The organism is Westiellopsis prolifica IICB1, assembly GCF_004323185.1.
Lineage (GTDB): Bacteria > Cyanobacteriota > Cyanobacteriia > Cyanobacteriales > Nostocaceae > Pelatocladus > Pelatocladus prolificus_A.
The window spans coordinates 1,681,324-1,738,994 of sequence record NZ_NAPS01000002.1; the positions used below are offsets into that span (position 1 = coordinate 1,681,324).

Genomic DNA, 57,671 nt, shown 5'->3' on the forward strand with positions numbered 1-57,671 from the left:
GGTGTAGAAAATCGATGACATTGGGTCAAAGATGTTGTGTTTGATGAAGACAAGGCACAAATGGTTGATGGTTATGCATCTGCAAATTTCTCCATTCTTCGCAGTTTTGTAATTAACTTGTTTCGTCACAATGGTTTTGATTCCCTAACCAGAGCAATACGACATTGTGCCCATAATATCCTATTACTATTTTCCTTTTTAGAATGAAACAGCCCTGCCCTTGAAAAGGGGGGAACTAGAATCAAAGTCCCCCTTTTTAAGGGGGATTTAGGGGGATCAGAGGATTTGTGTGTACACCGTAGCCCAAAATTGGGAGAAGGGAGCTAATTTCACGTGTCCCTCTCTCAATCATGAATGATACCATTTCACGTTAATCGCGATACACATAAATAATGTAGAGACGTGCCATGGCACGTCTCTACAAAAAAATAAACACTAACCGAACCGTATTTATTCCCCTTTCCCCTTTCCCCTATTCCACAGCAATCAATGTTTGAAATCGCTCATCTGTGAGAAATGTTTGAAAGCTGGAGTTAGTTTTTACTGTCTTACGACATTCAGGATTGAGACTAATGGCTTGTTGTAAGCTTTCAAGGGTAAATTCAAGATTTTCTTGCAAAGCATAACAGCAAGCTTTGTTGTAGTGAGCTTCAAAGGAATCAGGAACTAGTGCAATTGCTTTGTTAAGGCTAATTAGCGCATCTTGATAAGAACCTAATTTATTGAGCGCATTACCTCGACTGTACCAAGCTTGGTAATTGTGAGGTTGGATAGCTAGTGCTTTGTCGTAGCAAACTACTGCTTCTTTGTAGTCTCCCAAATTTCCCAAAACTACACCCCGGTTATACCAAGCTTCGTAATAGTCAGACTTGATAGCTAGTGCTTTGTCATAGGAAACTAATGCATCTTGATATTTGCCTAAAGAGTATAGTCCATTTCCTCTGTTGTACCAGGCTTTGTAATGATCGGGTGCGATCGCCACTGCTTTGTCACAGGATGTCACTACTTCTTCGTGTAAGCCTAGAGAATATAAGGCGACACTGCGGTTGTACCAGGCTTGATCATAGTCTGGCTGAATCAACAGCACTTTATCATAAGCAGCAATAGCTTCTTCGTAGTGTCCCAAAAAGTACAATGCATTACCCTTGTTGTACCAGGCTTGGTAATGTTCGGGTTTGATTGCTACTACTTTTTCACAGGATGTGACTACTTCCTCGTATAATCCTAAAATGTATAGAACGACACTTCCGTTGTACCAAGCTTGGTAATAGTCGGGTTTGAACACCAGCGCTTGGTCATAGGAAGCAACTGCCTCATCGTAATGTTTTAATAAATACAATGCATTCCCTCTGTGATACCAAGCTTGGTAATGATCGCTTTTGAGTGCTAGCACTTTATCGTAGGAAGCAATTGCATCTTGGTAGCGTCCCAAGTTCTCTAGTGCTTGACATCGGCTATAATCAGCTTGGTAATAGTCTGGTTTGATCGCTAGTGCTTGATCATAGGAAGCAACTGCTTCTTGATCACGTCCCAAAAAATACAATGCGATACCTCGGTTATACCAAGCTTGATGGAGATTAGATTTGATGGCAAGTGCTTGGTCATAGGAATCTACTGCTTCTTCATAGCATCCCGATAGGTGCAATGCTAGGCTCCGATTATACCAACCTTGGTAAGAGTCATTCTGAAGAGCCAGGGCTTTGTCATAGGATGAAACTGCTTCCTCATAATTTCCTAAATAGTATAGACAAACACCTCTATAAAACCAAATCTCAGAAATTTCACAGTGGTATTTGAGGAGTTGCTCGAAGCAAGTAAAGGCTTGTTGGGGGTGATTTAAGTTTAATAGTTGGCAGGCAAAATTAAAGAGTTTACCCAGCATTTGCTGTGGATATTTATTTGTTAGCCTTAAAACCAACTCGGATAAGGGACTAACAAATTCATCAACTTCTATTTGCTTATCTTTGGCTGCTATTTGTCCATCGCGCGGATTCAGGATAAATTCACTTTCAATTAAATCATTGAGAACTCGTCGAATCAGCCAACGATGCTGTAACTGTTGCTGGGAGTTTTCTCCCATGATTAATAAAACAGTTGGTTCTAGGATAAATCGCTCAACTGACAGATGCAATTGTTGTAGCAAATCTATGGCATCATAAACATATTTGCTAGCTGGGTGTTTTTTGATTGCATCGGCGTAGCATCTTTCCCAAGTATCTTGGCAAAAGTTAATGTAATTGCTGGAGGTTAAGGATAGATTTTGGTTTCTCAACCGCCGGAGATTGGCGATCGCATTCATGAAAGTCGAGTCATTTTTCTGTGCGATCGTCAGATATTCTTCTTCGTTACTTTTAATGTTAGTTTGCGGGACAGTATTACATAGTAGCTGAACAATGGCTGCATTTTCCGGTTTTGCTAGTTCATAAACCTGAAAACGCTCCCATTGCTGTTTTTCCCATTCCGTCGCTGAATTTACTAACTCTGTTTGATCACGAACAGTAGCAATCACCCGTATTTTATCCTGACCGCAGAACCGTTCATAAACTTCTAGAACTCGCCACAATTGTTGTTGCAACGGTATAGTCAAAGGAGCTAATTCAGATTGTTCTAGTCCGGGGGGTAATTTGGGGCGATTGTAATGTATTCTTTGATTCAGGTCGTCAAGCAAAAACAACAACTTGCGATTAGCACCGATTTTTTGTAATTGTTCTTGATTTGGCTCATTAATCCATCCGTCAGATTTAAGCCAGAGAACCGTCCAACCTTCTCGGTTATAAAGTTGTGCTAATTCAACAGCTTCTCGTGTTTTCCCGATTCCTGGTTGTCCGACAATCAAAAGCCGACGAAATTCTTCTAATTTATTTTCTAATTCTCGTCGCACATTTCGATCAGATCGTCTAATTTGATACGGAACGGAGAAATCTGCTAAGGGGTCATTGATATCTGCACCGAAAACCACAGATAATACATTCCCATTGGGTTTGATAACCTCAAAGGGAAAGATGAATGGGGGTATCTTCTGAATCCGCCTCTGTTGCATGTAACACCACACAAGTCTAACAACGGCAGTAATTTGGGGTATGAGCAGCGTCGAGAGGAAGAATACTAAATAGTCCACCAAAAATTTTGTTGCACTTGGGTAAAGAATAAGAGATAGTTTGAGTTCTTTTCCCTTTGACCTCACCCGATATCTCCACTTTTTTGAATTGTGGAGGGTAGATTTCCCCGGTCAATATCTGTCAATTTTGGCTTGGTGAAGTAATAGTTAATCCTTCATGGACTTGATCAATCGTAAGTTGCTCACCCGAACATTTGAAAATCTCAGCTGAAAAATATTCTATTGGCGTATTTAAACTTCTCTGTTTGAAACCTGAACAAAGGCATTATCCCAAATTTGCAACTTGGCGGTTTCAATCGAGTTACACAAACTCAACCGACCTGCACAAGTTTATATAACAATACCAGGTGGAGTTTGTCTGTATAACTGCGATTCGCGATCGCCAAAGGTCTTCTGCACATATTGAGATGCTTCCTGAGCAAGTTACTCAAATATTATCCCATAAATAAATAAAGTAAGAATATTTATAAGTATGTCGGCACAAATTTACTAGACGTACGGTCATTGGTCGTTGGTCATTGGTAGAGACGCGATAAATCGCCTCTGTACAACTCATTGGTCATTGGTCATTAGTAAGGATTTGGTGCGTGTTTACTTTTTGTTACTTACCCACCTCCTCAGCGATGTCACACCCATACATAAAAAAAGTGTAGAGACGTGAAATTTCACGTCTCTACTAAAGATTTTGGCTGACAACTGTATTAAGAGATATTAAGGGAGCATCCCAATTTTTTCAAAATACCGCAAAGCAAAGGGTGTGGAACGGTTTAAACTTCATAAAATCAAACAGTCTGCTTAAAGCAGACTTTCACTATAAGACTGCGATTTCAATCGCAGGCGTTTTTTGAACATTTGGGATGCTCCCTGTATTAATAGGGGCTTTTCTCAGGATATAAGAGGTTAATGCGCTTTTGGCGTAGTGCTGATTCTTCTTTTTGTAGCTGCTCTAATTGCTCTACTACATCTTCTGTAACCCCGATAATAGAAGCCATTTGCCGAATTTTTGCCTTTTCTTCTTCATGATATTCTGCATCGGCAGCACAAGCCCTAATTGCAGTGAGAAGTAAATCTCTCTGTGCTATGGATACCTGAGGAGAACGAGCAATGACTTCTGCTAAATCTTCATCCGCTTCATATGCTTTTAGCTCTTCAATCACCCAGTCTGCTACTCCCCAAGATGCACAGAATCCAACCGCCCAATTCTTTTCTTCTGGTGAGAGAGTTCCATCTCCTTTAGCGCAACATAAAACCGATTTCATATAAATGCAACAATCCTCATCTGTCGGGATCTCTCCAAAACCAAAGAACCAATTAAATGTCCAAGATTGACCAAGTTTTTTGATATCAGACATAGAAACCTTTATTATGTTTACCAAGAAAAAATTAGCGAAAGTAGTGTTTCATACCATTTCACGAAAAGCCTGATACAAATACAGACCCTGTACCAGACGTGATATATCGCGTCTGGTACTGACACCATTTCACAAAAAATATGATACAGATGTAAACCCTGAAAGCTTTACTGCATCTAAGTTTTTTAATTGCGTAGCTTGCTTTGAGCGCAAAGCGCGAGTATTGTAAATTGGGATTGGCACATATGCCTTTGCATATTCTCAGCATCAAAGCGAAAATGCAAGGATACTTAAGACAGTTAAGACAGTTAAGAAAAGTCATAAGTAATTGATATTTTTAGTTTATTTGAATATAATTTTTTGTTATATATGTTTAATTATTTGTGAAAAAATTCACGAACAACAAAATTCCGACTTCTTCAAGAAGTCGGCATTTTCACTCTCTCAATTTTTCCAGACAATTTTTAAGTTAATATTTAATAAAATTTATTTTGGTGATTATATTAAATTTTATTAGTTAATTTTTTCTGAATAACCACTATGAAACGTGTATTTCGCAAGTATCACCGCACTCTCGCGATCATTATTGCTTTGCCATTGATTTTAACTGCGCTGACAGGAATGTTAGCAACCGTTGTCAGAGAATGGCCGATTAACACAGGGATTTCATCTGGATTGATTTTAAGTATCCATACAGGCGAAATATTTCATCTTCAAGCAATCTATCCGATGTTGAATGGTTTAGGAATTATTGGATTGATAGTTACGGGTTTGAGTATGTCTGGTTTGTTTAATCAGAAGAAACAAAAATCTCAATAGGGATTAAAATCAAATTTTGATCAGATTGATTCAGATTTTATAATTTATATTTAAAAACTTTTCTGCGGAAGTGCGATCGCAAATCTTTCCATCTAATGTCGCAGCTAGTAAATCATCTAACATTTGCCGATATTGTGGTCCTGGTTTGTAACCAAGTTTTTTCAAGTCATTTCCATTTAATATCGGCTGAACATCCGCCCAAACCGTCAAATAATGCCATATTTGCTTCCTAATTGGGCGGGAACTGTGTAAAGCAACTAAAATCAACATGGGTAAATCATAGGATCGCAGCAATTTCACCACCTGACTAGGAAGCTGACAACTGGGTAAAGCATCTGTTACCTTAGCTTGTACTTGAGCTAATTTTTCCAAGCGTTCAATGCTATCTTCTTGTAGTTGGAGATTTTTAGCTACTTTAGCTCGATATTGTGAGGCGAGGTGAGCGATAATCACCTCTAAGCGCATTTGCCAGTGAGTCAGCAGAGTTTCTTCTAAATCAAATTTGTGTAAACAGCGTTCTAGTAATCGTAATCGCCGCAATAATTCTGCATCTAATTTTTTCAGACTCGGATGAATACACTGTAATGCTCCCAAATCTCCAAGTAATTGCAAAGCTGCTTGCCAATAAGGTGCTTCTAAGATGTGCTTTAATTCTGTTTTGAGGCGGGTTTGGAGTGCAGGTGTTTTGTGATTTTCTTTTGTGGTGCGATCGTAAACACCACTGTTAATCGCATAACGAATATATTCTTCTGTTTGGGATTCAATTTTAAATCCAAAGCGCACAGCAAAGCGTACACCGCGATAAATACGGGTGGGATCTTCAATAAAACTGTTGGCGTGTAAAACACGAATTTGCTTTGCTTGTAAATCTAGCAAACCACCAAAAAAATCTAGCAGTTTCCCTGCATGGGGAGGAGTCAGTCGCAGTGCTAAAGCATTAATGGTAAAATCACGCCGATACAAATCTTGGCGAATCGAACTAGCTTCGACTTCCGGATTTGCCGCTGGATAAGGATAAAATTCTGTTCTAGCAGTGGCAATATCTACCCACAAAGAATTTAATTCTGGATCTTTGTGCCAAAGTAAAGCCGCAGTTTGAAAAGCACCATGAATATCTAACCGTGCTGCTGGGTAAATTTGCTGGAGTGCTTTTGCTAATTCTACACCTGCGCCAACATCCGCGGTTTTATGAAAACCATCAACGACTAAGTCAATATCTTTGATTAACAAACTACCAGATGCTTCTTTGGCTAGTAGCAGGTCGCGTACTGCTCCTCCTACTAAATATAAATGCCAACCCCGTTGTTTGGCTTGGGCAGATGCTTTGGTGAGTAATTCCCAGAGTTTCGGATTGAGGCGATCGCGCAATTGTGCTAATGTCGGAATCTCAACATCATCTTCCCCTTCTGTTCCCCTTTCACCGTTTCTCCCCCTTTCGCTATCATTCTGCTGATGCAACTCTCGCAAAACGTCAGTGCGGGTGACTATACCTACCAATTCTCCATTTTCTAATACAGGTAAGCGTCCAATGTCATAAGTCACCATTAATGACTCAATTTCTGGCAGGGTGGTGTTAGGAGTAATGGTCTTAAGATTGATTGTCATGTAACCTTTAACAGGTGCATGACTAAAACCATGATGCAAAGCAATATCAAGATCCCGACGGGAGATAATACCTACTAAATTACCTTGGGTATCAACTACAGATAAACCAGAATGTCCGTAGCGTAACAAAATTCGCTGTGCTTCCTCGATGGTGGTATCTGGGCGAATCGTCCGAACTGGCGATGACATCAAATCCCGTGCTGTTGGTGGGTAGGGAATTTGCGCTTTTAATCCTTCTAATAATTGATTGAGTATTTCTCGGCAATTTACACCCCGCAAATTCAGCGATGTTGCTTGCGAATGTCCACCACCACCTAGTGGTTGAAAGATTTGGTGGAGGTTGACTTCAGGAATTCGCGATCGCCCAATGATTGTGAAGCGTGAATCGCCTTCTCCCACACCATATTTGTTCGCCAACAATAAAGCATCTATTTCTGTCAACTCCATCAGTTGGGAAGCTAGACTCGATAAACCTGGTACATAACCATCAGTTACTAACGTTACCCAAGCGAGGGTATATCCTCGGATGCATAAATATTGTAAATCGTCAATAGCTTCTGATAATAACTGCTGCAATTGGGGAGACAAACCAGGTTCTACATACTCAGCAACTACCGATAAACTTGCTCCTTGCTGCATTAACCAAGCCAAAGCCAGAGCATCCCGTGGTGTAGTGTGATCATAGAGCAGGGAACCTGTATCAACATGGATACCCAACGCCATCGCAGTTGCTTGGGCAGTTGAGAGGGAAATTTGCTGTTTTTGCAATTCCTCCACAATCAGAGTTGTGGTAGCTCCTACAGGGGCAATGTGTAATTTTGTCGCAGGAATATCACCATGTTGCCCAAGGTGATGATCATAAACTATGATTTCTTTAAGATGGCGTAAATCTAACCATTCTGCGGCTTTACCCAGGCGATCGCGATATTGAGTATCTACTACAGTCAAAGAACGGATTTTTTTCGGATTCACAGAACGCCGTTCAATTAATTGATACTCATCCCGATGCAGCGCCAAAAAATCCCGCACTGGTGGGTGAGCGCCGCCAGTTAACACAATTTTGCTACCAGGAAGCAAACGTGTTAATCCTACCGCCGCCCCCAAAGCATCAAAATCAGCTGTTGTATGACAAAGAATTAGATCCATAGTCAAAAGTCATTGGTCAGTAGTCAGTAGTCATTAGTCATTGGACGAAGGGCAAAGGACAAATGACAAAGGACGATGACTAAAATGTTGCAATTTCTGATAGCTTAACAATAAGGAAGAATGTTGGTTTAACTCTGTAGATATTCTATCTTTAATAACTAGAATCTTCGCTGTCTTGGGAGAAGGGAAAATGAGTATTATATTCCAAATTGCTTTGTTAGCTCTGGTACTTGTATCTTTTGCAATGGTGATTGGCGTTCCTGTTGCCTACGCCACTCCGCAAAACTGGAACGATTCCAAGAAACTGCTGTGGCTTGGCTCTGGAACTTGGATCGGCTTAGTAGTTCTAGTTGCACTCCTAAGCTTTTTCGTAGTTTAGTTGAAAATGGGTATGGGGGTGTAAGGGTGCAAGCGTGTAAGGGTGTAAGAAGAGCTACTAAGTAAATAGCATAAAAATAACAGGGGCAACAAAGGCAATAGAAAACACGGGAATAAGTAGACACTGAGATGCGGGGAAATTTTAACACTCCGCGTCAGCACGTCTCTCCTTCACCGCGTCTATTTGTCTCCGTTGCTCCTGTTGTCTTTATAGAAGAAATGTATATATTGGCAAGAGTATAGTTGATTTAGAGGCGGTCATGGCAGTTTTCGAGGGAACTTTTACGCAGACAGAACCTTTACGGTTTGCATTGGTAATTGGACGATTCAATGATCTAGTTACCACCAAATTACTAGAGGGGTGCCAAGATTGCTTGAAACGCCACGGCGTCGATGTTGATCCTCATGGTTCTCAAGTAGATTATGTTTGGGTTCCAGGGAGTTTTGAAGTCCCAGTAGTAGCCCGCCAACTTGCTCTTTCGGGACGCTACGACGCCATAATTTGTATGGGTGCTGTCATTCGAGGACAAACACCTCATTTTGATTATGTTTCCTCTGAGGTGGCAAAAGGTATTGCTGCTGCTTCCTTTCAAACTGGTGTACCAGTGGTTTTTGGGATTTTGACAACCGATACCATGCAGCAAGCCTTAGAAAGAGCTGGTATCAAAAGTAATCATGGCTGGGATTATGCCATGTCAGCACTGGAAATGGGTAGCCTGATGCGCCAGTTACGTTCTAACCTAGCTCAACCATATGCTGGTAATTCTCAATCCTTACCTGCTTCGCTCAAAAGTGCCAGTATAGGCGAATTTTCGGCATCGCAGGAATAAGGGGATTGGGGATCAGGGATCGGGGATTGGGGAGACACGGGAAGGAGGACAAGGAGGACAAGGAGGACAAGGGAGAATTATTTAACAAGTCTGTTTCCCCTTTCCCCTTTCCCCGATCCCCGATCCCCTTTCCCCGATCCGAATCCCGCTCTGTCGCTATGATGAAATCAGAACTTAGTGCAGCTTAAATAAAGTTTTTCAACTTTGGCGCTGGAAAAGGTAAGCAATGGTTCAATTGGTTGTTTTAATCAACACAGTCATCTCGTTAGTATTACTGTACATTGCTTGGCGAGTCTGGCGACTGCGGCTGCTACTAGCTAGGCTCACTAATTTGTTTATGATCGCTGAACGTTGTAGCCATGCTTTATTTTCTCAAGCACCTCAGGCTCTTGATATCAGCCGACAGAATATTCATAATTTACGGCAAACAAATCAAGCGCTAGAGCTACAAATTCAACAATTGCAGCAAATTTTTAGCATATTATTGATTGGACAAAGATTCTGGCGTCGATTTTATCGGAGAAAAGTTAAATAATTCAGGGCTTGCAATGTATGAAAACCCCATAAAATGTGTTTAAGGAGAGAAAACTACAATGTCTAACAACCGTTCTGGAGTATTTATTGGCGGTGTCATGCTGGGAGCAACTATCGGTGCTTTGACTGGTTTGCTTATGGCTCCGCGTACAGGACGCGAAACGCGTAAACTGTTGAAAAAATCTGCTGATGCGCTCCCAGACTTAGCAGAAGATTTATCAACTAGTGTGCAAATTCAGGCAGACCGCCTGGGAGCAAATGCACTCAGAAACTGGGATGAGACTTTAGATCGACTACGGGAAGCGATCGCTGCCGGTATCGATGCTAGTCAACGAGAAAATCAAGCAATGAAACGGAAAAATTCACCACAAGGACAAACAACGGCTAATCAGACAGTGGGTGACTCAGATTCTCTTCCTGAGCATGTAGATAACTAAATTAACAACATAATTGTGAGTGAACCGCTGTTTTGGCTGGGACTATCTATATTCTTGGTGGCTATCAGTCTAACTGCTGTTTTGGTGGTGGCTATACCAGCATTTCAGGAGTTAGCACGTGCTGCTCGTAGTGCTGAAAAGTTTTTTGATACCCTCTCGCGGGAGTTACCACCGACTCTGGATTCGCTCCGGATGACAGGTCTGGAAATTACCGATCTGACTGATGATCTTAGTGAAGGTGTCAAAAGTGCTTCTGGGGTTGTTAAACAAGTTGATCAAAGCTTGAACAGTGCTAAACAGCAGGCTCAAAATATTCAAATTAATACACGTAGCGTATTTGTTGGCTTTAAAGCCGCATGGAAAAGTTTTACCCGTTCAAAAAGTGGAAAAAGAACAAGCGATCGCTTGTTCGTGAATCAAAAAACAACGCTGACATCAAGGGAAAGAGAATCCCTTAGACATTACAATCGCACCAAAAAATCAGAACAGTATCGAAATCAAGAAAGCTACCAAGATCCTGTTGATTGGGAAAGTGATGACACCCAAAATTGGGAACAAGAAGATTGACACTCCCCTCGCCTAAAGACGAGAGGATTATCGGTTCATCCAACAAGCGCTCAACCTTCACGTCCCCAAGCTTTTAGGTATTTTTCCGAGAGTGTCTGAGAACTGTTCCTCTGTTTTCCCCACGTTCCCGTATGCGCTACGGTACATTGTAATTTCATACCAATTTAAAGAAACAATGCGGCAGATAGATTCATAGAACTCTTATGCACAAAGAGTTTCTCAATTCCATTTTCCATAGACGCGCCTTCTTCGGCTTCAAGGTAGAGTAATCTAAAATCCAAAATGGTCTCAGTTGTTGTCTTTGGTTCTGCACAGATTCAGTAATTACTACACTACTGAAAGGTTATATAGTGAACTAATATTTTTTAGAAAACCAGTTTAATATCAAGTAATTTACATTATTCAGTGATTTATTGTTTCTTTGCGCTGTTTATTCAAGTTATTAAAAAATGTTTTTTAAGATGAAAAGTAGTCAAAATACATGTTTTTTTATGCAAAAATAATGTAAAGTGAAGGTAAGTAGCTATTCAACACTTTAACAATTTAGTTATCTTCTTTATAAAAAAAATCAATATTATCAGGTAAATACGCAGGACTCTTTGTACTTGCGAATTTTGCTTTCAAGAAGTTTCAGTTTATATCTATAACCATTAAATCTAGTGCAGGATAGCAGCAATAAACTGGCATCTTGAAATAAATCAAAGGCTGAGAAAAATTGTTTTGACTTTTTTCAAACGCGATATTCATCGTGTACATAATCACCTTTGATTAATTAGGTAAGGTTATTAGCCTGATCGAATAATGTTATTGGAGTGGATATTTACTGAGTGAAATTTAAAAAGATAATTTTTAAACATACATATACAGTCTTGATTGATGAATAAAAAATTATCAAGAAGCAGCTAATATCAATTAAACATCATCAAAACTTTGAAATATTTAAATTTTTCACAAAGCAAAAATTAAAGGTAAGTAAAGGCTGCATTGCCATTTTGGCAAGTTTTTGCTGACAATATAGGATATTAGTAGATTGTAACAATCAATATTCTTACTCACGACTTTTTACTACTTAGCTAATACTACTTACACAAAGCTAATAACAAGATAGCTAATTCTCTAGGCAGTTTTACGAGTTAGGAAATAATATATGGTATTTTCAATGTATTCTCCAAATCACCATCTTATCGAGCATTTGCAAAACGTAGGACTGTGTAGTTCTGAGGATGGGGTTGTTGCGGATTCTGAGCTAGTAGAAAGTAGCAATAAAAATATAAACTTATTGATAAATTTGGAAAGCGATCGCAAATTATTAGTGAAGCAGGAACGTAACATAGAACATGATGGGATTCCCCAAGAATTATTTAATGAATGGTTATTTCATCAGTTATTGCAGCAGTTTCCAGTTTTAGGAAATATTGCGGAGATCGGATCACTATTACTGCATTTTGATGAAGAGGAATCTATACTTGTTCGCAACTATCTAACGGAATATTTTGAATTAGGTAATTTTTATCAACAAAATGATATTTATCCCTTGGAAATAGCCAGCGCCATCGGTGCTAGCTTAGGTGTGCTGCATCGTGCCACATTTAATCAGCGAGAGTATCGTGATTTTATGGCAACAGCTCCTCAAGGTCAATTTCGCTATCAGTTTTACAATCCCACCCAAGGAATAGAGTCATTTAGCTCGGAAATTTTTGGTAGTGTTCCGACTGATGCACTCAAGTTTTATATTCTTTATCAACGTTATGAAAGTTTAGAATCAGCGATCGCAGAGTTAGCATCTTTATGGCAACCTTGCTGCTTAACTCACAACGACCTCAAACTAGAAAACATCTTAGTACATTCTCGATGGAAACAACTAGATAACTGCTTGATTCGGATCATTGACTGGAAAACTTGTAGTTGGGGAGATCCCGCTTTTGATTTAGGAACCTTAGTAGCAAGCTATTTGAAAATTTGGTTAGAAAGCTTGGTGGTAGATCCGTCCATCAAATTAGAAGAATCTCTAGAATTAGCCACAACACCATTAGAAGTTCTTCACCCCTCTATAGTTGCTTTAATTCAAGCTTATCTTGATGCTTTCCCCAGCATTTTAGACTACCGTTGCGACTTCATTCAACGAGTAGTACAGTTTGCCGGTTTGGTACTAATTCATCATTTACAAGCAACAATTCAAGACCGTAAATATTTTGATAACAGCGGTATTACAACGCTACAAGTTGCCAAAAGTCTACTTACAAGACCACAAGAATCTATAATGACAGTTTTTGGAATCTCCGAATCAGAAATTACCAAATCTTGGGTGAAATCTACTAAACATCCTCAGACGGAAAATGAACAAAATTTAGTCAGAATTTACTATAGTAAAACCCGTTTACGTGGGTGTTGATCACAAAAAAAGTAAACGGGGAGATTCAAAGTCATGATAGATTGTTCTAACCAGCATTTGCTAAATTCTCTACTCGATATTGCCGGCAATATTCAAATCGAGTCTAACTTTTGTATTTACCATCCCAATTATCAATCTTTTGCTTTGCCAAGTCAGTTGGCACAAAGATTAAAAAAAAATTCACAAGCAATACAGCAGAAATATCTCATTTTATTAGTCAGAAACTTTATCTATGGTATTTATTACAATGGCTCATTACAAAGTGTTTTAGCAGTGAATGCTGAACCTAATAATTTTTTACCCCACAAAAATGTAGGAAATAATTCCGTTTTGGGGATTGATTGGCAATTGTATGACCAATTACACTCTAGCAATCACGGTACTGGTTATTATGACTCTGGTTGGCAGGTGTTACGACGCGAACCAGATGGTAGTTTAGCCGTGAGTAAAGGCGGTTTGACATTACATGTTGAAGGTGAACACCACATAGAACAAATGATGCAAACTGTCAGAGTCGGCGATATCATAAGTATTTGGATGCCAAAAAATCGCTTGCAAAATGGTTGTTACGTTGCAGTTAGCAATGTTGCCCAAAGACTAAGTGAAAATCCTGATAATGATTTAGGAGAAGGACGGATTTATTTTAATTTAACTCCAGTGGGGGCGATCGCTCTCATGGAAACCTTGACATTGGAACTCAATGCTGCTGGTATTGCCTTTAGCTTGCAAGTTCCGTATAATTCCTCTGCTTATAAACGTTTTGACTCAGGGGTTCTTTACTTTGAACGGCACAATTATTGGGTAGTGCGAGAAGTTCTGCAAAGTGTGTATAAACAACACAAATCTCATTTTCATGCAGAAATTCCCTTATTTACAAAATATTTAGCACCTGGGCTAAGTTTAGCTGAAGAACCAGCCCAAAAATTTGTTGCTCAAGAAAGTTTTGGCATGAACCGTTGTCAAATTGTCACTAATGCTTTGTTAGAAGCTTGGCAAAAAGGACAAAATTCTACCCAACAAAGGATACAAACCATTTACCAAAATTTTGCACGTTTTGGAATAGATTTACAGCGTCCCTACCTTAATCCTTGTTCTGAAGATGTATATAATCCTTTAGTTTGATTAAGTGCAATTTTTAATTGAGTTTATGGAGTTAAGCTATTAGCCAGAGAATATCATTTTGGTTGCGACAAATGTCTTTTAACTATCATCGTACCGTTCGCTTTCAAGATACCGATGCTGCTGGAGTAGTTTACTTTGCCAATGTTTTAAGTATTTGCCATGAAGCTTATGAGGAATCTTTAGAAGTATCTGGTATTAATATTAAGGAATTTTTTAATAACTCATCGGTAGCTTACCCTATTGTTCATGCTAATGTAGATTTTTTTCGTCCTACATTTTGTGGTGATAAATTAGTTGTTACTTTAATACCACAAAAGTTAAGTGCTGAAAAATTTGAAATCAATTACGAAATTTTAGTAGCAGATGTGATGGTAGCTAAAGCATTTACCAGACATGTTTGTATTGATACCACTAGCAGACAAAAAACAGATTTACCTCAGCAGATGATTGAATGGTTGGAAGTGAACGCATCAGAAGCGGAAAAAGCAGAGAGAAGAAAATCGAGAGAGGCGATTTGAAAAGTTAAAAATCAGCAGAGACGCGATTCTACTCTTACCTTGAAGCCGCTCTTACGAGCGTCTACGCGTCTGTACAAAGTTGATTTAGAAAGGTTATTTTTCCGAGTTTTTCAGGGTTTCTAAAGCGATTTCGTGTAATTGCTGTCGATTGATTTTACCCTGAGAATTACGGGGTAAATTTTCCACAGCAATCCAGTGTTTAGGAAGTTTAAATTTGCTGAGTTGCTCTCTCAGTAAGTTTTGAATTTCTACCACAGAATGATTTGAGTTTTTGGGAACATAAATAGCTGTTACTGCTTGTCCCCAATGTTGATCGGATATACCCACGACGCAAACATCAGTTACCATTGCAGTTGCTTTAATTGCTGATTCTATTTCTGTGGGGTAGACGTTTTCTCCACCAGTGATGATTTTGTCACTCTTACGCCCGACTATATTTAAATAGCCTTCTTTGTCTATAAAGCCTATATCATCTGTTAGGAAATTAGGGGCTATGATTTCGAGGTTGGGAACCAGGGGATAGTAACCAAGAGCTAAAGATTCTGCTTGAATAGTTATATTTCCTGTTTGATGATTATTTAAATATTTGCCTTTTTCGTTGGTAATTTTAACTTTGGCATGAGGAAGAATTTGACCACTATTAACTTTACCTTTGAGAAAATCATCTGGTTTGAGTGTGGCAATTTGAGAAGCCGTTTCTGTCATGCCATATGTCGGAGCTAATTTAATTTGATAATATCTTGCTTTTTCTAAAATTTCATCCCAAGCTGGCGCACCTCCTAAAAGAACTGTTTTGAATTGGGATAGCCATGCTGTTAAATTTGAATTTTGTAAGAGAGTTTGTAGCTGAGTTGGTACTAAAGATATAAAGAAATTTGCTTGTTCAAATTGATATAATTTACAACTATATTCTAATTCTTTAAAAGGTGAAATTACTAGTTTACCACCAGTGGTAACACACCGCATAAATTGCATCAAGCCACTGACATGATATAGAGGCAACACACAAAAGGAATTGATGGTTTGTAGTTGAAAATATTCTGTAAATCCACGTACTGAAGATGTGAGAGTTTCCCAGGTGTGAACAGCAAATTTGATATTACCAGATGAGCCGCCGGTGGGAATCATGATATATGGAGAATTGGTAATTGGTAATTGGTAATTGTTTTTCTGATTATCAATGACCAATTCGTGATGATTGACTCCCCAAATAATATTTGGCTGTACTAAATTAAATACTTGTTGCCATTCCTGTTTTCCCCAGTTAGGATTACCAATAAACACAGGACACTTAGCAATGTAAGCAGCAAGAAAACAGGCTAAAAATCTTACAGGTTCGTGTTCAGCTAAAATGACATTTGGTGTTGTTTGCCAGTCAGAGAAGTTTATTAATTCTGAAGAAAATTCTTCAGTTAATTGTGCCAGTTCATCACTGCGATCGCACACCAAATTAAAATTTCCTAATATCTCCATTTCTGGTTGGTTGTCATTTGTTATTGGTCATTTGTTATTGGTCATTGGGCATTGGGCATTGGGCATTGGGCATCGGGCATTGGGCATCGGGCATTGGGAAGAGACTTGTTAAATAATTCCCCCCACACTTCCCACACTTCCCACACTTCCCGATCCCCAATCCCCAATCCCCGTTCCCTCATCTTCAGCAAAGTAGTGATTAATACCAAAGCCCATTGCTCGATTGTGTCTGGATAATTCTACTGCTATTTGGAGGGCTGCTTTTCTGCCAATAGAAGTTTCAAACACAGATGAAAACACTGCATCAATTTCATGCTGTTGACAAAACTGACGCAGTTGGGATGGAGAACCGACTATTCCTGGTTTAATTACAAAAATTCCTCGCCAACCTTGTTGAAAGTAGTATTTTAGCTGTGGGAGTGTGGCGACAGATTCATCTAAAGCGATCGCTGTTTTGTAGGATTTACTCAACTCCAGCATTTGCGGAAATTGATCTACAGATAAGGGTTGTTCAAGATATTCAATATTAGTGTTCAAGCGATCGCAACTCTCTAACCACAACTTTGCTTCCTCTTGCTTCAATCCACCATTAGCATCTAATCGCAATTTTGCAGAAGTTGGTAAGCTTTGTGTAAGTAAATCTAAAATTTTTAGTTCAACAGGCGTCGGATAAACACCTATTTTCCATTTGAAAGTAGAGTACCCTTGTTGCCACAAATTTTCCCATGTTTGTAGAACTGCTTCTCCAGCGGGTAGTAAGGCGCTATAGGTGAGGGGATTAGTGGGAGTGGGTGAACAAAAAAGTGCTGATTCAAATCCAAATTGACAAGCGGGTAACTGATCAGGGATGGAAAAAATAGTTTCCTCGGTAATTTCCTTTGGTAGGTGACAACAAAAATCCCACGCTTGGATTAGGGTTTCGGAACCAAACCAGCTAATCGGCGCTATTTCTCCCCAACCTACTTTGTTATTTTCATCTGTGAGGCGAAGAATAATACCTTCACGAATCTCCCAAATACCGTGACTGGTAGCAATCCCGCGCACAAATTTTCGCTGGTAAGGACGAAATTCAAATTTATAATTCACATCAAATCAATTGGTGATTTGTCATTGGTGATTTGTCATTTGTCATTAGTAATTACAAAAATGACTAAGGACTAAGGACTAAGGGCTAAGGACTAAGGACTAAGGACTAAGGACAATTACCACGAATCGCTTAAAACTCAAATCACTTGATTAAAACATAAATCCTACACCAAATAGCAAACAACACCAAAAATGTACAGCGACGGCGATGAATTTACAGTTACTGACTTTTTCTGGGTTGCTGTGATTTTGCTGGACGTGGCGACATAATTTGATTGCGAAGGGTAAACTAACCCAACTCAGTAATGTCCACACAGGAAAAATTCCCCCCAGAACAAATAGTAAGGTGAGCAGATAAATGTTAGCAGTAAACCAATTCAAAACTTGTGCGCCTCTTTTGGTTCCCAAACGGACAATAGGCGATCGCTTACCTGCTGCTAAATCGTCTGTAACCTGATGAAAGTGGGAACAATACAAAATTAAAGTTGTGGGGATACCAACAATCACTGAGGCTGCTAAATTCTGTATTGACCAGCTTTGAGTTTGACTGTAGTATACTGCCGACATACCAATTGGTCCAAAGGCAAAAAAGCAGAGGATTTCACCTAAACCCTGGTATCCTAAACGAAAGGGAGGCCCTTGGTAAACGTAGCCTAAAGCACAACAGACCAGAACTAATCCAATTACAGTCCAGTCACCTTGCCACCAAGCGATCGCTAGTATTCCCAGTAAACCTAAACACAAAAATAGATTTCCTAACCAAAATATTAATAGTTTGTTACCTGTTAAATTCACCAGAGAATGATGTTTATTTTGATCAATTCCCGTCTCAGAATCAAAAACATCATTGCTGAGGTTTTCCCATGCCAAAATTAAAATTGCCGCAGCTAAGAAAACACCAAAAACGGCCCAATTCAAAATATGCGTTTCCGCAAACGCTACAGCCGTTCCTACCCAGATAGGCATAATAGCAACACTATACATCGGCGGTTTTATGGCCGCCATCCATAGCTGATTTTTGGCATTATTTTTGGGATACGAAATCAAATTTGTAGTCATCAGTCACAATGAATTATATTGTTAGGACTTTCTTATGCCTAAAACATATGGTTTTTCTGCAAACCATATGCAGGTAACATCATCAAGAAATATTTTTCTACGAATGAAATTATTTTCTTGCTATTAGTCACAACATGCAGCGCAAAGCTAGGCAAGACCACACATGGTATTGCAAAACCATAATTTGGCAGAGCTAACACGCTGGTGAAACAGCGACTGTTTATGTTACCTGTAGAAATACGACCATGATTTATCACTGTTTAGGAAGATTACTTCAAAAAAATTTACTATTTTTAGATCCATGACAGTTTCACCATGTGCCGCTGACTTTTTTGTATATAATAGGGAACTATACCAATTTCTTTTTGCTGTTCAGCGCAAGAGTATAAAAAATAATTCCACTCAAGTTGCCAGTATTGCCCTAGAAATTAACTTGGTTGACCCCTTGGTAGTACTTGATAAACTGGCACAACCACATCAACTAAATTTTTATTGGGAAAACCAAGGTAAAAAAGAAGCGATCGCTGCTATTGATGCTGTAGCAAAATTACAAATAGAGGGAAAAGAAAGATTTACAAAATCTGAAGCATTTATCAAATATTGTTTAAAAAATATAATTAATTTTGGCGATACAGAAAGATATTTTTCCAAACCACTATTTTTTTGTAGTTTTAGTTTTTTTGATCGAAACCAGCAAGAAAGTTATCCATTTCCAGCCGCGACAATTTTTCTTCCTCGTTGGCAAATAGCTGTTAAAGATGAATGCTGTATCTTAGTTGCTAATTTTGTCATTCATCCGGAAATAAATATTGAAAGAATATTGCAAAATTTGTGGAGAAAAATTGAAACTATTCACTCTTCAACATTTTATTCTCCCCATCAGGATTTTCAAGAGCCAAAATTTAGTAAAAAATCTGTAGCTAATCCAGAAAAATTCAAACGTTCTGTGTTGTCGGCCCTTGAAACTATTCAATCTACCCATATCAGTAAAATTGTCCTAGCAGATGCATTAGATGTGAGATCCAATACCACATTTAATTTGTTTAATTCCTTGCATAACTTGCGACAGCTACATCCCAATTGTTATGTTTTCTCTACAAGCAACGGCAAAGGACAAAACTTTGTTGGTGCAAGTCCAGAACGTTTAATTAGTATTCACAACCAACAATTAATCACCGATGCTTTAGCAGGTAGTGCAGCAAGAGGCGAAACACCTGCTGAAGATGCTAACAATGCCGATCGCCTACTCAATAGTGAGAAAGAAAGACACGAACATTCCCTAGTAATTGATTTTATTACTCAACGTCTCTCGCAACTAGGTTTATTACCGCAAATACTACCACCCCGGTTGCGACAATTATCTAATATTCAACATCTATGGACACCAATTAGCGCCATAGTTCCCGATGAGGTGCATCCTTTAAAAATAGTTTCCCAACTACATCCCACACCAGCAGTTGCTGGGACTGCACCAGATGCAGCCTGTGCCGAAATTCGCCGCTACGAAAGCTTTGAGAGAGGTTTATACGCTGCACCCTTGGGATGGGTAGATGCAGACGGTAACTGTGAGTTTGTTGTTGGAATTCGTTCCGCACTCATAGATGGCGATTGCGCCAGACTTTACGCTGGTGCTGGTATCGTTGCAGGTTCCGATCCAGAAAAAGAACTCGCAGAAATTCAACTCAAACTTCAGGCGTTGCTTAAAGCCCTGGTTTAGAGTAATAGATAAGTAAACCTGATGACTTATAAAATAAAAGGTGAATATAAATCTCTTGCTTTTGTAACTAAATGTAAAGTAATCTTAAAAACAAGCAAGAGAACTTGCTAACACATCATACATAATCCACTTAACGCAATCATAAGAACAATGACAGCAACCTTACAAAACGCTCGTAGCGCTAACGTATGGGATCGCTTCTGTAACTGGGTAACCAGCACCGACAACCGCCTATATGTAGGCTGGTTCGGCGTACTCATGATCCCAACCCTCTTAGCAGCAACCACCTGCTTCATCATCGCCTTCATCGCTGCTCCTCCCGTAGACATCGATGGTATCCGTGAGCCTGTTGCAGGCTCATTGATGTACGGAAACAACATCATCTCTGGTGCAGTAGTACCTTCTTCTAATGCGATCGGTTTACACTTCTACCCCATCTGGGAAGCAGCTTCCTTAGATGAGTGGTTGTACAACGGTGGTCCTTACCAGTTGGTAATTTTCCACTTCCTGATTGGCGTATTCTGCTACATGGGTCGTGAGTGGGAATTGTCTTACCGCTTAGGAATGCGTCCTTGGATTGCAGTAGCATACTCAGCACCTGTCGCAGCAGCAAGCGCAGTATTCCTCATCTACCCCTTGGGTCAAGGTTCCTTCTCTGATGGTATGCCCTTGGGTATTTCTGGTACATTCAACTTCATGTTGGTGTTCCAAGCAGAACACAACATCTTAATGCACCCCTTCCACCAACTCGGTGTAGCAGGTGTATTCGGTGGTAGCTTGTTCAGCGCAATGCACGGAAGTTTGGTAACTTCTTCCTTGGTTCGTGAAACAACCGAAACCGAATCTCAAAACTACGGTTACAAGTTCGGTCAAGAAGAAGAAACCTACAACATCGTTGCAGCACACGGTTACTTCGGTCGCTTGATTTTCCAATACGCTTCCTTCAACAACTCTCGCAGCTTGCACTTCTTCTTAGCTGCTTGGCCTGTAATTGGAATCTGGTTCACCGCGCTAGGTATCAGCACCATGGCGTTCAACCTGAATGGTTTCAACTTCAACCAATCAGTAATTGACTCACAAGGTCGCGTGATCAACACTTGGGCAGACATCATCAACCGCGCTAACTTGGGTATGGAAGTCATGCACGAGCGCAACGCTCATAACTTCCCTCTCGACTTGGCTGCTACTGAAGCTCCTGCTATCAACGGTTAATCTTCAGATAGCCTGGATGCAATCAGTCTCTACAATTGAATAGATGAGAAAGCGCCCTCCAATTCGGAGGGTGCTTTTTTATTAAAAAAAAGTCAAATCAATACTCCTCGGATAAGACAAATCAATTGACATTTAAATCCTGTAGAGACGCGATATATCGCGTCTCTACAACCCCAAAATTATGACGAAAAATCCTTAACCGAGCAGTATTTAAAGTCAAATTTCCTGTGAGTGTTTTTGCCTTTTTCAATCGCAAAATTGCCAAACTGGCAACCAAATGTACTTTTTTTTATTTATGATCTCAGGTAATCTATCGATAAAGCTTAACCAGAGGTGCTAAAACTACTACCTAACACAGAGTTTTAAACCCAAATTTTCGATAACCGACCACTGTTAGCTGATTTTAACTTCTTGCTTAGAAACAACAGTTGATTCAATTACTGGACTATCGGCAATCATTGTGTAAAACAAAGACTCATAGTGATTTAAAGCTTGATCAAAAGAATATTGCTCAACAGCAAATTGACGGCTATTATAGCCGAGAATTTTAACTTTTTCAGGGTGCTGGTACAAATCCAAAATTGCCTTGGCTAGAGTATCGGGATCTTCCGGAGGAACGACAACACCGCCGCCGCTTTGTTTAATTGCTCTTGCAGCAGTACCATTATCAGGTACAGATGCAATTAACGCTTTACCACTGGCAAGTAAAACTTGAATTTTGGATGGCATGTTGAAGGATATCACATTTTTCTTCTGCACTACCAAACCAATATCAGCAGCAGCCAACATCTGTGGTAATTGTTCACGGGGTTGAAAAGGTAGCAGCAAAACGTTGTCTGCACCGAAGTTTTGGCATTCTTGTTGCAATCTTTCTAGACCTTTTGCCTCTCCTACAATCACAAACTTAATATCTGGAATGTGTTGCAACGTAGAGGCAGCTTTTACCACTGTTTCTAAGCCTTGAGTCAGGGCAATGTTACCAGAATATAAAACTAAAAATTTATCATTTAGTTGATTCTCCCTGCGGAAAGAATTATTTTCTTTTGGTAAAGGGCGAATAAAATTGACATCAACCCAGTTGGGAATTTGTACAATTTTATTCGCTTTTACATCTTTATCTATCAAATTTTCTACAAATCCATCAGCAATGACACTAATTTTAGTCGCAGTGTGGTAAGCAAATTTTTCTAATGCTGTAAAGGCTCTAACTAGTAATTGATTTTTAATCAAGCCAACATGAATCGCTGCTTCTGGCAATATATCTTGAAGGTTTAATACCACAGGACAATTTTGTAACCATCCCAGTAAGGCTGTTGGTATACATACAGGTAAAGATGGTGAAGTCGCAAGAATCACATCTGGACGCCAACCCCTCAAGGCTGGTAAAAAACTTGTGACAACAAAGCTTGCATCTAGTAACACCCGATCAAGTAAATTTGGTTGAGGACGAATCCAAACATAACTGCGTTGAATTTGAACACCATTTTTATATTCGGTCAGATACAACTTTTTTTTATACGCGTCGTAGATTCGGCGTTCTGGGTAGTTTGGCATAGCAGTTACTACACGTACCTGATGTCCTCGTTTAACGAGTCCCTCTGCTAATTCAGTCATTAGAGGAGCTATGCCTATTGGCTCTGGATAGTAGTTATAAGAGTAAATTAAAATCCGCATAACAAATCAGTCAAAACAACCCTGTATTTGGTTTAATTCAGCAAATTTTTCCTGAAAATCATTTCAGGTAGAGATTGTGCTTCTATCTGAATTTTCTCCTCGGATTGTCTGAATGTCAGTGCTTTGCGAGTAAATTTTGGGTAAAATTTAATACCGTGTATTTGATTTTTAAAGTATAAAATATTGCTTCTGCAATGTAATAAAAAGAATTTTATTTAAGTACTATTACTTAAATAAAACTTCAATAATCATAGTAAAAATTTAAATAAGCGTGAGTTATACCATTTCACGTTAATCACGATACACATAAATTTTGTCCCTGACGCGATATATCGCGTCTCTACAGAGTCTGTATTTGTATCAGATTTTTTGTGAAATGGTATTAGATAGATTTGATGGGCAACGACATCCCGCCCTCAAATAAATAGAGACGTTGCACTGCAACATCTCTACAACCCCAAAATTATGACGAAAAATCCTATATCAACGTTGGGCTAATTCAGGAGTGCGTCCTTTCAAACCAATCATCAATTTGAGAGTGTATATTTTCAAGATTGGTACTCGCTGCATTACCCATAAACCAAGACGACGAACTAGCATTACAGGTAAGAATGTATTAGAAAAGACTCTATCTAATAAATCTGTAAAACCTAGAATAGTGAGGTTTTCCCTTTTCCGCCAACGTTCGTAGCGTTTGAGGATTTTGATATCACCGATATCTTCACCTATTTGATGTGCTTTTTGAATCACTTGGGCTAAAGCTGCTGCATCGCGGATACCCAAGTTTAAACCTTGGCCGCCCACAGGATGACAATTGTGTGCTGCATCACCGACCAAAGCTAATCGGTGCAGGGCGTAACGATCGCTTTGCATAAGTTGTACCTGAAAAATAAAGCGATCGCCTAGCAATTCCAGCTTACCGAGCTGATTACCAAAACGCCGACTTAATTCTCGGAGAAACTGCTCATCATCCAAAGCACACAAAGCTTTTGCTTCTTCATGGGGGGCAGTCCAGACAATGCGACAACGATTTCCCGGCAAAGGTAAAATTGCAAAGGGACCACTAGACCAAAATTTTTCGTAGGCAGTATGATTATGTGGTTTTTCTGGTTTGACAAATGCTACAATGCAAGACTGCCAGTATTTCCAACCACGAGTTTTAATCCCAGCAGCTTGGCGAATAGGCGATCGCGAACCATCAGCAGCTACTACTAATTTGCTACGGACTGTCCGCATTTCTCCGGCGACTTTGATATCGATTGTGGCTATGTCCCAGTGATAATGAGTACTGATGACTTCTGCTGGACATAAATAAGTCACATTTGGACAATCTTTGACAAACTCGCGCAGAGGATACAACAGGGCTTGGTGTTCCGCCACATAACCCAAATCTTGTTTGTGAATATCTGCTGTGGTAAATTCCACCACATCTGGGTGATCAGCATCAGAAAGGCGGACGCGGCGGTAAGTTTCTATTTGGGGTAAGATTTTGTCCCAGACTCCAATACCTTGATAAATTAGCGCCGACAGCATATGTACGGCGTAAGCTTGTCCCTTAGCTACTGCTGCGGATTCTGGTTTTGCTTCAATTAGCAGGATACTTAATCCTGAGTTCTTAAAAGCAGAGGCTAGGGTGAGGCCGATAATTCCGCCGCCGACTATGACCAAATCATAGTCATATTCCCGTTTTCTTGTAGCTACCTGGTTTGGGGGAAAAGTTTGTGGAAGCTGTGCTTGCGCCATTGTTAAGACAAATTACAGCGTTTTAATTATTATTTTTACGCGATCGCGCTGTGGAGGACAAGGGGGAGTAAACAATTAAAAATTAAAAATTTAAGAAGAGGGTATAAATAAAAACCCTACTGGTGCATGAGGAACGCAGTAGGGTAAAAACCGTGTTTAAGTGTGTTGAAGAGTAAGGTAAAGTAACTTGTTATTTGGTTGTTAATGGTTAGTTGTTGGTTGCTTGGCACTACCTGTTACTAACATTTGGTCATCAACAATATCAATATCTCAAACTAATATGTCAGTGCTGTGTAATTAATGTGAAATTCCTGTTGCAGTTGAACCTAAGACATGACAGTCATTAATTCTTCTGACATTTCAAAATTAGCGGTGACGTTCTGTACATCATCCAAGCCTTCTAAAGTATCTATTAATTTAAGTAGCGATCGCGCTTGTTCTGGGTTATTCACTTCGACGCTGTTAGTTGGAATCCAACGTAGTTCGGCGTCTGTTACCTGAAAATGATTTTCTTTGAGAGTTTGGTTGAGGTTTTCTAAATTTGTCACCTCAGTAAAAACCTCAGCAGTTTTCTCATCGGTCATTTCGTAAGATTCTGCACCACCTTCTAGGGATGCTTCTAAAAGTTTTTCTTCATCTTCTACTTCGTCAACAATACAAACGCCTTTTTGGTCAAACATCCAACTGACACATCCTGTTTCACCAAGATTACCGCCATTTTTGCTAAAGGCGGCGCGTAAGTCCGCAGCGGTACGATTACGATTGTCTGTTAAGGCTTCGATTAAAACAGCAACGCCTCCAGGGCCATAACCTTCGTAACGAATAGCTTCAAGCTGAGATCCATCACCCGCAAAAGTTCCCGCACCTTTAGCGATCGCCCTTTCAATATTTTCGTTGGGAATACCCGCCGCTTTGGCTTTGTCGATTGCTGTTCGCAGTTGAAAATTACCTGCTGGATCTGGAATACCACTCCGAGCAGCAATAATAATTGCTCGTGAAAGTTGAGTAAATGTCTTACCCTTTTTGGCATCCACTACTGCTTTTTGGCGTTTAATATTTGCCCATTTACTATGTCCTGCCATACTTTGAGACAGTTATCAGTGGTCAGTTTTTATTATCTGTTGGGTTTGCAGCAAGCCTTTGCTAACTAAAACATCATAGCCTGCTCCTTCGCCTGTAAATCAAGTCTTGCGACTCGGAAATTAAATTTTTGAGTTTTAAATTAGGTTTTAGACTCAGAAATTAAATTTTTGAGTTTTAAATTAGGTTTTAGACTCAGAAATTAAATTTTTGAGTTTTAAATTAGGTTTTGGACTCAGAAATTAAATTTTTGAGCTTTAAATTAGGTTTTGGACTCAGAAATCGAAAAACACCAAGACTAAAGAGTATCATAAAGTTTGATATGTAATTGCCTTGGTGGTTTCATTTACAGTTCTATTCTGAGGATGAATCAGATTTTTCTGGTTTGAGTAAGGGGAAGGCCATCGCATCTCGGATGCTAGCACAGTCAGTCAGCAACATTACTAACCTGTCAATGCCAATACCTAAACCTCCAGTGGGAGGCATTCCATATTCTAAGGCTGTTAGGAAGTCTTCATCTACTCCTTGGGCTTCTAAATCACCTGCGGCTTTGCGGGCTGCTTGTTCTTCTAAGCGTTGGCGTTGATCAATGGGATCGGTAAGTTCTGAAAAACTGTTGGCTGTTTCGCGTCCGACAATAAATAATTCAAAACGTTCTACTAAACCAGGCTGGGAACGGTGCGGTTTTGCCAAGGGCGATATTTCGACGGGATAGTCAATCACAAAAGTAGGCTGAACTAAGTTAGTTTCTACTTTTTGTTCAAAGGCTTCATTCAGCAGTTTACCAATAGAAGGACAATCTTCTATTTTTTCTAATCCAGCATTTTTAGATGCAGTTTTAGCTGCTTCCAAGCTTTGGAAAGCTCGGAAATCTAATCCTGTATATTCTTGTACCAAGTCATGCATGGTAACACGACGCCAAGGTGGCGTTAAATCAACTGCTTGTCCTTGGTAAGTAATTTGCAATGTGCTAAGTGTTTCTTGGGCAACGCTGGTAATGATTCCTTCTGTCAGCGCCATCATATCGTTGTAGTCGGCGTAGGCTTGGTAAATTTCCACCGTAGTAAATTCTGGATTATGACGGGTAGAAATTCCCTCATTACGAAAAATTCGTCCTAGTTCAAATACTTTTTCAAAACCACCGACAATTAATCGCTTGAGATGGAGTTCTGTGGCAATCCGCAAATACAACTCCATATCTAAGGTGTTGTGGTGGGTAATAAATGGCCGCGCATCAGCACCTCCTGCTTCTGCTTGTAAAACAGGAGTTTCAATTTCCAAGAAATCACGTTGTTCTAAGTATCTACGAATACCAGCAGTAATTTGAGCGCGACGGCGGAAAGTTTGCCGAACTTCTGGGTTAACGATTAAGTCTACGTAGCGTTGCCGATAACGTTTAGCTACATCTGTCAAACCGTGCCACTTATCAGGCAAGGGCAACAAAGATTTAGTTAATATTGTATATTCTTTAACATAAACTGATAATTCGCCCTTTTCAGTCCGTTTAATTGTTCCTTTCGCCCCTAAGATGTCACCAACATCTGTAAGCTGTTTGAGATGATTAAAGGCATTAGCATCAACATCTGCCATACCTGCTTGGATGCGGTTTTTGTCTAAATAAAGCTGAATTTTGCCAGTTTCATCTTCTATATCAAAGAAAGCTAGTTTACCGAAGACGCGACGCACCATAATGCGTCCAGCCACAGCGACATCTATATCTACTTCTTCTCCATTGGCTAAATCAGCAAATTTTTCCTGCAATTGCGCTGCGTGATGGGTAGATTCCCAACGATAGGCGTAGGGGTTCATCCCTAACTGTCTAAACTGTTCTACTTTCTCTAGCCGCGTAGCACGGATATCTTCTTCCGACATAATTAACGAACTAACATAGGGCAAGAATTAATTATAGATGCTGGCAATGTAGGCAACACCATAACTGTTAAACTACACCGCTAGCTAATTCTTCTTTATAACCCAAGCGCGATCGCTCTCTCAAAAATAGCTGTTGCATTTCTTGCAGATAAGGCCACAATAACATCTTCTGTTCTGTGTTCAGGTGGCTACTAATTTCATCTACCAAGAGTTGACACCATTTTTCTGTCATTTCCCATTTGATACCTACACCCTTGACAACCATCACACACAACGGTATGAGTTCTTTTTCTATGGATTCCATACTCTTTTCTAAAAAGCACAACCACAAGTAAGCTTGAAACATATTTAAGTCACGAAGGCAAGAGTGTTTGATACTTGGGTTACTCAATTCCCCCCTGCGGCTATAGTGATTGGGTAATAACTCCACCAGTTGACGATAAATCGACTCAGCAATCTCTGGTGTAGCTAACATCATATGTTCTATAAGATTTAATTCCGGTGAATCTATCTCATACTTGATAGCGCTAGCACAAACTCGTTGCCAAGGCATAGAAACTTGTTCTTCGATAAATTTTAAGTAGGGAGTCAGTAATATTTTTTCTGTTGACGTAAGTTTTTTGAGAATTAACTGATTTGTAAAATTTATTTGCGTAGTCATAAACCCAAGAGAACGCCAATCTTTGGACATGATGTGCTGCTCTTGAAATACAAGTAATACTGGTTCAAGTAAATAGGCTAATTCGGTGATTTCTGATACTCCAAATATGTAAATATTCTGATTATCAGATACTTCTGTTGTAGATAAATGTGATTGAAGAGAGTTTTTTTTGTAAAATTCAAGTGTTTGTTTATATATGCGAAAAGCAAATTGAGTTATCAGCCTTGCTTCGTTCAAATCTATAATGTTGGGGATATAACTATAAAAGGTTTTCGCTTGTATACATCCCATCTGGCAATTAATATCTAATAGATTTTTCATCAATCTAGCAGATGTCAAACCTCGTCCCTCTGGTGAAGCTGTTGCCAATAAACTAGTATGAACATACTTGTCTAGTAAGACATGAGAAAATTCAAGTTTATAACGCCTTACCCAAAGTTTGAGCAAGCGTTCTACCGAAGGAGTTTTAACAGTTTCTACTGTTTTGAGCATATATTTTTACTTTGGAGTTTCTTTTTTATTTTTCCGCACAATTAATCAAATTCATATGGTTAATAAGGAGTATTTTTCTCCATAAATAAGTAAGTAATCTAAATGTACTGAATCACTATAATAAATTAATTTAAAATAATTCACTTGATTTTGTTGTTAAAATAGGCAATTTCTCCGTTATTACTATTTGATAAACTTATTAGGACTATTGAATTGTTGATATAAACCGCTGATAAAGAAATTTCAATACTTTTAGTCAAAGCAATTAGCCGGAAAATAAATTTTCGACTCAATACTTAAACCCATTAGAATGGGTTTAAGTATTGAGCCCTAACCCCCAGCCCTCATTCTCCAAAATTGAGGGTTATGGGGATGGGTTGTGGATTCAATTCCATTTTCTACAGACGCGTAAACGCGAAATGGCTACTTGCACGCCTGTCGCTACGCGCCTATCGAAGGTAAGCAGTTGGTTTCAAGGGACAGTAATCTAAAATCTAAAATCGAATATTGTATCCTGTTGATTCTTGCATCAACAAACACTCAGTCGTGGCGAAACAAAACCTGCTAGACAAGGGTTTAAAATCTTTGATTTGCCAAATAGCCCGTGTCTCGGACTTGGTTTGTATAACCACACTGGGCGCACATTGCTAGGTCGCGGAATTTAACTTTATTATTTTTTAACTTTCATTCAGAGAACGTAGGAATTTTTCTATACAAACTCCTTCTATATTGCTAAATACACAAACTTTAGTTGTAATCCGGAAGATTTAACAAAATTTTTGGTAAATAGTTTTTCCATACTTCATATATTTATGAACATTAATATCATAAAAGTAACAAGAGCTACAAAACAATATGCTATTTTAATATAAAGACTTTTTTCATCTAGTAATTTCTAAGAATAGTTATTTGTGTAGCTAGTTAGTTTTTTGCATCTACCACTTTTTGACCAATTATTTCTTTATGGTACAAGCCCCTCCCCCATTCGCCTAATTTGGGATTTTGGATTGACGAGGCACGGGTGGCTCTCATAGCGTCGCCACATTGAGTGCCGTCCCCACGGACGGATCCGCTTTCTTGTACCATCAAGGAATGATTGGTCAGTAAACTTGCTGATTAGTCGAGGTTTATTAGACCACTAGTTAGTATATGTAGTAGTGAAGAAATAATAAAAAATTACCACTCATTAAAAAAATTGAAATGCATGTATGACAATACTTTGCTCTAAGATGAAACTTGTTATTTTTTTAGAATAAATTTTTTCAGAATAGCTTATTTTTTGGTTAAATGTGTATTTTTTTACGCACTATATTAAGTTTAATTTGTTTTGTTGGTAAAGAAAATTAGCGGCTAAAAAGTAAAATTAAATACCAAATATGTTAAATATGAAAAACGATTTTTAAAATTACCATTGCATATTATGAAAAATAGTTATAATTTTTATTGTGTCAGTAAACAGTTTTTTGATAGCTAAAGACACTTCTTGAATGAGCTAATTAGGGCTTACTGTGAAAGTATTTAAATTTACAAAAATTTAAATACATATTCATATATCTTTTTGTATGGTAAAAAGTAATTAACTCCTGAAAATTTTTCAATTATTCAAGGATAGATATAACTTAGTTATCAAAACAAAAATTTTGCTGTTGATCATTAAAATGGCAAAAGTTAAGTGCATTTTTTCAGCTAGAATGTAAATCCTAAAAATTCATAAAAAATCATAAGATTACTTGATTGAACAGTGAAAATATTTTTTACTGAGTATTCATCTTTTTTGTTGAATAAAAAATTTGTTTTTCATGGTGAAGATACTGAAAATAACAAATTAAATGGTATTTATTACCTTTGTAATTAAAATTACAAATTTACATGGAGATATTGAGACGATGCAATTAGAAGATTTGGCAACAATTGAAAATGTAGAAAGAGAAGCGTGGGAAGTTTTAGAAAAATCAATTATGTACTATCAAGGTCGTCCAGTCGGGACAGTAGCCGCCATTGATAGTACAGTAGATGCACTCAATTACGACCAATGTTTTATTCGAGATTTTGTTTCTTCTGGTCTACTATTTCTTATTCAAGGTAGAACAGAAATTGTTCGTAATTTTCTAGAAGTAACTTTAAAGTTACAACCAAAAGAGAATCAATTAGATGCCTACAAACCTGGACGGGGAATGATTCCAGCTAGTTTCAAAGTAGTTGTATCTCAAAGTGGTGAAGAATATTTAGAAGCAGATTTTGGAGAACATGCGATCGCCAGAGTCACACCTGTTGATTCATGTTTTTGGTGGATGATCCTGTTACGTGCTTATGTAGTAGCTACCAAGGATTATTCATTGGCATATCAAAGTGATTTCCAAGAGGGAATCAGGTTAATTATGGAACTGTCTTTAGCGACACGTTTTGATATGTATCCTACCCTATTGGTTCCAGATGGTGCTTGTATGATTGACCGTCGTCTGGGTATTTCTGGACATCCTTTAGAAATACAATCTCTGTTTTATGCAGCATTGCGTGCTGGGCGAGACTTGCTCATTTGCCAAGGTAATCAGGATATTGTTACAGCAATTGATAACCGTTTACCTGTTTTATGCGCTCATATTCGTAAACATTATTGGATAGACTTAAATCGTCTCAATGCTATTTACCGCTACAAAGGTGAAGAGTATGGTAAACAGGCTGTGAATGAATTCAATATATATGTAGATTCGCTTCCTTATGCTGAATTAGATCGGTGGTTACCAAAACAAGGTGGTTATCTAGCAGGAAATGTCGGACCATCACAAATGGATACCCGGTTTTTCACATTAGGAAACTTAGTTGCAATTATTTGTGATCTTGCTAGCAAAGAACAATCGCAAGCCATCATGAATTTAATTGAGAAACGCTGGGACGACTTAGTCGGAGATATGCCGATGAAAATCACTTTTCCAGCTTTAGAAAATGAAGAATATAGAATTATTACTGGCTGCGATCCTAAAAATATACCTTGGTCTTATCACAATGGTGGCAATTGGCCAGTTTTAATGTGGATGTTGGCAGCAGCAGCGATTAAAACTAAAAGAATATACTTAGCAGATAAAGCAATTGAAATTGCCCAAGAACGTCTTAAAGATGATGAATGGCCAGAATATTACGATGGTACAAGAGGGCGACTGCAAGGCAAACAAGCGAGAAAATATCAAACATGGACAGTTGCAGGATTTTTATTAGCAAAAGAATTGATTAAAAATCCCTCTTGTTTGCCACTAGTTAGCTTTGATCAATTCGTAACACAACAGGTTTCTAGGGCTTGTGAATTTCAAATCAACAGCTTTGACGCTTGAAAATGTTATCTTGTTAGTGGTTAGTTGGTAGTTGTTAATTATGCCCAATGCCAACTTTCCGCATCTTCTTTGCGTCAATTCTAATTTTCATTTTTTCAAAACTAACTGGAAAGAATTCAAGTATCCATTAATAGTTTGAGATAAAGTCTTCTGTTGTTTTTGAGTTGCGATCGCTATGACTTGATACAAACGTCCATCAGCAACATACATTCGGTTTTTAGTGATTTTACCACCAGAGTTGACATACTCAATTTCTTTGCCGGGATGACCGTTTGAACTATTAATACTGCGTTGTCTAATTAAATTACTTTGGGTAGCTTTTACAGCCAGAGTTTGGGCGTTGTTAAGTATTAATTGGGGATTTGTCATTTGACCATAGCTATGGGGAAAGTCATTGTATGCGACTACGTAAGCCACTTCTTGGTTAGCTAGTTGACCAACAAAGACTTGTAAGTTTATTTCCCCCATATAGGTCTTTTGAGTTTGGGTAATCGCTTTGGGCATTCCTGGCATTAAGACAGTGAAACTACCATCTGGGGCAGTGAATAGCTTCCATTCTGATTTAATTGGTTTATTTCGAGCTGGTTTGGTTGGGGAAAGGGGGCGCTGGGGGGGACGCGCCTCGACACGAGTAAATCCGCTACATAGTAAGGTTACAGTAATTAGGGACAACAACACTCTTTTTGTCATAGTTTTTGCTTTTACACGTGCTGCTATTACGTAGATTGATAGGTTTGTTATAACTTAACAAAATCTTTAGAAGCACCCGTGAAAATGTGTAAAAAGGGCATTGTTACCCTAAGTGTATATACTATAACCTAGAAGCGTAAATAGCAGCACCAATTAAGCCCACTTGTTGATTTATGACAATATGTACTGGTATTTCTTCTAACAAGGAGCGCATTCTACCTTTATGGGTAAAGTTGAACAAAAACTCACCTTTTTGAACTAAAGACAAGATTTTTGGGGCTATACCACCAGCAACATATAAACCACCATAAGGAAGGAGTTTGAGGGCAAGATTACCAGCTTCAGCGCCGTAAGCTTCTATAAATAACTGTATTGTTTGTTCACTGAGGCGATCGCTTGCTTGTAAAGCAGCATTACCAATGACTGCACCCGGATCAACGCTTTTTTCTGGTTTCCCTGCTTCTTGTTCCCAAGTTCTGACTATTTCAGCAATTTCTGGTGATTCGTTGCTAATTTTGCGATCGCGTAGAAATTGGTAAATAGAAACAATTCCTAAACCAGAAACTACCCGTTCCACAGAAACGCGCTGGATACTGTGTTTATCCAACAGATATTTCAGCAGTTGAAACTCTAACTCAGTACGAGGGGCAAAATCAGCATGACCACCTTCAGAAGGAAAAGCTTGATAAAATTTTCCCTGTTTGATTAAAAATCCTTGCCCTAAACCAGTACCAGCACCAATAATCCCAATGGGTGCATCTGGGTTTGGTTTCCCAGCTTGAAGTGTATAAAAATCCTGGGGTTCTAAACCTAGAATGCCATAGGCAACAGCAGTAAAATCATTGATTAAAGACACATAATTGATACCGAGTTGTTGTTGTAAACGTTCGGCGTCCAGAAACCAAGCCAAATTAGTCAGCTTGGCAGTATTGTGAACTACAGGCCCAGCGATCGCAAAACAAGCTTTTTCCGGTATGGGTGTGTTAGCTGCGGTTAAAAATTGCTGTACTATTGGCACTAAATCAGGAAAATCCCCACTGCGATAACGCTGTTCATACACTGTACGTAAAACAGGTGCTTCTGTTTCTTCCATCACTCGCAGAATGGTTTTTGTGCCGCCAATGTCTCCTGCTAGTAGTAAAGTCATAAATATATATGGTAGTAGTTAGTAGTTAGTAGTTAGTAGTTAGTAGTCACCACCAAAAATACATTTAGTTATTATCCATCAATTAAACCGAACAAATTCCTCTACCTGCGTTAAGTGGGAAGTATCTCCCTTGAGTTCAAGAAACCATTCTGGATGTTGACGTACAACTTTTACTAAGCTACATAAAGATGCTTTAACTTCCGTTACAGCAATTTCACCAACAAGTCCCATAGCTGCACCTAGTACAGATGCACCATGTCCCACTAGCAAAATATTGTCTGGAGAATATTCTGTGGCTAGACATCTAGCAGTTTGTCCGGAACGCGCCCGTACTTGTGGATGAGTTTCTGGATACTTAGCAGCAATGCGGGGCGTGTAGCTAGTATCTATTCTGGGAAATAGTCCAGCCAGAGCAGGAATAGAAAGCCTTTCTGGTTCCTCTGTCATCCAAGCAGGATTGAGCCATTCACTTAAACCTGCTTCTAGTTTAATTGGTAAATCCAGAACTTCTGCAACAGCGTTTGCCGTTTGTACGGTTCGCAAGAAAGGCGAAGCAAAAATATGGGCAATTTTTTCTTTCTTGAGACGGTTAGCTAGTTGTTTGGCTTGTATAAAACCATCTTCAGACAAAGGGGGATCATAACGTCGTTCGGCGGTAAGAAACCAATCAGGGTTAACAAAATCAAGGCGGTTAGCGTGTCTTGCTATCCAGATGATTTGACTCATGGGTTGATTGCCAAGCGGATACACTTTTTTGACTGCAAAGTAAATATCATCTCATGTTCTCTGACTGCTGTATTGGTGGATCAATCAATCAACCAACCCACCTGCCAGCCCTGTATTTGTTTTTCTGGTATCTACCAATTTATCTTGACTTTGATTCCTCAAAATTCTAAAGTTTTAAAAAAACAATTGCAATAAATTCGCATAAATACTGATAATAATTCCTAGTGGAGAAAGACAAATGAGAGTCACAAAGCAGGGTGTGTTGGGTGTAAGTGTGGCATCTGTAGCCCTTATGGGTTTGATTGCTAGTACCTTTGGAGAAAAGTCAGCGATCGCCAATCTCATTCCCAATCAAAAAGAACAAACCTTACTCGCCCAAGGAAAGACAAATGAATTAGTAGTAATCTTTCCTAGTCGTTCTGACTCTACAGATTTGCAAAATAAAGCCAATGCTGTAGCGACATTTTTGTCTAAAGAGTTAGGAGTTCCAGTCAAAGCACAGATTGGTGATGACACCGCAGCAGTAGAAGCTTTAAGAGCCAACCGTGCTGATATCGCTTTCTTGAGTAGCCGTCCAGCGTTGAAAGCTGAACAATTGGCAAATGCTCGCTTGTATCTGGCTGAGGTTCGTTCCACTTATTCGGGTAAATATACTTATAACTCAGTGTTTGTTGTTCCCAAAAATAGCCCTTTTCAAACTCAGTCTACAGCTAAAGCCACTTTGTCACAATTGCGCGGAAAAAGAATGGCTTTTACTTCTCCCACTTCTGGATCTGGATTTATTTTCCCCACTGGTGAACTTGTGAAACAAGGACTTGTAGAAAACCGCGATCGCTTGAATAATTTCTTTGGACAAGTTACCTATGGTGGTAATTACAGCAAAGCCATACAAGCTGTGTTACGTGGTCAAGCGGATGTAGCTGCGGTGTCAGAATATGCACTAAATCCTCCGTACATTACGGAAGCAGAAAAGAATCAAGTGCGAATTCTTCACAAAATATCCGGCGTTCCTGCTCATGGCGTTGCTATTGATGATGACGTTCCCACCCCTACACGCGACAAAATTATCAACGCTATGCTGCTATTGAATCAGCCACAAAACAACCAATTGCTACGTAACTTATATAACTCTACAGAATTGGTCAAAGTTGACCATAACCAACATCTAGCACCTTTACGCAATGCCCTGCAACTAGCAGGAATTCAGCCGTAAACATTGGGCATGGGGCATGGGGCATGGGGCGTTGGGCATTGGGGAGCCAGTGCGTTGCGGAGGTTCCCTCCGTTGTAGCACCTGGCGTCATTGGGAAGAGACTTGTCAAATAATTCTCCTCACACTTCCCACACTTCCCACACCTCCCACACTCCTAGACGCGATGAATCGCGTCTCTACATTACTCCCCACACTTCCCACACTCCTAGACGCGATGAATCGCGTCTCTACATTACTTCCCACACTCCCCACAATTCCCTATGCATCCCGCTATTGAGTGTCACAATCTAAAAACAGCATACTCACTATCTCTACAGCGTCCCATTTTGAATGGGATTAGTTGCCAAATTGATCATGGTGAGTTTGTGGCTTTGCTAGGACTTAATGGCGCGGGTAAATCTACGCTGCTGCGATCGCTTGTTGGATTAGTACCCTTAGAGCAGGGAAGTATCAATATTAATGGTGTGCCGATTAATCCTCGTACTTTAACGCAAATTAGGCGAGACATCGGGATGTTATTTCAAGGTGGGGGATTAATTCCCCAACTCCCAGCAATTGATAATGTTTTGTGCGGGAAACTAGGTACACGCACAACTTGGCAAACTCTGTTTGGTTTTCCGAAACGCGATCGCCGTCAAGCGTTGGAGATATTAGAACAATTGGGTTTAAGAGGACAAGCTGATCAAAAAACGAGTTTACTGAGTGGTGGACAGCAACAACGGGTAGCGATCGCTCGTGCTTTAATTCAATCTCCCCAAATTCTTTTAGCTGATGAACCGATTACAGGTTTGGATGTTATGGCTTGTAAACAGGTGATGGATACTTTATCTCAATTACATTCTCAGCAAAGGATAACCATTGTCACAGTTTTGCACGATTTGGGTATAGCAGCAGAATATGCTCAACGAGCGATCGTTTTAGATAATGGACGTGTTGTTTATGATGGTCATTGTGAAAATTTGCAAGCTCAGTTTTCTGTGATTAAAAAGTAGAATGAAGTATTTTGTAATTTTCTGGAAGCGTTTTGCTTGGCTGAGTCCCCTACTGATATTCTGCTTGATAGTAGCTATTTACGCTTGGGCTTTGCGGGGTCTGAAGGTAGATTTTGAACTTCTAAATAATAGTTGGCCTTACATAACTGATTTTATTTCTAGATTATTTCCACCAGACCCGGCTGTTTTAGATATTGCTATTCAAGCATTAGTTGAAACAATACAAATGTCTTTGTGGGGGACTACCTTAGGAGCAATTCTTTCTCTACCAATTGCTATTGCTAGCGCCCATAATGTTGCCCCTGTTTGGTTACAATGGTTGGCTAATCTCTTACAAAATATCGTGCGTTCGGTTCCTTCGATTATTTTGGGTTTGATTTTTGTCGCAGCAACCGGACTGGGTGCGCCTGCTGGTACTTTGGCTTTAAGCATCTATACGATTGGCTACCTTGCCAAGTTTTATCAACAAGCGATCGAAGCAGTAGACTCTCGCTCTATAGAATTTTTGCAAGTTACGGGAGCATCAAGATTACAAACAGCGCAATACGGCATTTTACCCCAAGTCTTGCCTTTGGGCTTAGGATATACACTGTGGATGTTTGAGTACAATATTCGCGCTGCTTCTGTGTTGGGTGTCGTTGGAGCGGGTGGTATTGGCTTTCAGTTAAAAAGTTATATAGATGGCTTTGAATATAACAAAGCAACAACCATGATGTTGGTATTATTGATAGTCGTGACGATCATAGATTTCTTTAGCAGCCAGTTACGTAAACGCCTTGATTCTATGTAGAAAGTTATTGGGCATTGGGCATTGGGCATTGGGCATCGGAAAGAGACTTATTCAATAATTCTCCCGTGTTCTCTTTGTTTGTCTTACCAATTTTTAAATATCAAAACATCACTGTTTTAAGAATTTAGATACTGTAGAAAAACTAGGTTAACTGTCAACTAAGTACATTTTTATATCAAAAATTCACAGATTTTACTTAATTCTTGCATTTATCTTTATAAAAGAACCTTGCTAGTTAGTAGATAGTGATCAGTAGTAAATAACTAATAACCATTAATTATTAAATCTAAAGCTGATTCAGCATCTTATGTGTTTGAGGTATTACCCGCACCTGCTTAACGAAGGGCTTGATCAAAGCCTGCCACACCAATACCTGTTCTGGAGAAGGAGCAAGCACAGGATTTGCAGTCAATTGTTCAGAAGCAGGCAAAGGAGTAACAGGTTGTAAAAATACTGGGATCGATGGACTAACCTGTGCCACGAGTAAAGCTGAACGCTCTAATTCAGCCGGGTTTGTTTGATCAGAAATGATAATTTTGACAAAAACTTCTATTTGTGATTCATAACAAAGTTGGAGAAATTTGCTGTGTTCTTGCCAACGATTTTCACCACTAGTACTGGGTAATTTCAAATCCATACCGACAGAGTCTAAATAAGGCAAAATCATTGCCAATTGTTCTGGACGATGTCCTCCAGTCTCCAAATATATAGGCAAACCTGTAATTGCACGTATCTGTGGTAAAAACTCCACTAAAAATCCAGCATGAAGCAGAGGTTCACCACCAGTCAAGCTAATGCTATCGTGTAAACAAGGTATATTTTGCCGCTCGATCCATTCGAGTAAGATAGGTAAAGAGACAGGGTTTGAGTAAATTTCAAAATCGCGTTTTCCTGGCGATCGCTCTATCCTACAGGTAGTGGGTGCATTCCACGTATGAGCGCTATCACAGAATTGACAGCGCAAATCACAAAGAGCAAAACGAATAAAAATCTGACGTGTCCCGACATTCAGTCCTTCCCCTTGAATAGCGGAAAAGACTTCTACCAGGCGTGCTGTGGGTGTAATACCAATTTTAGTAGTCATTTGATGATCAAAAGGCGTATCCGCCCTTTCGGCATAAAAGCAAGAATGTTTATGAAGTTCTAGTTCTATTGTGAACTTTATTGGCAGTCTCCAATTTCAACTCCAGTAACTAGTCTTCCGGAAAAGACACTTTTACGGGTGGAGCAAAAATAAAGGGGTACGGTACTATACCTTTGATCTTTTATCATTTCAATCCGTTTATAACCTGGGTAGCGGACTACTAGCGATTAGTTATTGTTTGAGCTGATTGTATATCGGTTTAAGTGATTTACTAAAACTAAGTAATATTTGACATATTACATTGACTGACATGGCAATGAAGGTGCAGGGTTTCATGATTAGCCAACCCCAAGAGGTAGATTTTCCAGTGATGTTCTTACATGACACGGCAATAGTGCAGGTATCAGAGCGATTGAGCGTGCTAGAGGCAGTAGCCTTTAAGCAAACTTGCCAAAAGATTACTCAAACACAACCAATTCCGCAGAAAATCATCATTGACTTTCAGCAAACTACTTTCATGGATAGTAGTGGTTTAGGTGCTTTGGTAAATAATTTTAAAATTGCTCAAGATCAAGGGATAGAATTTATACTGCGGAATGTAACTCCCCAAGTCATGGCTGTACTCAACTTGACAGGACTGGAAAAGGTTTTTCCCATTGAGTCTAGTGAGTCACTCCCAGTAACCTCTAAGAACCAACTCGAAGAACAGCTACCGACGACACATCCTTCTGTTCGTTCTTGGATGAAACGGATAATCGATATTGTTGGAGCATTGGTAGGTTTAGCCATTATAGGAGTTTTGTTTATTCCTATTGCTGTTGCGATCGCAATTGATGATCCCGGCCCCATTTTCTTTAGTCAAATTCGTTGTGGTTGGATGGGTAAACGGTTTCGCATTTGGAAATTTCGCTCCATGTATGTTGATGCTGAAGCTAGAAAGGCTGAATTAGCAAAACAGAATCAAGTACAAGGAGCATTTTTCAAAATTGATAATGATCCCAGAATTACCAAAGTAGGACGCTTTTTGCGGCGTACAAGTTTAGATGAATTACCACAATTTTGGAATGTTCTCAAAGGAGAAATGAGTCTAGTCGGTACCAGACCACCCACACCCGACGAAGTCGAACGTTATGAAGTACCAGAATGGCAACGTTTGGATGTAAAACCGGGTATGACTGGAGAATGGCAAGTCAATGGGCGGTCTAGCGTACGTAAGTTTGAGGATGTAATTCGTCTGGATTTGCAATATCAGAAAAACTGGAGCTTGCTATACGATTTGAAACTGATTTTGAAAACAATCACTATTCTGTTTCACAAAAACAGTGGTGCTGTCTAGGTTTATTTTACAAAGTCCTTACAGAGGTTTAGGGGTATACCTACCGCAAAATACAAGCTTACAATTAATTTTTTGGTTGCCCCCACCTCTATTAAAATAAAAATTTTCACGAAAACCTTGATAAGTACTTATGCAAAATTAATTAGACATTTTTTATTCTGTATCCTTGATTTGCCAAACCAAAGAGACAAACGAGATATATAAATAATTTTGCCTAATTACTTACAAACACAAAGGATGTAGAGACCGTAATTACGCGGTCTCTATAAATTTATATGTATTGTAATTAACGTAAGTTGAATAAATATTATCAGACCAAGTAAAGAATTTAGGGGCAAGGCGCGGATAATTCGGTGTAAAAAACACGTGGGCTTTCTGCTTGTAATCGTGTAAACTGGCAGACAAACTAAAGCTATGATTACATGCATGGCTCTGGGTTCTCGGCATATGTGACAATGGAACACTGGCAATTTCTCATACAGAAACAGGGCGATCGCTCCTGGGATTCCCTAAAATCGCCAAACGTCGAAATCTCGGAAGGTAAGTATAGAGTTGTGGCTCGATCTAAGCTTGCCAATGTTGATGTGGAAGTGCGGGTGACTCACTACTCAAGTTTAGAAATTCCACCAAAGCGCCGTGTTCAAAAGCGATCGCGTCGTACAAATGCTGAAGGCTTAATGGCGGTCATGCCTTTTACTTATCTCCAACCTGGACTTTGGGAATTACAATGTTCTAGCGATTTAATGTCAAACCTTTTTGGTAAGCCTTGGCAGCATAGTATACAATTACAAGTCTTGCCCCTGGAAAGAGATGGGGTGATGGAAAGAGTGGAAAGTGGAGAAAATGAATACACAAAAATCTCCGCAATTGCCCAAAGCAGTACGATTGAAAAAGAAGATACAATTATCAATCAGCCCGTCAGCCCAGTTTGGCTACAAGAACAGACAGCAGAGCAAATATTACAACACTTAGTAGAGTTAGTTTTACCCGCTTCTGAGCCTTTAGTAGAAGATGAAGTTATAGAAGATTCACCTCCACTGATCCCAGAACTACCACTGCTGCTGAGTTTAGAACAAGAAAACTATATCGCTCATTGGGGGCAAATTCTCAGTCTTGACGGGTGCGTGGAGTCAACAGAAACATCGACTCTACAAAAGTTGTTGACTGGAGAACTACGCCTTGAATTGCGATCGCCTCAAAGTTTAGAAATATTAGCCCAAACACACCAACTAATACCAGAAAAACTACTACCCTTTTCGATCAAATCTTTAGTCGAAATCCCTGCTGATTTTGAATCAAAACTCATTTTGGGTGAGATTAGCTTGTACGGTACACTCGCCCCAAAGAGTGAAACTACACTGTTAGCTAGTCAATGTTTTACAATCACAGCCGATATTACGCAATTACTCGTAAATAGTACACCAGCAACAGCAACTGAACCGGAGCCAACAGCAATACCACAAACAGAAGTAACGCCAGAACCATCTGTCAAGCTGGATTTAAAACTTTTTAATATTGTTAAATCTCAAAAAATAGCCCAGTCCTCATTTACTGAACCTACTGCCAATATTCTGCCACCATTAGTTACACGTTCTCATAAATCAGCTAATTTTCGTTCACCACAACTGCCTAAGTTTCCTCAAAAGCAGACTCATGTTGCTGTTTGTGAACCCTTAACCCAAAAAGAATATTTGGAAGCAAAAGATTCTGGGAATGTTAAGCAAGTTGCAATAAATGATACTAGTGCGATTGTTCTTGCTTCCGCAATTCCCACAAAGATGCAGCCATTATCTAAAGAAATTTCTTTTGCCATTGTCAAGCGTAGAACAAACAGAGATAGTACTTTTCCATTCTTGAGGCGAATCAAAAATTTACCAGGCGATCGCGAAAATATAACAAGCGGTGTACCTGAAACATCAGAATCACGTTTGCGGGAAAACTCTGATCATAGCCATAGCACTGCGGTTGTAGAAGATACACATCAATTAGCAACAAATCCTGATGATTCTTTGAATGACTCCGTAGCATTAGTTCTCCAACGCCATTCTGAATTGTTAACAGTAGAAACTTCCAACATATCACCTCTAATTAGGAAGTGGATACACAGTCATGGATACAGTTTGCCTGAACCTATCGATGTAGAGTATGAAGATTACGATCTTTGTGTCACTACTCACGAAGAGATATCCGAACAACAAACTTTGTCCCCAATTGAAGCTGAAACCCCAGAAGTAAAAACTAAAGCAGAAGAACAGCAAATTACAGAACAATTCCCAATACCTCAATCTTCTCCTCTCCCCCTTCCTCCCCCACCTTCGCCATTTCGTATCCGACAATTCAAAACACCACCAGCTTGGTTAGCTAGAGAAATTGTCGTAGATGACACTGATGAGCAAGAAAAAGTTGCTGATTTATTACAGCAGGAAGAAGAAAATTCTGTTGCGAGCGCTCCTACAATCATTGAACTTTTGCCAACTCCACAATTATACGTACCAGAAGGCGAACTAATTTCTGGTAAGTTTGTGAAAGTACGTGTACAGCTAGATTGTGTACATTCTAACGTTGCTATTAAGCTATGGGTTAAAGATTGTCAAACGCGCTGCATACTCGACGGGCCATGTTTACTCACCAGTTTCCTCCCCACAGCTTCCGGATTAGAGGTGATTGATCAAATCTATATTCCTCTCGGTTGTTTAGAAGTTCGTATAGAAGCGATCGCAATAGATACAACCAACCAAAACGAAAGCCAAAAAGCCACTGTCGTCAGAAACGTGATTCCAGAAGACTTACAGACTCTGCAACCAAATGATTTCTTGGATCTTTAGAAAGTGAGGGTGTCAGGAGTATAGAAGAAGAACAGACGACAAATGACAAATGACTTTTAACATATATTTACAAATAACTTTTCTGTGTTAAAAATCTTTAGAAATTACAAATTTAGGCGAAGAATTGCAGTAAGCTCATTTTGAATTGTAGTGTGCTTTAAGAGGAATCTTTACTATGGTAACTTCACTTTTGGCTTCGTACCCTGCTTCATTCTTGTCTCCAATTCTCGTTTACAGTATTGGTTGGATTGTGCCAATTGTTGTATTTTCGTTTCTGCTGATCTACATTGAGCGCGAAGATATTGCCTAAATGAGTCATTAGTCATTAGTTATTAGTCATTAGTCATTAGTAACTGGTTAGAATTAATTAACTTTTGACACAGGACAAAGGACAAAGGACAAATGACTAAATAAAAATTAATACCGCCTATCTCTAGGAGATGGGCGGTTTTTTAATACTGATTTCTAAACAAATTGCTAGAAAATTACGGCTTTTAGTATTAGGTTCGTGCTAATTTTAGACAGCGGAACCTAGTCCAGCGTAGGCTCCATAGAAGAAAATACCTACAACAGTAATCACACCTAATCCTGCGATTGTAGCAACAATCCACAAAGGAATTCTCCCACTTCCAGACACTGTTTTCTCCTCCCTAAACGCAAAATCAACACAGATTAATTTCAATTATCAGTTATCAGTTATCAGTTATCAGTTATATAACTTTAGATTCCTGTTCACTGATTAAGTAGCGAAAGATTCCAGTTAGTTAAAGAAGTAACTGGAAAACAGAATTCCTAGAACAAAAACTAGCAGTAGTCCCAGGTACAGTGAAGTCCGGTTTAGTTCAACCGGTTGGTTATTAGGATTGGGGCTTCTTTCCATTATTTTCTCCTAGCGTTGAATAAACTGCATTGCGGCGATCGCGCCCAAAAAGAAGACAGTAGGCACAGCTAGGGTATGAACTGCCAGCCATCTGACGGTAAAAATCGGGTATTGTATTGGTTGATTATCGGTGGAATTCATAATTTCAAACTACTTGCCAATAAATTCTTCTACTTGTTGTTTTGCTTCATAACGGTTATTCACAATCGGCAATTCTTGCCGTGCTTGTGGATAATATTCGTTGGGGCGGGGTGTGCCAAACACATCGTATGCTAAACCTGTGCTGACAAATAACCAACCTGCTATGAACAATGCTGGAATGGTAATGCTATGAATTACCCAATAGCGAATGCTGGTAATAATATCCGAAAACGGACGTTCTCCAGTACTTCCTGACATTTAGATTCCTACCTGTCTTTTCAAAGCTGTTTTAATGGGTAGATCTCTTGGTTTTACCCAAGTACACTACATCTCATCTGGATGTTTGCCCCCAGACGGGACTACTACACACTCGCCCGATGGGGTTCGTGTTTATGTGGATTTTTTACATGAATTCATTATCCTATAAAGTTAAGAAAGAGTTACATCTTGCAACTTCTTTCTCAGAAATAAGCAATGAATTCTTAAACTTTTGTTACATTAAGCGGCATCAGTTTTGGCAGTAGCAGCAATATCTGGTTGATACTTTAATAGATAACCGCGATCGCCAATCACAAATCCCTGCTCAGGTGAAAAGAAAACTATTTTGTATAAATTAGCAGGAATTCCTTCCACATCACGATCTTTTTCCCAAGTTTTGCCACCATCAGGACTGTGTAACAAATTACCGCTACCACCACTAACCCAAATCTCATCTGGAGTGCGATAAGCCATATCAAGCAAACCCCAACTGGTAGCTAGTTCAGGATTTTGTGCTTCTTGCCATTTTTCAGCATCAGCAGTTTCGCTAAATTGTACCTGTCCTCCCCGTGCCAGCATCCACAACTGTCCGTTTTGGGTAAAACCCATATTCTCTACACGTCGGGAGCTATTGCGGTTATGAGGAACCCATGCATTTTGACCTGGTTCCCAAGTTGAGTAGAAATTTCCTTTGGCAGAAACAGCAACATACTTACCATCGGGGGAACGTTCCATATTCCGCACCACACCAACTGCTTCTTCTACTTGGGCTTTCCAATTTTGACCGCCGTCTGTGGTTTTGTAAATTGCTCCCACATCGGTAGCCATTTCTGCTGAATTTCCTCCTTGAGCAAGAATACTAACTGGATTTCCAGGTAGCTTTTCACTCACAGGAATTCGTAACCACGATTTACCCTCATCAGTACTGTGCAGCAACAAAGAAGGTTCACCAACAATCCATCCTTCTTGACCTTTAAAACTGACAGAGTTAAAGCGGTACTTACCATCGTCTAATTGCAGTTTAATTGGTTGCCAAGTTTCACCCCCATCTTTGGTTTCCAAAAGAGTAGCATCAGTGCCTACCAAGAAACCATGCTGAGGATTGCCAGTAAAAGCAAGATCTAATAATTTGGCATCTGTGCCTACAGAAATTATTTCCCAAGGATTGTAACTTGTAGAGGGAACCTTACTACAACCGACACATACTAGAACAACTGCAAACAGAGCAATTAGTTTTTGCCAAATTTTCATCGCATTTGTATTTATTAGTTTTTTGTTAATTTAGTTTATGGTTACTCAGTTAGGGAAGGCAGCGCCTTGGACAGTTGTCCTGGTTGTCGCAACTGCCGTATCCCTTCCTAAGAGTGCGTCCTACTGTAAGCCATAAAGACTAAGGAAAAATAAGACACCGAGAGCTAATGCCCCAAAAATCAGAATACTCTTCTGAGTGGGGGTTAATTTGTTGACACCGAAACCATAACCGAGATTTTCTTCAAAGCCAGAAGCCTTACCCGCAGGACCGACATTGGCAAAAGCATTCTTCTTGGCGCTACAAACCGGACAACGCCACGTTAGCGGCAGTTCTGCGAAGGGTGTGTCTGGGGCAATGTCATGTTTTTCGTCCCCTTTGCTGGGTTCGTAGACATAACCGCAGGCGCGACACTCGTAGCGGTCTAAAACTGAATTTTCAACAGCTTGTTCGCTCATGGCTGTGGCATGGGTGAGGGTCAAAGCTTAAATATACGTTACAAATTATGACATAATTGTTAGGTTTTTCTATAGCAAGCAAAAACGAATCAAATAACTCTGAGTCTGTTTTGCAAAACTCAGAAATCCCTAAACTATATAATGTAAAAGAAAGTAACAGGTTATTTCCACCCATAACGGTAGATATTCATTGTGTTTGTCCTCAGCGGTTACGAGTACCTTCTAGGCTTCTTGATGATTTGTAGCTTAGTGCCTGCCTTAGCTCTTGCGGCATCTAAGTTGCTGCGACCCAGCAGTCGCACTTCAGAACGGCGCACCACCTACGAATCCGGGATGGAACCCATTGGCGGAGCCTGGATTCAGTTCAATATTCGCTATTACATGTTTGCCTTAGTCTTCGTGGTATTTGACGTCGAAACGGTGTTTTTATATCCTTGGGCAGTTGCTTTCCACCGTTTAGGTCTATTGGCATTCATCGAAGCGCTAATCTTCATCGCAATTCTTGTAGTTGCTCTAGTTTATGCATGGCGCAAAGGAGCCTTGGAATGGTCTTAGATGGTAATTTAACAGCCAAAGATTTAGAACAGCAGCAAAAAGATCGCATTCTCAACCCAATTGGACGTTCGACAGTGACTCAAGAACTGTCGGAAAACGTCATTTTAACCACAGTTGATGACCTTTACAACTGGGCGCGTCTTTCTAGTCTTTGGCCTTTGTTGTTTGGTACAGCTTGCTGCTTTATTGAATTTGCAGCATTAATTGGTTCTCGCTTTGACTTCGATCGCTTTGGACTTATTCCCCGTTCTAGTCCCCGACAAGCTGATTTGATTATTACAGCCGGAACAATCACGATGAAGATGGCACCCCAATTGGTGCGTCTTTATGAACAAATGCCAGAACCGAAGTACGTGATTGCGATGGGAGCTTGTACAATTACTGGCGGGATGTTCAGCGTCGATTCTCCTTCAGCAGTACGTGGAGTCGATAAACTGATTCCGGTGGATGTGTACTTACCTGGTTGTCCACCCCGCCCAGAAGCGATTATTGATGCGATTATTAAATTACGCAAAAAAATTGCCAATGATTCTATCCAAGAGCGGGATGTGATCAAGCAAACCCACCGCTACTACAGTACGACTCACAGCATGAAATCAGTGCCACAAATCCTCACTGGTGAGTATTTGCTCAGTGATACTCGTGTTGCACCACCGAAGGAATTGAGCGAAGCGATCGGTATGCCCATACCACCTGCTTTGTTGACCCAGAAGGAGGAGGTAAACCGTGGCTGAAGAATCGAAACCAGTACCAGCAGAAGAAAAATCTCTAGAAATCTCAGCAGGTAAAGCTTCCCAGTGGTTAACGGAAAACGGCTTTGCCAATGAACCTTTACAACCGGATGTTAACGGTGTAGAGATAATTAAGGTAGAGGGAGATTTTTTACTGCCGACTTGCACTGCTTTGTATGCTTACGGGTTTAATTATCTCCAATTTCAAGGTGGAATTGATTTAGGCCCTGGACAGGAATTAGTCAGCGTTTATCACTTGGTTAAAGTTGGTGATAATGCTGATAAACCAGAAGAAGTACGTATCAAAGTTTTCTTGCCACGAGAAAATCCGAGAGTACCTTCAGTTTATTGGATTTGGAAAACAGCAGACTGGCAAGAGCGTGAATCTTACGATATGTTCGGGATTATTTACGAAGGACACCCGAATTTGAAGCGGATTTTAATGCCGGAAGATTGGGTAGGTTGGCCTTTACGTAAGGATTACGTTTCACCTGATTTTTACGAGTTGCAAGACGCTTATTAGTAGTGAATAGCACCTCATCGTGTTAACCCCCTTCTCCCGGAAAGTGGAGAGGGGGTAGTTTTTTTAACATATCTTTGGTATAAAGACATGCTCGTTTCACAGCTAGCCTTTCTTGTCAAACAATTTCGGATTTTGGATTAATGTGAGTTCGATGGATTTCATGAGCCACAATCCCGACCTCAAATAAATCCGCTTTTTTGTACCATCAAGGAATTATTGGTCAATATATTAAGACTTAGCGATTTATATTGCCGAATCTCACACAAATAAATTATGAAAAACTTAAAAGAAATAATCGCCAGTTACGCCAATAAGGACTTAGAAAAGCGCAAAAATTGGTATTCTCCAGCAGCAGAAGCTTACAACAAAGCCAGACCACATTATCCTCAAGATTTGATTCGTCAAGTTATAGATATTGCTCAACTGTCCTCGACTTCAAAAATTCTAGAGGTGGGATGTGGGCCTGCAACTGCAACGATCGCATTTGCTCCATTAGGTTGCTCCATATTATGTTTAGAACCAAACTCAGATTTTTGTCAGTTAGCTCAACACAATTGTCAACAGTATCCAAATGTAGAGATTCAAAACATATCCTTTGAAGAATGGAACTTAGAACCAGAAAAATTTGATGCTGTCTTAGCAGCGAGTTCTTTTCATTGGATACCGTCGGAAGTTGGATATCCAAAAGCAGCAAATGCTCTCAAAAAAAATGGCTATCTAATTTTATTGTGGAACAAAGAGCTTCAGCCAAGCTATCAAGTTTACCAACGTTTATCCGAAGTCTATCAAATTTACGCTCCATCCCTAGACCGATACGAAGATAGAGAAACTCAAGAAGATATCTTGAAAAATTTGGGTGAAATGATTACAGATTCTGGACAATTTAAAAACCTAGTGGATGCAAACGTTGAGTCTGAAGTTACTTATACAACTGATGAGTATTTGACGCTTTTGAACACTTATTCACCATACCTCGAATTAGAACCACAAACCAAAGAGGCTTTATTTGCACAATTGCGGAATAGAATAGACCACCAATTTGGTGGAAGTCTTCAGTTGTCATATATTTCCGCTTTTCATATTGCTCAAAAATGTTAGAATCTAACAAAAGTCCAATGACATAACCTTGTGCCTTTATTGGTTAGTGATTGTTTAGTTGTTTTATTCTATATCAATTTCAATTGATGATGTATCAAAAACATGTCTTACATCAGGTCATGCAAATTGATTTTTTATTGTTTATGAGAAATCCGCGCTGAGGAGATCCCGGCGCTTCACCGTGGCAGTCGCAGAGGCTCGCGAATCACGTTCTGCCCGACCAGAGATCTCCGCCGCCAGTGTTTGGTTGGCCTCCTTCATTGCGGCTTAATCCATTGAACCCCACTATTGCCAACCGACCTCAGAAATCAGCCCGGTGGTTGCCCACCAGGCCGATGAAATAGCCGACCACCAAAATGGGCAGCAAATCAGCGACTAGAACACCGATTCAGTAATCAGATAGAAGTAGAGGCAGGCTCAGTAGTATTGGTAAAAATTTTGGCAAGGACATGAAGAGTATGAACAACAGCTACACGACGAAGGTCAAATAAGTTTTTGCGAGAACCGACATAACGAGCCTGTTCACCTTGCCAATGACCGATATGGGATAAAGAATGCTCAACACAAACACGTTCACGGAGTTTGGCACGACCAATAGGGGTTAATTGACGTTCTCGTAACTCTCGAAATAATTGTTCTTCTGGGTGAATCGAAATACTGCGTCCGCGTGGTGAGGTGGTGCAAGATTCCCTAAGAGGACAAGTTGCACAAAGCAATTGTGGAAATTGGACTTTACCACCCAAAGTAAAAGGTAAAGTTACCTGATTGGGACAACAAATAGTACCATTGTCCCAATCCAACACGAATGCAGTTTTCCCAAATTTTGTACCGTTGTGCACGACCCAAGCCTTACAGTATATACTCAGTTGCTCACTACGATTTTTAACGAACGTGCTACTTAAGTAAGCTCGGTCAATATGCAATTCGGTAAGTTCAACATCTTGTGTTTGTAAGTCCTGAGTAATCGCATCGGTTACTGATGCTTCTGGGACATTAGCTTTGGTAATACCAACAGCGCGAATCATTCCGTTGTCTAAATCTCGTAAAACATGACGTTTATAGCCATCAATTTTCTGGCTACGGCTTTTACGTCCATGTCTCATCTCTTCGTCTTCAACTGAAATACGTCGTTCTTTGGCAACACCAGAGCGCAGTTTCACCTCACCATTGGCATCAACTTCCACATCCTGTGTTTCGATTTGTCTTGCTGTCTCAAGAGTTGAACGAAGTAGTTCTCTCAATTAGTCTTCGGTCAAGTCCTTGGATAATTAGCGCCGTGCGAAATCTCGCCAGTGTTGCCTGAGAAAAGGGAGCTTGTTCGCAATCCATGCAATCTACTACCAACTGCCAACGCCTGTCCATGATCAATGCTTCAATTGCTTCCGCATCCGAGGCTCCTGTGTAGGCTTGCAAGATTGTTGTCAAAGCTAACTGTGCTGGTGGTACTGGTGGATGCCCTTTCCGAGAATCTGCGTACAGCCTACTCAGTTCCTCTTGAAATTGCTCATCAAATATTTGATGTCGGTATTGCCGCAAAAACACAAATAGCTTTGCTCTTTTGATGCGCTTGACGATTTTTTGCTCTTGAGCATTAAGTTCGGTCGGTGGATGCCAATGGACTGGACGCATACGTATACTCTCGGTTTTTCATGCATCTGTATAACATCGAATATACCTGAAACATGAGCGCACTTTTCCTTGAGAGTTGATCAAATCTCTATGTTCCATTACTAATAGCTACAATCATTACCTGATAAGATTTTGCTCTATTTTTACCTTCACCCTGTTACTCTATATGAGCTTGATTTGCTCTCGTTTCTCCATTACTGAATCGGTGTTCTAGTCGCGGAGCAGTTTGGTTAGAGCCAAGCGGCGGAGTCCGCGGCGACGCAGGGCACGGCGACCGATTAACAGGCGCACAAGTCGGTCGTCGTCGCCCTCAATGTCGTCTTCATCCTCGTCCTCATCACCCCGCTCGCGAAGCAATTCGGTCACAAGCAAGCGGCGGAGTCCGCGGCGACGTAGGGCGCGGCGACCAATTAACAAGCGCAGTGCATCCCCGTTCTCGCCACCGCCCTCGATCTCATCTCTCAACTCGTCTCTCAATTTAGTTTCCAACATTTCACCCTCCATTAGCTATATTTAGGGATTTTGGTTTTCTCCTTGCCAAACAGTCGGTGGAGAAGTTGGTGGCGAAGCAGTCGGCGCAGAACTAGTTGACGTATTAATCGACGGCGCAACCGACTCACAACAGCCCCGCGTCTGGGTGTGAAGAACCCGGTTATGAGAAGTCCCCGAAGGACTCTCTCCTCATCGTCGTCCTCATCGTCCTCATCGTCCTCATCAAGCGCACTAGCGACGCCGGCCTCAAAGGCTGTCTCAAGAGCAATCTCAATTTCCTCTACCTCATCCTCGCCGGCCAGCTTCGCACACTCTTCCTCTGAGAGTTCTTCACGCTCTCCGTCCTTATCGACCTTCTCGACCTTGACGATTTCGTGGGTCCCTGCGTTGATCGTCATCACCAGCTGCTCGGTCTGTTTCGATCTGGCTGTATTTTCGACCATAGGTATTGTTAATATGTCACTAAACTCAGATTGTCAGGGCATGAGAATCATTGGAACAGAAAACCGAGTTAAGCTTAAAAGTCTTATCGCCTCAGAAGGTAACCCACCCCTTAAAAGAGTGGAATTGAAACAAGAGGTTTTTATACCTTGCTATTGCGCTATCTTGGTATAATCATCGCTTTAAACCGAAAACTAGGCTTTAGACTCAAAACTAAAGTCTTGATTGACACGCTTAACCTTCTGGTTTCTGCCCTCGATTCTCTTGCCTTTCTTTAGTAAATAACTTAAAAAAAATTTTTTCTCTATCTAACGAGATAGAGTTTGCTACTTTTTGTATAAGTTTATTCAATGAATCACTTTTCCCTTATTTGTTATGAAGCTTCCTTGTTGGAGGGGTTTATTATTTGCCGTGCGACTGGTCATTGGGCATTGATGATGTAATCGCGCTACTGTTTTTCGCGTCTGGTCACGACCTCAGTTATCAAGTCCGCCTTCATGTTCAAATACCAGTCGCAGAAGCTGTTGTTAAAGATAAAAAACAAAGGCTCACAGACAATTAGAAGGGAAAATGTGAATCCCAAGAATTTGGGCATTTTGTTAATGACAATTCGTCACTAACAGAGCGTCAAGTTATCCCAAAGCGCGATCGCCCCATCGCGCCCAACCACATTCACCACGCACCATAAACTATTGGACTTTGGACAAAAAAGTCACGGTATAGGAGAAACGAGGATGTCTTTAGATCTGCTCGGAATCGTCGTTTGTGCTGTTTTGGGGACTGTCAACCAATTAACTTAATGCTACCCACGCACTTGTGTGAAGTTACTTTTTCCGGGATGAACTAGAGCCTTTGTTACCCAAAATGTTCTAGAGTGAAGATTGCATTGTGTATAGTTTTGAGCTTGACGAAATCACCTGTGCGGAAAATAGTAATTGCCGGAAACTGGAAAATGTACAAAACTCAGGCAGAGTCCCAAGAGTTTTTACAAGAATTTCTGCCTGCTTTAGAAGAGACTCCCCAAGGCAGAGAAGTGGTGTTGTGCGTCCCCTTCACTGATTTAAATATTTTATCTAAGAGTTTGCATGGTAGCCGTGTACAACTGGGGGCGCAAAATGTCCATTGGGAAGAAAGTGGTGCCTATACGGGTGAAATTTCCGGGCCGATGTTACAAGAAGTAGGAATACGCTATGTAATTGTCGGTCATAGTGAACGACGGCAGTATTTTGGGGAAACGGATGACACCGTCAATTTACGCCTCAAAGCTGCTCAAAAGAATGGTTTGACCCCAATTTTGTGTGTAGGCGAAACAAAGCAACAACGAGATGCGGGAGAAACAGAATCGCTAATTATTAGCCAGCTAGAAAAAGGTCTAGTGAATGTTGATCAGACAAATTTAGTCATTGCTTACGAACCGATTTGGGCAATTGGTACTGGTGATACCTGTGAAACCAATGAAGCCAATCGCGTTATCGGCGTCATTCGCAAGCAATTAAAAAATCCTGATGTCCCAATTCAGTATGGCGGTTCAGTCAAACCGAATAATATTGATGAAATTATGACCCAGCCAGAAATTGATGGCGTGTTAGTGGGAGGAGCAAGTTTAGAACCTGCAAGTTTTTCCCGGATTGTGAATTATAAGTGAATTACAAATAATTTGGTGGGCAATGCCCACCTACCCTGTGGAGATGATAAGCAACTTAATTATTCGCGATCGCGCCTTTGAATGGGGACAGCGAACTTATTTGATGGGTGTGTTAAATGTCACCCCTGACAGTTTTAGTGATGGTGGGGAATTTAATGCGATCGCTACTGCTTTGGCACAGGCGCAGGCACTCCAAGCCGCTGGAGCTGATATTATTGATATTGGTGGTCAATCAACCCGACCAGGAGCAGAGCAAATTTCAACAACTGAGGAACTTGACCGTGTTTTACCTGTATTGCAGGTATTACGTCCAGAAATTTCCGTACCAATTTCTGTAGATACGACACGCTCTGAAGTGGCGATCGCTGCGGTCAAAGCCGGTGCAGATATAGTTAATGACATTTCTGGAGGCATGTTTGACCCACAAATGTTACCTTCTGTAGCAAAATTGGGTGTGCCTATTATTTTAATGCATATCCGTGGAAACCCGCAAGATATGCAAAAAATGACTGATTATCAAGATTTGATGGGTGAAATTTGTCATTTCTTATCAGAACGAATTGCAGCAGCAATAGCCGCAGGTATTAATCAAGCACAAATTATTATTGATCCTGGCATTGGTTTTGCCAAGAACTACGAGCAAAATTTAGAAATTTTTCGCCGCTTGCCAGAACTAAAGAAGCTCAATTGCCCTATTTTGGTAGGGCCATCGCGTAAAAGTTTTATTGGTCGCATTTTAGACCAACCAGACCCAAAAGCCCGTATCTGGGGAACGGCTGCGGCGTGTTGTGCTGCAATCTTTACAGGAGCCGATATCCTGCGGGTTCACGATGTCAAACAAATGCATGATGTTTGCTTAGTTACAGATGCAATTTTTCGACAGTCATCCGATTTTAGATTTTAGATTACTCTTTGAGAAGCCGAAGAAGGCGCGTCTATGGATTTTGGATTTTGGATTGACAAATGACAAATGACAAATGACCTTGTTACAAAGAACCATTCTCTGATTTCTTGTTATTACCTTCTTGAGATATTGTCTCTGAGATCAGATCCATCATATCAGCCGATTTTCCAGGGTCTACAAACACGACTTTAGCATTTTCACTTTCACCTAGTTTGTAGCTGGCATTAATATAATCCTGTGCTACAAGATACCGCAGAATATCCTTGCTTTCGGAGCTAGTACGTAACGCTTCCGAAATGATTTCCATCGATCTCTTAGTTCCTTCTGCTTTTTTAACTGCGGCTTGTCGTTCTCCTTCTGCTTCTAAAATAGCAGCACGACTTTTAATTTCAGCAGCTCGCTGCTCTTCCATCGACTTTCGTACACTTTCGGGTAAGGTAATACTTTGAATATCTACACGAATAACTTCTACTCCCCACTTTGGTGTGATTGCATTTAAAGCATCTAGTATGGCTTTATCCATATCACTACGGGAGACATTCGTTTCTTCCAAGGTGTGTTGAGCCAGGATTTCTCTGATAGTGGTTGTAGACAATTGTGTCAAGGCGCTTTGCAAGTCTTCTATCTCGTAATAACTTCTTTTGATATCTTGAATATGCCAGAACACCACTGCATCAATTTCGACGTAGATATTATCTTTAGTGATAATGTTTTGAGGTTTGATGTCTAAAATTTGTTCTCTTTTCGTATCTTCCATTACTATTTGATCTAGCAAAGGAATAATAAAGTTTAGTCCTGGGTCGAGTTTGCGATGATACTTGCCCAAACGCTCCACCAAAGCTTCATTTCCTTCATTAATTAGTTTGGCAGAGCCTAAAGCATAGCCTATAAGGACTAAAACTATAGCAATAATTGGTTCCATACATGCTCCTGATTCAGCTTTGAGGGAATTTACTTTTTACTTTAAGGACTTAATTTTAGTCTGTCCTAATTTTTTGTGTTTATAGTTTGAATATAGTCATTAAAGCCAAGCACTAGAGAGCGAAGGCTTTCGATAAGTTCTTATCACAACTAGCGCGTTCAGACAATACCTCTAGGAGTAGGCAAGGCTATTAAAGCACTTTCACAGCCATAGTTGCAAGCGCTAATTTGTGATTAAATTTAACGTGGGTTCGGTAGATTTGATGAGCAACAACATCTCGCCTCAAATAAATAGCTGGCTCATAGCTAAAACCCCCTTCAAGTGGCTTAAAGGGCTGATTTATTCAGTCTACTTTGTTTGAAGGTTTGCGTCTGTTGCTCCCTTTCTCCTTTCCCCTTTCTCCGATCCCCGTACTCTATGAGAAGCCGCTGACGCGTCTACGCGTAGCGTCTCCTCTGGAGAATCCCCTTTTACCCAAGGTTTGAGATTTTCTGGTAATTCTGAAACAAGACTCAAGGGTAGAGAGGATGTAGAAAAAGATTGAGCATAAGCTGGTGTCAGAAACGGTTGATAAGTTTTGGCTTCTGATGTCTGTTGTTTGATAAATGCCAAACTTACACCTTGTAGCAACTGACGTAAGGCTTTAGTTTGTTCACCCCGTAGTTCTTTGACAATAGTAGTAGTATCACTGGACTGGTAGTTAGGATCGCTAATACTCAAGTGCGTACCACCAACAGCACTGAGTAAATATTTTTCGCCTCCTAAGTTGCTAAAAGGTGTAATTTGATGCTTGAGAGCGGGAGTGAGAGGATCTTCAGTTCCAGTTAATATTAGAACTGGTTTTTTGACTCTAGATAACCCGTTTCGATCAAACAGATCACCAATTAGAGGGTTAAGAGCGATCGCACTTTTAACTCTTTCATCTTTGAGTTGAAGTTTTCGTTCTGGTAAAGAAGCTGCTGCACACTGTAACCAATCACCAGCAGCTTGACCAATACCTAAAGAATTTTTACAGAATTGCCGCAATTGTTGCAAGTCAACTTCTGCTCCTAGTAAAGCTAAAGCAGTATAACCACCCAAAGAATGACCAATCACAGTCACTTGATTTGTATTGAATTCTCCTTGTAGCTGTCCTGGTTGGTTATTTAGTTTTGCTAGTTCGTTGAGTGCAAAGCTGATATCCTTGGGTCGGTCAATAAATTCAGTTGCAGGTAATAATCTGTTGAGGTTAGCTTGATTTGAGGCTCTACTAATAGCAGTGACGTTGCTACCTGGATGTTCAATTGCAGCGACAGTAATCCCGTAGGAAGCAAGATGATGAGCTAAGTACTTCAAAAATTGACGATTTGCTCCAAATCCGTGAGAAATTACAACCATTGGATTTTGGGCATTGTCATCACTCCAATAAATATCTACGGGTATAATACGATTTCTTTGTCGGTCTTGGAGAGTAAATGTCTGTTGCTGGACTGTTTGTTTCCCAGGAGTTGCAGGATTAAACTTAGTTGGTAATAATATGCTATTTTTAGCAGCTTCTTGCCGTGATAATACTGACCCAAAAAGTTGACTTTGCCAGTAGTTCGGGTTTAATTCCAACGCCACAGAAACTGCTTCCGAGGCATCTACTGTTACATTTTGTTCTGGGTATGCCCGTAAAAATCCTAATGCACTCAAACCATTGACTTGCCGCAGTGCTAAATTGAGGGTTGCTTGGAGACTTTCAGCACTACTACCTGGTATAATTGCTGACAGAGATGAAATAAATTGTTTACCTGCTGGGTTTTGCTTTAATTCTTCAACGAATTTGTCAGCAACAGCTGGATTTATTTCTAAACGTTTTGTCAGTAATTCTCTAATTTGGGGTGTGAGTATTGATGAAAATATTTGCAAATTGTCTGGTAGATTTCCAGTTTTGGCAAATTTTTCTAAATCCGCGATCGCTACTGACTGTTGAAATGGCCCTAAGCGAATAGTAACTGTTTCTGCTGCAAAAGTTGCAGGAATTGCTGTACCCCAACTCAAAGCCAGAGTTAGGGTACAAAGTAATGAATGTTTCCAGGATTTATGACGTCGCTGTCTGCCAAGCTGAAATTGCATATTAACCACTAGTTATAGTTATCAGTTATCAGTTACCAGGTATATGGTAGAGAATTTGGACTTGTCACTACAACTTTCTAGGAATTGATGTAGGGCTTAGACTCAGTAATAAAACTGATAACTGTTAACTGGTAACTGTTAACTGTTAAAAACCATCGAAGATGGATCTGATAATACCGAAGACAGTACCTATGGGATTGAAGATCGCACCGATAGTATCACCAGCTATAGCTGGATTAGAACGCTTAACAATTACAACGTCGTTGTTGCGAAGTATGGGGTTGGTTTTCTCGTTAATTCCTGCGGAGAAATCCATTTTAACTCTACGCTTAGTGACAGAACCATCAGGATTGAGACGAATCAAATCCACGACGGAACTTCTGGCTCTAGCATCATTAAACCCACCTGCTGCGAGTATAGCTTGATTCAATGAGCTATTAGGCAGAACTTCAACTCTTCCTGGATTTTTGACTTCCCCTACTATACCGACCTGCATACGCGCTGGAGACAGAGTAGTGTTGGCTAGTTGGGTAGCTTCTGCTGGGTTGACTTCGGTGGCAGTGGGGATAACGATTGTATCACCATCTTGGACAACGATGTCTTGATTGATGTCACCGCCTTGCAGTAATTGC

The 57,671-nt window shown here is 40.0% G+C and carries 51 protein-coding genes and 1 pseudogene (1 of these 52 running past the window's edge); 25 read left to right on the forward strand and 27 right to left on the reverse strand.

Translation table 11 applies throughout. From position 1 onward, the window contains the following. Positions 1 to 472: 472 nt before the first annotated feature. Entirely contained in the window at positions 473 to 3,040 is a 2,568-nt protein-coding gene (locus B4U84_RS21600; protein ID WP_131121026.1) for a tetratricopeptide repeat protein, read from the reverse strand. A 947-nt stretch (positions 3,041 to 3,987) separates the two neighbouring features. After that, positions 3,988 to 4,470: a tellurite resistance TerB family protein gene (locus tag B4U84_RS21605; protein ID WP_017311226.1), complete on the reverse strand. Its 483-nt coding sequence runs from the start codon at positions 4,468 to 4,470 to the stop codon at positions 3,988 to 3,990. A gap of 540 nt (positions 4,471 to 5,010) precedes the next feature. Here B4U84_RS21605 and B4U84_RS21610 point away from each other — a divergent pair. Further along, on the forward strand, positions 5,011 to 5,289 hold the full coding sequence (locus tag B4U84_RS21610) for a hypothetical protein (protein ID WP_017311228.1): 279 nt from the start codon (positions 5,011 to 5,013) through the stop codon (positions 5,287 to 5,289). Between the two features lie 30 nt (positions 5,290 to 5,319). Here B4U84_RS21610 and B4U84_RS21615 read toward each other — a convergent pair whose 3' ends face one another. Next, positions 5,320 to 8,040, reverse strand: a complete 2,721-nt coding sequence (locus tag B4U84_RS21615; protein WP_131120526.1) for a CBS domain-containing protein — start codon at positions 8,038 to 8,040, stop codon at positions 5,320 to 5,322. A gap of 190 nt (positions 8,041 to 8,230) precedes the next feature. Here B4U84_RS21615 and psbZ point away from each other — a divergent pair, with 190 nt between their 5' ends. The 8 genes from psbZ (at position 8,231) to B4U84_RS21660 (ending at position 14,818) form a co-directional block, all read left to right on the forward strand. Beyond that, complete coding sequence (gene psbZ / locus B4U84_RS21620; RefSeq protein WP_017311230.1) at positions 8,231 to 8,419, forward strand: photosystem II reaction center protein PsbZ; 189 nt, start codon at positions 8,231 to 8,233, stop codon at positions 8,417 to 8,419. A gap of 259 nt (positions 8,420 to 8,678) precedes the next feature. After that, on the forward strand, positions 8,679 to 9,248 hold the full coding sequence (ribH, locus tag B4U84_RS21625; protein WP_017311231.1) for a 6,7-dimethyl-8-ribityllumazine synthase: 570 nt from the start codon (positions 8,679 to 8,681) through the stop codon (positions 9,246 to 9,248). A 226-nt stretch (positions 9,249 to 9,474) separates the two neighbouring features. Then, complete coding sequence (locus B4U84_RS21635; RefSeq protein ID WP_017311233.1) at positions 9,475 to 9,783, forward strand: hypothetical protein; 309 nt, start codon at positions 9,475 to 9,477, stop codon at positions 9,781 to 9,783. A gap of 58 nt (positions 9,784 to 9,841) precedes the next feature. Next, positions 9,842 to 10,219 carry a YtxH domain-containing protein gene (locus B4U84_RS21640; RefSeq protein ID WP_131120527.1) on the forward strand — a complete coding sequence of 126 codons (378 nt, stop codon included), beginning with the start codon at positions 9,842 to 9,844 and terminating at the stop codon, positions 10,217 to 10,219. Between the two features lie 15 nt (positions 10,220 to 10,234). Continuing rightward, a complete protein-coding gene (locus B4U84_RS21645) occupies positions 10,235 to 10,786 on the forward strand; it encodes a DUF948 domain-containing protein (protein ID WP_131120528.1) in 552 nt (183 codons plus the stop codon). 1,147 nt (positions 10,787 to 11,933) lie between these two features. Continuing rightward, positions 11,934 to 13,178, forward strand: a complete 1,245-nt coding sequence (locus tag B4U84_RS21650) for a phosphotransferase family protein (protein ID WP_131120529.1) — start codon at positions 11,934 to 11,936, stop codon at positions 13,176 to 13,178. Positions 13,179 to 13,211: 33 nt separating this feature from the next. Beyond that, entirely contained in the window at positions 13,212 to 14,300 is a 1,089-nt protein-coding gene (locus B4U84_RS21655; protein WP_017311237.1) for a T3SS effector HopA1 family protein, read from the forward strand. Positions 14,301 to 14,371: 71 nt separating this feature from the next. Then, positions 14,372 to 14,818, forward strand: a complete 447-nt coding sequence (locus B4U84_RS21660) for an acyl-CoA thioesterase (RefSeq protein ID WP_017311238.1) — start codon at positions 14,372 to 14,374, stop codon at positions 14,816 to 14,818. Between the two features lie 93 nt (positions 14,819 to 14,911). On the opposite strand, the gene B4U84_RS21665 is transcribed toward B4U84_RS21660, so the two are convergent. The 3 genes from B4U84_RS21665 to menA all read right to left on the reverse strand — a co-directional run bounded on the left by B4U84_RS21665 (position 14,912) and on the right by menA (position 18,436). Next, positions 14,912 to 16,291: a 2-succinylbenzoate--CoA ligase gene (locus B4U84_RS21665; RefSeq protein WP_131120530.1), complete on the reverse strand. Its 1,380-nt coding sequence runs from the start codon at positions 16,289 to 16,291 to the stop codon at positions 14,912 to 14,914. Positions 16,292 to 16,399: 108 nt separating this feature from the next. Continuing rightward, entirely contained in the window at positions 16,400 to 17,377 is a 978-nt protein-coding gene (locus B4U84_RS21670) for an o-succinylbenzoate synthase (RefSeq protein WP_131120531.1), read from the reverse strand. 150 nt (positions 17,378 to 17,527) lie between these two features. Further along, positions 17,528 to 18,436: a 2-carboxy-1,4-naphthoquinone phytyltransferase gene (gene menA / locus B4U84_RS21675; protein ID WP_131120532.1), complete on the reverse strand. Its 909-nt coding sequence runs from the start codon at positions 18,434 to 18,436 to the stop codon at positions 17,528 to 17,530. A gap of 301 nt (positions 18,437 to 18,737) precedes the next feature. Between menA and B4U84_RS21680 the strand changes: the two genes are divergently transcribed. Together B4U84_RS21680 and psbA are read left to right on the forward strand one after the other, a co-directional pair. Next, a complete protein-coding gene (locus tag B4U84_RS21680) occupies positions 18,738 to 20,153 on the forward strand; it encodes an isochorismate synthase (protein WP_017311242.1) in 1,416 nt (471 codons plus the stop codon). A gap of 150 nt (positions 20,154 to 20,303) precedes the next feature. After that, entirely contained in the window at positions 20,304 to 21,365 is a 1,062-nt protein-coding gene (psbA, locus tag B4U84_RS21685) for a photosystem II reaction center subunit D1 (RefSeq protein WP_131120533.1), read from the forward strand. Positions 21,366 to 21,758: 393 nt separating this feature from the next. Here psbA and B4U84_RS21690 read toward each other — a convergent pair whose 3' ends face one another. From B4U84_RS21690 to B4U84_RS21710, 5 genes are all read right to left on the reverse strand, one after another. Then, the gene (locus B4U84_RS21690; RefSeq protein WP_131120534.1) at positions 21,759 to 23,039 is read right to left on the reverse strand and encodes a glycosyltransferase family 4 protein; all 1,281 of its coding nucleotides are present in this window, start codon (positions 23,037 to 23,039) and stop codon (positions 21,759 to 21,761) included. A 483-nt stretch (positions 23,040 to 23,522) separates the two neighbouring features. Beyond that, a complete protein-coding gene (locus B4U84_RS21695) occupies positions 23,523 to 24,782 on the reverse strand; it encodes an FAD-dependent hydroxylase (protein ID WP_131120535.1) in 1,260 nt (419 codons plus the stop codon). A 326-nt stretch (positions 24,783 to 25,108) separates the two neighbouring features. Then, the gene (locus B4U84_RS21700; protein ID WP_017311246.1) at positions 25,109 to 25,864 is read right to left on the reverse strand and encodes a YebC/PmpR family DNA-binding transcriptional regulator; all 756 of its coding nucleotides are present in this window, start codon (positions 25,862 to 25,864) and stop codon (positions 25,109 to 25,111) included. Between the two features lie 352 nt (positions 25,865 to 26,216). Further along, positions 26,217 to 27,734: a lysine--tRNA ligase gene (lysS, locus tag B4U84_RS21705; protein ID WP_131120536.1), complete on the reverse strand. Its 1,518-nt coding sequence runs from the start codon at positions 27,732 to 27,734 to the stop codon at positions 26,217 to 26,219. Positions 27,735 to 27,801: 67 nt separating this feature from the next. Then, the gene (locus B4U84_RS21710; RefSeq protein ID WP_131120537.1) at positions 27,802 to 28,887 is read right to left on the reverse strand and encodes a hypothetical protein; all 1,086 of its coding nucleotides are present in this window, start codon (positions 28,885 to 28,887) and stop codon (positions 27,802 to 27,804) included. 1,886 nt (positions 28,888 to 30,773) lie between these two features. On the opposite strand from B4U84_RS21710, the gene B4U84_RS21715 reads away from it, so the two are divergent. Beyond that, positions 30,774 to 32,213, forward strand: coding sequence for a glycoside hydrolase 100 family protein (locus B4U84_RS21715; RefSeq protein ID WP_131121028.1), 1,440 nt, complete (start codon positions 30,774 to 30,776; stop codon positions 32,211 to 32,213). A gap of 87 nt (positions 32,214 to 32,300) precedes the next feature. Here B4U84_RS21715 and B4U84_RS21720 read toward each other — a convergent pair whose 3' ends face one another. From B4U84_RS21720 to B4U84_RS21730, 3 genes are all read right to left on the reverse strand, one after another. Further along, positions 32,301 to 32,903 (reverse strand): hypothetical protein, encoded by a 603-nt coding sequence (locus B4U84_RS21720; protein ID WP_017311251.1) that lies wholly within the window; start codon positions 32,901 to 32,903, stop codon positions 32,301 to 32,303. A gap of 121 nt (positions 32,904 to 33,024) precedes the next feature. Next, positions 33,025 to 34,050, reverse strand: a complete 1,026-nt coding sequence (locus tag B4U84_RS21725) for a glucokinase (protein WP_044452294.1) — start codon at positions 34,048 to 34,050, stop codon at positions 33,025 to 33,027. Between the two features lie 78 nt (positions 34,051 to 34,128). Beyond that, on the reverse strand, positions 34,129 to 34,776 hold the full coding sequence (locus B4U84_RS21730; protein WP_017311253.1) for a histidine phosphatase family protein: 648 nt from the start codon (positions 34,774 to 34,776) through the stop codon (positions 34,129 to 34,131). 238 nt (positions 34,777 to 35,014) lie between these two features. On the opposite strand from B4U84_RS21730, the gene B4U84_RS21735 reads away from it, so the two are divergent. From B4U84_RS21735 to phnE, 4 genes are read left to right on the forward strand one after another with little or no spacing between them, the layout of a single operon-like run. Beyond that, entirely contained in the window at positions 35,015 to 35,989 is a 975-nt protein-coding gene (locus tag B4U84_RS21735) for a phosphate/phosphite/phosphonate ABC transporter substrate-binding protein (protein WP_131120538.1), read from the forward strand. 16 nt (positions 35,990 to 36,005) lie between these two features. Next, a complete protein-coding gene (locus B4U84_RS21740; protein ID WP_131120539.1) occupies positions 36,006 to 36,266 on the forward strand; it encodes a hypothetical protein in 261 nt (86 codons plus the stop codon). Beyond that, positions 36,250 to 36,981, forward strand: coding sequence for a phosphonate ABC transporter ATP-binding protein (locus B4U84_RS21745; protein ID WP_131120540.1), 732 nt, complete (start codon positions 36,250 to 36,252; stop codon positions 36,979 to 36,981). Before B4U84_RS21740 ends, B4U84_RS21745 begins: the two co-directional genes overlap by 17 nt. Before the next feature lies 1 nt (position 36,982). Continuing rightward, entirely contained in the window at positions 36,983 to 37,771 is a 789-nt protein-coding gene (gene phnE / locus B4U84_RS21750; protein WP_131120541.1) for a phosphonate ABC transporter, permease protein PhnE, read from the forward strand. A 286-nt stretch (positions 37,772 to 38,057) separates the two neighbouring features. Here phnE and B4U84_RS21755 read toward each other — a convergent pair whose 3' ends face one another. Then, the gene (locus B4U84_RS21755; RefSeq protein ID WP_131120542.1) at positions 38,058 to 38,855 is read right to left on the reverse strand and encodes a 7-carboxy-7-deazaguanine synthase QueE; all 798 of its coding nucleotides are present in this window, start codon (positions 38,853 to 38,855) and stop codon (positions 38,058 to 38,060) included. Between the two features lie 310 nt (positions 38,856 to 39,165). Between B4U84_RS21755 and B4U84_RS21760 the strand changes: the two genes are divergently transcribed. The 3 genes from B4U84_RS21760 (at position 39,166) to B4U84_RS21770 (ending at position 43,326) form a co-directional block, all read left to right on the forward strand. Further along, entirely contained in the window at positions 39,166 to 40,191 is a 1,026-nt protein-coding gene (locus B4U84_RS21760; protein WP_207390975.1) for an anti-sigma factor antagonist, read from the forward strand. Between the two features lie 455 nt (positions 40,192 to 40,646). Beyond that, entirely contained in the window at positions 40,647 to 43,016 is a 2,370-nt protein-coding gene (locus B4U84_RS21765; RefSeq protein WP_131120544.1) for a hypothetical protein, read from the forward strand. A 175-nt stretch (positions 43,017 to 43,191) separates the two neighbouring features. Beyond that, on the forward strand, positions 43,192 to 43,326 hold the full coding sequence (locus tag B4U84_RS21770; protein ID WP_071524776.1) for a photosystem I reaction center subunit VIII: 135 nt from the start codon (positions 43,192 to 43,194) through the stop codon (positions 43,324 to 43,326). Positions 43,327 to 43,533: 207 nt separating this feature from the next. On the opposite strand, the gene B4U84_RS21775 is transcribed toward B4U84_RS21770, so the two are convergent. The 6 genes from B4U84_RS21775 to B4U84_RS21800 all read right to left on the reverse strand — a co-directional run bounded on the left by B4U84_RS21775 (position 43,534) and on the right by B4U84_RS21800 (position 46,002). Next, complete coding sequence (locus tag B4U84_RS21775) at positions 43,534 to 43,653, reverse strand: photosystem II reaction center protein J (protein ID WP_016871440.1); 120 nt, start codon at positions 43,651 to 43,653, stop codon at positions 43,534 to 43,536. Between the two features lie 123 nt (positions 43,654 to 43,776). Continuing rightward, positions 43,777 to 43,896 carry a photosystem II reaction center protein PsbL gene (psbL, locus tag B4U84_RS21780; RefSeq protein WP_015209609.1) on the reverse strand — a complete coding sequence of 40 codons (120 nt, stop codon included), beginning with the start codon at positions 43,894 to 43,896 and terminating at the stop codon, positions 43,777 to 43,779. Positions 43,897 to 43,905: 9 nt separating this feature from the next. Beyond that, on the reverse strand, positions 43,906 to 44,037 hold the full coding sequence (psbF, locus tag B4U84_RS21785) for a cytochrome b559 subunit beta (RefSeq protein WP_196797829.1): 132 nt from the start codon (positions 44,035 to 44,037) through the stop codon (positions 43,906 to 43,908). A gap of 9 nt (positions 44,038 to 44,046) precedes the next feature. After that, entirely contained in the window at positions 44,047 to 44,295 is a 249-nt protein-coding gene (gene psbE / locus B4U84_RS21790) for a cytochrome b559 subunit alpha (protein WP_016861091.1), read from the reverse strand. Positions 44,296 to 44,535: 240 nt separating this feature from the next. Beyond that, positions 44,536 to 45,546, reverse strand: coding sequence for a photosynthesis system II assembly factor Ycf48 (locus tag B4U84_RS21795; protein ID WP_044449397.1), 1,011 nt, complete (start codon positions 45,544 to 45,546; stop codon positions 44,536 to 44,538). A 120-nt stretch (positions 45,547 to 45,666) separates the two neighbouring features. Beyond that, positions 45,667 to 46,002: a rubredoxin gene (locus B4U84_RS21800; protein WP_017311262.1), complete on the reverse strand. Its 336-nt coding sequence runs from the start codon at positions 46,000 to 46,002 to the stop codon at positions 45,667 to 45,669. Between the two features lie 192 nt (positions 46,003 to 46,194). Between B4U84_RS21800 and ndhC the strand changes: the two genes are divergently transcribed. The 4 genes from ndhC to B4U84_RS21820 all read left to right on the forward strand — a co-directional run bounded on the left by ndhC (position 46,195) and on the right by B4U84_RS21820 (position 48,909). After that, on the forward strand, positions 46,195 to 46,557 hold the full coding sequence (ndhC, locus tag B4U84_RS21805) for a photosynthetic/respiratory NAD(P)H-quinone oxidoreductase subunit C (RefSeq protein WP_026081953.1): 363 nt from the start codon (positions 46,195 to 46,197) through the stop codon (positions 46,555 to 46,557). After that, a complete protein-coding gene (gene ndhK / locus B4U84_RS21810; RefSeq protein WP_131120545.1) occupies positions 46,548 to 47,291 on the forward strand; it encodes a photosynthetic/respiratory NAD(P)H-quinone oxidoreductase subunit K in 744 nt (247 codons plus the stop codon). The genes ndhC and ndhK overlap by 10 nt, the downstream gene beginning before the upstream one ends. Next, positions 47,284 to 47,811, forward strand: a complete 528-nt coding sequence (locus tag B4U84_RS21815; RefSeq protein ID WP_017311265.1) for an NAD(P)H-quinone oxidoreductase subunit J — start codon at positions 47,284 to 47,286, stop codon at positions 47,809 to 47,811. Before ndhK ends, B4U84_RS21815 begins: the two co-directional genes overlap by 8 nt. Before the next feature lie 273 nt (positions 47,812 to 48,084). After that, the gene (locus B4U84_RS21820) at positions 48,085 to 48,909 is read left to right on the forward strand and encodes a class I SAM-dependent methyltransferase (RefSeq protein WP_044449401.1); all 825 of its coding nucleotides are present in this window, start codon (positions 48,085 to 48,087) and stop codon (positions 48,907 to 48,909) included. A 395-nt stretch (positions 48,910 to 49,304) separates the two neighbouring features. Here the strand turns inward: B4U84_RS21820 and B4U84_RS21825 are convergent. The 3 genes and pseudogenes from B4U84_RS21825 to B4U84_RS21835 all read right to left on the reverse strand — a co-directional run bounded on the left by B4U84_RS21825 (position 49,305) and on the right by B4U84_RS21835 (position 51,473). Continuing rightward, positions 49,305 to 50,538 (reverse strand): annotated as a pseudogene (locus B4U84_RS21825) (transposase). 210 nt (positions 50,539 to 50,748) lie between these two features. After that, on the reverse strand, positions 50,749 to 51,030 hold the full coding sequence (locus B4U84_RS21830; RefSeq protein ID WP_131120546.1) for a hypothetical protein: 282 nt from the start codon (positions 51,028 to 51,030) through the stop codon (positions 50,749 to 50,751). A gap of 11 nt (positions 51,031 to 51,041) precedes the next feature. Then, entirely contained in the window at positions 51,042 to 51,473 is a 432-nt protein-coding gene (locus tag B4U84_RS21835) for a hypothetical protein (protein WP_131120547.1), read from the reverse strand. A gap of 950 nt (positions 51,474 to 52,423) precedes the next feature. Here B4U84_RS21835 and tpiA point away from each other — a divergent pair. Beyond that, complete coding sequence (tpiA, locus tag B4U84_RS21840) at positions 52,424 to 53,116, forward strand: triose-phosphate isomerase (RefSeq protein WP_044449405.1); 693 nt, start codon at positions 52,424 to 52,426, stop codon at positions 53,114 to 53,116. A 43-nt stretch (positions 53,117 to 53,159) separates the two neighbouring features. Further along, complete coding sequence (folP, locus tag B4U84_RS21845) at positions 53,160 to 54,020, forward strand: dihydropteroate synthase (protein ID WP_131121029.1); 861 nt, start codon at positions 53,160 to 53,162, stop codon at positions 54,018 to 54,020. A gap of 82 nt (positions 54,021 to 54,102) precedes the next feature. Here folP and B4U84_RS21850 read toward each other — a convergent pair whose 3' ends face one another. The 3 genes from B4U84_RS21850 to B4U84_RS21860 form a co-directional block, all read right to left on the reverse strand. Further along, positions 54,103 to 54,942: an SPFH domain-containing protein gene (locus B4U84_RS21850; protein WP_017311269.1), complete on the reverse strand. Its 840-nt coding sequence runs from the start codon at positions 54,940 to 54,942 to the stop codon at positions 54,103 to 54,105. Positions 54,943 to 55,290: 348 nt separating this feature from the next. Next, the gene (locus B4U84_RS21855; RefSeq protein ID WP_131120548.1) at positions 55,291 to 57,039 is read right to left on the reverse strand and encodes an alpha/beta hydrolase; all 1,749 of its coding nucleotides are present in this window, start codon (positions 57,037 to 57,039) and stop codon (positions 55,291 to 55,293) included. Between the two features lie 145 nt (positions 57,040 to 57,184). Then, positions 57,185 to 57,671: the 3' end of an SLBB domain-containing protein gene (locus B4U84_RS21860; RefSeq protein WP_017311271.1), read on the reverse strand. Its footprint extends 1,010 nt past the window's final position; the window shows 487 of its 1,497 coding nt (coding positions 1,011–1,497); its start codon lies beyond the right edge, outside the window; it ends in the stop codon at positions 57,185 to 57,187.

Excerpts from the sequence above, each read along its gene's own strand:
- B4U84_RS21600 (WP_131121026.1), bottom strand. The coding sequence starts at position 3,040 with ATGCAACAGAGGCGGATTCAGAAGATACCCCCATTCATCTTTCCCTTT.
- B4U84_RS21605 (WP_017311226.1), bottom strand. The coding sequence starts at position 4,470 with ATGTCTGATATCAAAAAACTTGGTCAATCTTGGACATTTAATTGGTTC.
- B4U84_RS21610 (WP_017311228.1), top strand. The coding sequence starts at position 5,011 with ATGAAACGTGTATTTCGCAAGTATCACCGCACTCTCGCGATCATTATT.
- B4U84_RS21615 (WP_131120526.1), bottom strand. The coding sequence starts at position 8,040 with ATGGATCTAATTCTTTGTCATACAACAGCTGATTTTGATGCTTTGGGG.
- psbZ (WP_017311230.1), top strand. The coding sequence starts at position 8,231 with ATGAGTATTATATTCCAAATTGCTTTGTTAGCTCTGGTACTTGTATCT.
- ribH (WP_017311231.1), top strand. The coding sequence starts at position 8,679 with ATGGCAGTTTTCGAGGGAACTTTTACGCAGACAGAACCTTTACGGTTT.
- B4U84_RS21635 (WP_017311233.1), top strand. The coding sequence starts at position 9,475 with ATGGTTCAATTGGTTGTTTTAATCAACACAGTCATCTCGTTAGTATTA.
- B4U84_RS21640 (WP_131120527.1), top strand. The coding sequence starts at position 9,842 with ATGTCTAACAACCGTTCTGGAGTATTTATTGGCGGTGTCATGCTGGGA.
- B4U84_RS21650 (WP_131120529.1), top strand. The coding sequence starts at position 11,934 with ATGGTATTTTCAATGTATTCTCCAAATCACCATCTTATCGAGCATTTG.
- B4U84_RS21655 (WP_017311237.1), top strand. The coding sequence starts at position 13,212 with ATGATAGATTGTTCTAACCAGCATTTGCTAAATTCTCTACTCGATATT.
- B4U84_RS21660 (WP_017311238.1), top strand. The coding sequence starts at position 14,372 with ATGTCTTTTAACTATCATCGTACCGTTCGCTTTCAAGATACCGATGCT.
- B4U84_RS21665 (WP_131120530.1), bottom strand. The coding sequence starts at position 16,291 with ATGGAGATATTAGGAAATTTTAATTTGGTGTGCGATCGCAGTGATGAA.
- menA (WP_131120532.1), bottom strand. The coding sequence starts at position 18,436 with ATGACTACAAATTTGATTTCGTATCCCAAAAATAATGCCAAAAATCAG.
- B4U84_RS21680 (WP_017311242.1), top strand. The coding sequence starts at position 18,738 with ATGACAGTTTCACCATGTGCCGCTGACTTTTTTGTATATAATAGGGAA.
- psbA (WP_131120533.1), top strand. The coding sequence starts at position 20,304 with ATGACAGCAACCTTACAAAACGCTCGTAGCGCTAACGTATGGGATCGC.
- B4U84_RS21690 (WP_131120534.1), bottom strand. The coding sequence starts at position 23,039 with ATGCGGATTTTAATTTACTCTTATAACTACTATCCAGAGCCAATAGGC.
- B4U84_RS21695 (WP_131120535.1), bottom strand. The coding sequence starts at position 24,782 with ATGGCGCAAGCACAGCTTCCACAAACTTTTCCCCCAAACCAGGTAGCT.
- B4U84_RS21700 (WP_017311246.1), bottom strand. The coding sequence starts at position 25,864 with ATGGCAGGACATAGTAAATGGGCAAATATTAAACGCCAAAAAGCAGTA.
- lysS (WP_131120536.1), bottom strand. The coding sequence starts at position 27,734 with ATGTCGGAAGAAGATATCCGTGCTACGCGGCTAGAGAAAGTAGAACAG.
- B4U84_RS21710 (WP_131120537.1), bottom strand. The coding sequence starts at position 28,887 with ATGCTCAAAACAGTAGAAACTGTTAAAACTCCTTCGGTAGAACGCTTG.
- B4U84_RS21715 (WP_131121028.1), top strand. The coding sequence starts at position 30,774 with ATGCAATTAGAAGATTTGGCAACAATTGAAAATGTAGAAAGAGAAGCG.
- B4U84_RS21720 (WP_017311251.1), bottom strand. The coding sequence starts at position 32,903 with ATGACAAAAAGAGTGTTGTTGTCCCTAATTACTGTAACCTTACTATGT.
- B4U84_RS21725 (WP_044452294.1), bottom strand. The coding sequence starts at position 34,050 with ATGACTTTACTACTAGCAGGAGACATTGGCGGCACAAAAACCATTCTG.
- B4U84_RS21730 (WP_017311253.1), bottom strand. The coding sequence starts at position 34,776 with ATGAGTCAAATCATCTGGATAGCAAGACACGCTAACCGCCTTGATTTT.
- B4U84_RS21735 (WP_131120538.1), top strand. The coding sequence starts at position 35,015 with ATGAGAGTCACAAAGCAGGGTGTGTTGGGTGTAAGTGTGGCATCTGTA.
- B4U84_RS21740 (WP_131120539.1), top strand. The coding sequence starts at position 36,006 with ATGGGGCATGGGGCGTTGGGCATTGGGGAGCCAGTGCGTTGCGGAGGT.
- B4U84_RS21745 (WP_131120540.1), top strand. The coding sequence starts at position 36,250 with ATGCATCCCGCTATTGAGTGTCACAATCTAAAAACAGCATACTCACTA.
- phnE (WP_131120541.1), top strand. The coding sequence starts at position 36,983 with ATGAAGTATTTTGTAATTTTCTGGAAGCGTTTTGCTTGGCTGAGTCCC.
- B4U84_RS21755 (WP_131120542.1), bottom strand. The coding sequence starts at position 38,855 with ATGACTACTAAAATTGGTATTACACCCACAGCACGCCTGGTAGAAGTC.
- B4U84_RS21760 (WP_207390975.1), top strand. The coding sequence starts at position 39,166 with ATGGCAATGAAGGTGCAGGGTTTCATGATTAGCCAACCCCAAGAGGTA.
- B4U84_RS21765 (WP_131120544.1), top strand. The coding sequence starts at position 40,647 with ATGGAACACTGGCAATTTCTCATACAGAAACAGGGCGATCGCTCCTGG.
- B4U84_RS21770 (WP_071524776.1), top strand. The coding sequence starts at position 43,192 with ATGGTAACTTCACTTTTGGCTTCGTACCCTGCTTCATTCTTGTCTCCA.
- psbL (WP_015209609.1), bottom strand. The coding sequence starts at position 43,896 with ATGGAAAGAAGCCCCAATCCTAATAACCAACCGGTTGAACTAAACCGG.
- psbF (WP_196797829.1), bottom strand. The coding sequence starts at position 44,037 with ATGAATTCCACCGATAATCAACCAATACAATACCCGATTTTTACCGTC.
- psbE (WP_016861091.1), bottom strand. The coding sequence starts at position 44,295 with ATGTCAGGAAGTACTGGAGAACGTCCGTTTTCGGATATTATTACCAGC.
- B4U84_RS21795 (WP_044449397.1), bottom strand. The coding sequence starts at position 45,546 with ATGAAAATTTGGCAAAAACTAATTGCTCTGTTTGCAGTTGTTCTAGTA.
- B4U84_RS21800 (WP_017311262.1), bottom strand. The coding sequence starts at position 46,002 with ATGAGCGAACAAGCTGTTGAAAATTCAGTTTTAGACCGCTACGAGTGT.
- ndhK (WP_131120545.1), top strand. The coding sequence starts at position 46,548 with ATGGTCTTAGATGGTAATTTAACAGCCAAAGATTTAGAACAGCAGCAA.
- B4U84_RS21820 (WP_044449401.1), top strand. The coding sequence starts at position 48,085 with ATGAAAAACTTAAAAGAAATAATCGCCAGTTACGCCAATAAGGACTTA.
- B4U84_RS21830 (WP_131120546.1), bottom strand. The coding sequence starts at position 51,030 with ATGTTGGAAACTAAATTGAGAGACGAGTTGAGAGATGAGATCGAGGGC.
- B4U84_RS21835 (WP_131120547.1), bottom strand. The coding sequence starts at position 51,473 with ATGGTCGAAAATACAGCCAGATCGAAACAGACCGAGCAGCTGGTGATG.
- tpiA (WP_044449405.1), top strand. The coding sequence starts at position 52,424 with ATGTACAAAACTCAGGCAGAGTCCCAAGAGTTTTTACAAGAATTTCTG.
- folP (WP_131121029.1), top strand. The coding sequence starts at position 53,160 with ATGATAAGCAACTTAATTATTCGCGATCGCGCCTTTGAATGGGGACAG.
- B4U84_RS21850 (WP_017311269.1), bottom strand. The coding sequence starts at position 54,942 with ATGGAACCAATTATTGCTATAGTTTTAGTCCTTATAGGCTATGCTTTA.
- B4U84_RS21855 (WP_131120548.1), bottom strand. The coding sequence starts at position 57,039 with ATGCAATTTCAGCTTGGCAGACAGCGACGTCATAAATCCTGGAAACAT.